Source organism: Streptococcus pseudopneumoniae, from assembly GCF_001072925.1.
GTDB classification, from domain to species: domain Bacteria; phylum Bacillota; class Bacilli; order Lactobacillales; family Streptococcaceae; genus Streptococcus; species Streptococcus pseudopneumoniae_Q.
Genome location: NZ_JVHE01000091.1, coordinates 1 through 50016 on the forward strand (window position 1 = coordinate 1; position 50016 = coordinate 50016).

The 50016-nt window shown below is 37.9% G+C and carries 59 protein-coding genes and 4 pseudogenes; 54 read left to right on the forward strand and 9 right to left on the reverse strand.

What is annotated here, in order from left to right; translation table 11 throughout:
- Nucleotides 1-150 precede the first annotated feature (150 nt).
- Both mnmE and ADH81_RS05560 read right to left on the reverse strand, forming a co-directional pair.
- Nucleotides 151-1524 (reverse strand): tRNA uridine-5-carboxymethylaminomethyl(34) synthesis GTPase MnmE, encoded by a 1374-nt coding sequence (gene mnmE / locus ADH81_RS05555; RefSeq protein WP_049527094.1) that lies wholly within the window; start codon nt 1522-1524, stop codon nt 151-153.
- A 122-nt stretch (nt 1525-1646) separates the two neighbouring features.
- Complete coding sequence (locus ADH81_RS05560) at nt 1647-1829, reverse strand: 4-oxalocrotonate tautomerase (protein WP_001117401.1); 183 nt, start codon at nt 1827-1829, stop codon at nt 1647-1649.
- A gap of 123 nt (nt 1830-1952) precedes the next feature.
- Between ADH81_RS05560 and ADH81_RS05565 the strand changes: the two genes are divergently transcribed.
- From ADH81_RS05565 to ADH81_RS05650, 19 genes and pseudogenes are all read left to right on the forward strand, one after another.
- Nucleotides 1953-2552 (forward strand): thymidine kinase, encoded by a 600-nt coding sequence (locus tag ADH81_RS05565; RefSeq protein ID WP_049527096.1) that lies wholly within the window; start codon nt 1953-1955, stop codon nt 2550-2552.
- Nucleotides 2542-3021: a GNAT family N-acetyltransferase gene (locus ADH81_RS05570; protein ID WP_049527097.1), complete on the forward strand. Its 480-nt coding sequence runs from the start codon at nt 2542-2544 to the stop codon at nt 3019-3021. Before ADH81_RS05565 ends, ADH81_RS05570 begins: the two co-directional genes overlap by 11 nt.
- A 9-nt stretch (nt 3022-3030) precedes the next feature.
- Complete coding sequence (gene prfA, locus ADH81_RS05575; RefSeq protein WP_001028815.1) at nt 3031-4110, forward strand: peptide chain release factor 1; 1080 nt, start codon at nt 3031-3033, stop codon at nt 4108-4110.
- On the forward strand, nt 4110-4946 hold the full coding sequence (gene prmC / locus ADH81_RS05580; RefSeq protein ID WP_049527099.1) for a peptide chain release factor N(5)-glutamine methyltransferase: 837 nt from the start codon (nt 4110-4112) through the stop codon (nt 4944-4946). The genes prfA and prmC overlap by 1 nt, the downstream gene beginning before the upstream one ends.
- The gene (locus ADH81_RS05585) at nt 4930-5532 is read left to right on the forward strand and encodes an L-threonylcarbamoyladenylate synthase (RefSeq protein WP_049527102.1); all 603 of its coding nucleotides are present in this window, start codon (nt 4930-4932) and stop codon (nt 5530-5532) included. The genes prmC and ADH81_RS05585 overlap by 17 nt, the downstream gene beginning before the upstream one ends.
- 1 nt (nt 5533) lies before the next feature.
- Nucleotides 5534-5965 carry a GNAT family N-acetyltransferase gene (locus ADH81_RS05590; RefSeq protein ID WP_049527103.1) on the forward strand — a complete coding sequence of 144 codons (432 nt, stop codon included), beginning with the start codon at nt 5534-5536 and terminating at the stop codon, nt 5963-5965.
- Between the two features lie 66 nt (nt 5966-6031).
- Complete coding sequence (gene glyA / locus ADH81_RS05595) at nt 6032-7288, forward strand: serine hydroxymethyltransferase (RefSeq protein WP_049527105.1); 1257 nt, start codon at nt 6032-6034, stop codon at nt 7286-7288.
- Nucleotides 7289-7295: 7 nt separating this feature from the next.
- Nucleotides 7296-8270, forward strand: a complete 975-nt coding sequence (locus ADH81_RS05600; RefSeq protein WP_049527107.1) for a nucleoid-associated protein — start codon at nt 7296-7298, stop codon at nt 8268-8270.
- A complete protein-coding gene (locus ADH81_RS05605) occupies nt 8270-8872 on the forward strand; it encodes a lysozyme family protein (protein ID WP_049527108.1) in 603 nt (200 codons plus the stop codon). Before ADH81_RS05600 ends, ADH81_RS05605 begins: the two co-directional genes overlap by 1 nt.
- Before the next feature lie 82 nt (nt 8873-8954).
- On the forward strand, nt 8955-9929 hold the full coding sequence (locus tag ADH81_RS05610) for a DUF1002 domain-containing protein (protein ID WP_049527109.1): 975 nt from the start codon (nt 8955-8957) through the stop codon (nt 9927-9929).
- Between the two features lie 74 nt (nt 9930-10003).
- Entirely contained in the window at nt 10004-11362 is a 1359-nt protein-coding gene (rlmD, locus tag ADH81_RS05615; RefSeq protein WP_049527110.1) for a 23S rRNA (uracil(1939)-C(5))-methyltransferase RlmD, read from the forward strand.
- Nucleotides 11363-11600: 238 nt separating this feature from the next.
- Nucleotides 11601-11774, forward strand: coding sequence for a hypothetical protein (locus tag ADH81_RS05620; RefSeq protein WP_239682086.1), 174 nt, complete (start codon nt 11601-11603; stop codon nt 11772-11774).
- A 2-nt stretch (nt 11775-11776) separates the two neighbouring features.
- Nucleotides 11777-12268, forward strand: a complete 492-nt coding sequence (locus ADH81_RS05625; protein WP_049527113.1) for a nucleotidyltransferase — start codon at nt 11777-11779, stop codon at nt 12266-12268.
- Between the two features lie 238 nt (nt 12269-12506).
- Nucleotides 12507-13313: an alpha/beta hydrolase gene (locus ADH81_RS05630; RefSeq protein ID WP_049527115.1), complete on the forward strand. Its 807-nt coding sequence runs from the start codon at nt 12507-12509 to the stop codon at nt 13311-13313.
- 11 nt (nt 13314-13324) lie between these two features.
- Nucleotides 13325-13471 (forward strand): ADP-ribosylglycohydrolase, encoded by a 147-nt coding sequence (locus ADH81_RS10735; RefSeq protein ID WP_080979282.1) that lies wholly within the window; start codon nt 13325-13327, stop codon nt 13469-13471.
- A gap of 199 nt (nt 13472-13670) precedes the next feature.
- Nucleotides 13671-14051, forward strand: coding sequence for a GntR family transcriptional regulator (locus ADH81_RS05635; protein ID WP_045763000.1), 381 nt, complete (start codon nt 13671-13673; stop codon nt 14049-14051).
- Nucleotides 14044-14891: pseudogene (locus ADH81_RS11575) on the forward strand (ABC transporter ATP-binding protein). The gene ADH81_RS05635 and the pseudogene ADH81_RS11575 overlap by 8 nt, the downstream one beginning before the upstream one ends.
- Complete coding sequence (locus ADH81_RS05645) at nt 14891-15520, forward strand: ABC-2 transporter permease (protein WP_049527117.1); 630 nt, start codon at nt 14891-14893, stop codon at nt 15518-15520. Before ADH81_RS11575 ends, ADH81_RS05645 begins: the two are co-directional and overlap by 1 nt.
- 36 nt (nt 15521-15556) lie before the next feature.
- Nucleotides 15557-16411 (forward strand): ADP-ribosylglycohydrolase family protein, encoded by an 855-nt coding sequence (locus ADH81_RS05650; RefSeq protein ID WP_049527119.1) that lies wholly within the window; start codon nt 15557-15559, stop codon nt 16409-16411.
- 205 nt (nt 16412-16616) lie between these two features.
- Here ADH81_RS05650 and ADH81_RS05655 read toward each other — a convergent pair whose 3' ends face one another.
- Genes ADH81_RS05655 through ADH81_RS05665 form a run of 3 tightly spaced genes read right to left on the reverse strand, consistent with a single transcriptional unit; the run spans nt 16617 to nt 18945 of the window.
- Nucleotides 16617-17333 (reverse strand): ABC transporter permease, encoded by a 717-nt coding sequence (locus ADH81_RS05655; RefSeq protein WP_049527120.1) that lies wholly within the window; start codon nt 17331-17333, stop codon nt 16617-16619.
- A 5-nt stretch (nt 17334-17338) separates the two neighbouring features.
- A complete protein-coding gene (locus tag ADH81_RS05660; RefSeq protein WP_049527124.1) occupies nt 17339-18145 on the reverse strand; it encodes an ABC transporter ATP-binding protein in 807 nt (268 codons plus the stop codon).
- Between the two features lie 2 nt (nt 18146-18147).
- Nucleotides 18148-18945 carry a MerR family transcriptional regulator gene (locus ADH81_RS05665; RefSeq protein ID WP_049527127.1) on the reverse strand — a complete coding sequence of 266 codons (798 nt, stop codon included), beginning with the start codon at nt 18943-18945 and terminating at the stop codon, nt 18148-18150.
- A 644-nt stretch (nt 18946-19589) separates the two neighbouring features.
- Here ADH81_RS05665 and ADH81_RS05670 point away from each other — a divergent pair.
- The 13 genes and pseudogenes from ADH81_RS05670 (at nt 19590) to ADH81_RS11585 (ending at nt 28775) form a co-directional block, all read left to right on the forward strand.
- Nucleotides 19590-20081, forward strand: a complete 492-nt coding sequence (locus ADH81_RS05670; protein WP_239682087.1) for a TetR/AcrR family transcriptional regulator — start codon at nt 19590-19592, stop codon at nt 20079-20081.
- A 142-nt stretch (nt 20082-20223) separates the two neighbouring features.
- Nucleotides 20224-21996, forward strand: a complete 1773-nt coding sequence (locus tag ADH81_RS05675) for an oleate hydratase (protein ID WP_049527134.1) — start codon at nt 20224-20226, stop codon at nt 21994-21996.
- Nucleotides 21997-22404: 408 nt separating this feature from the next.
- Nucleotides 22405-22715, forward strand: a pseudogene (locus ADH81_RS11580) (competence protein TfoX).
- Nucleotides 22716-22807: 92 nt separating this feature from the next.
- Nucleotides 22808-23305: a hypothetical protein gene (locus ADH81_RS05680; protein ID WP_049527137.1), complete on the forward strand. Its 498-nt coding sequence runs from the start codon at nt 22808-22810 to the stop codon at nt 23303-23305.
- A gap of 127 nt (nt 23306-23432) precedes the next feature.
- Complete coding sequence (locus ADH81_RS05685; RefSeq protein ID WP_049527139.1) at nt 23433-23657, forward strand: hypothetical protein; 225 nt, start codon at nt 23433-23435, stop codon at nt 23655-23657.
- Between the two features lie 130 nt (nt 23658-23787).
- Nucleotides 23788-24354, forward strand: a complete 567-nt coding sequence (locus tag ADH81_RS05690; RefSeq protein WP_049527140.1) for a hypothetical protein — start codon at nt 23788-23790, stop codon at nt 24352-24354.
- Nucleotides 24355-24459: 105 nt separating this feature from the next.
- Nucleotides 24460-24702 (forward strand): hypothetical protein, encoded by a 243-nt coding sequence (locus ADH81_RS05695; protein ID WP_049527142.1) that lies wholly within the window; start codon nt 24460-24462, stop codon nt 24700-24702.
- A 263-nt stretch (nt 24703-24965) separates the two neighbouring features.
- Nucleotides 24966-25352: a hypothetical protein gene (locus tag ADH81_RS05700; RefSeq protein WP_049527144.1), complete on the forward strand. Its 387-nt coding sequence runs from the start codon at nt 24966-24968 to the stop codon at nt 25350-25352.
- A gap of 36 nt (nt 25353-25388) precedes the next feature.
- Nucleotides 25389-26129 carry an alpha/beta hydrolase gene (locus ADH81_RS05705; RefSeq protein ID WP_049527145.1) on the forward strand — a complete coding sequence of 247 codons (741 nt, stop codon included), beginning with the start codon at nt 25389-25391 and terminating at the stop codon, nt 26127-26129.
- 169 nt (nt 26130-26298) lie between these two features.
- The gene (locus ADH81_RS05710; protein ID WP_049527148.1) at nt 26299-27183 is read left to right on the forward strand and encodes a DUF4300 family protein; all 885 of its coding nucleotides are present in this window, start codon (nt 26299-26301) and stop codon (nt 27181-27183) included.
- Between the two features lie 81 nt (nt 27184-27264).
- Nucleotides 27265-27585 carry a hypothetical protein gene (locus ADH81_RS05715; protein WP_049527152.1) on the forward strand — a complete coding sequence of 107 codons (321 nt, stop codon included), beginning with the start codon at nt 27265-27267 and terminating at the stop codon, nt 27583-27585.
- 38 nt (nt 27586-27623) lie between these two features.
- Nucleotides 27624-27935 (forward strand): hypothetical protein, encoded by a 312-nt coding sequence (locus ADH81_RS05720; protein WP_049527155.1) that lies wholly within the window; start codon nt 27624-27626, stop codon nt 27933-27935.
- Nucleotides 27936-27968: 33 nt separating this feature from the next.
- A pseudogene (locus tag ADH81_RS11585) lies at nt 27969-28775 on the forward strand (hypothetical protein).
- A gap of 30 nt (nt 28776-28805) precedes the next feature.
- On the opposite strand, the gene ADH81_RS05730 reads toward ADH81_RS11585, so the two are convergent.
- Nucleotides 28806-29825 carry a hypothetical protein gene (locus tag ADH81_RS05730; RefSeq protein ID WP_049527158.1) on the reverse strand — a complete coding sequence of 340 codons (1020 nt, stop codon included), beginning with the start codon at nt 29823-29825 and terminating at the stop codon, nt 28806-28808.
- Between the two features lie 120 nt (nt 29826-29945).
- Here ADH81_RS05730 and ADH81_RS05735 point away from each other — a divergent pair, with 120 nt between their 5' ends.
- From ADH81_RS05735 to ADH81_RS05815, 18 genes and pseudogenes are all read left to right on the forward strand, one after another.
- Entirely contained in the window at nt 29946-30452 is a 507-nt protein-coding gene (locus ADH81_RS05735) for a YfbM family protein (protein WP_049527159.1), read from the forward strand.
- 31 nt (nt 30453-30483) lie between these two features.
- Entirely contained in the window at nt 30484-31335 is an 852-nt protein-coding gene (locus ADH81_RS05740) for a CbrC family protein (protein ID WP_049527162.1), read from the forward strand.
- 18 nt (nt 31336-31353) lie between these two features.
- The gene (locus ADH81_RS05745) at nt 31354-31836 is read left to right on the forward strand and encodes a hypothetical protein (RefSeq protein WP_193389826.1); all 483 of its coding nucleotides are present in this window, start codon (nt 31354-31356) and stop codon (nt 31834-31836) included.
- Nucleotides 31837-31853: 17 nt separating this feature from the next.
- Nucleotides 31854-32408 (forward strand): hypothetical protein, encoded by a 555-nt coding sequence (locus ADH81_RS05750; RefSeq protein ID WP_049527169.1) that lies wholly within the window; start codon nt 31854-31856, stop codon nt 32406-32408.
- Nucleotides 32409-32418: 10 nt separating this feature from the next.
- The gene (locus ADH81_RS05755) at nt 32419-32916 is read left to right on the forward strand and encodes a hypothetical protein (RefSeq protein WP_049527172.1); all 498 of its coding nucleotides are present in this window, start codon (nt 32419-32421) and stop codon (nt 32914-32916) included.
- A gap of 47 nt (nt 32917-32963) precedes the next feature.
- Nucleotides 32964-33758 carry a DUF4261 domain-containing protein gene (locus ADH81_RS05760; protein WP_049527175.1) on the forward strand — a complete coding sequence of 265 codons (795 nt, stop codon included), beginning with the start codon at nt 32964-32966 and terminating at the stop codon, nt 33756-33758.
- A gap of 43 nt (nt 33759-33801) precedes the next feature.
- Nucleotides 33802-34269 (forward strand): hypothetical protein, encoded by a 468-nt coding sequence (locus tag ADH81_RS05765; protein WP_049527177.1) that lies wholly within the window; start codon nt 33802-33804, stop codon nt 34267-34269.
- Complete coding sequence (locus ADH81_RS05770) at nt 34262-35278, forward strand: hypothetical protein (RefSeq protein ID WP_049527180.1); 1017 nt, start codon at nt 34262-34264, stop codon at nt 35276-35278. Before ADH81_RS05765 ends, ADH81_RS05770 begins: the two co-directional genes overlap by 8 nt.
- Before the next feature lie 599 nt (nt 35279-35877).
- On the forward strand, nt 35878-37332 hold the full coding sequence (locus ADH81_RS05775; RefSeq protein WP_049527183.1) for an aminotransferase class I/II-fold pyridoxal phosphate-dependent enzyme: 1455 nt from the start codon (nt 35878-35880) through the stop codon (nt 37330-37332).
- A complete protein-coding gene (gene speE, locus ADH81_RS05780; RefSeq protein WP_000366713.1) occupies nt 37333-38193 on the forward strand; it encodes a polyamine aminopropyltransferase in 861 nt (286 codons plus the stop codon).
- A complete protein-coding gene (locus ADH81_RS05785) occupies nt 38190-39449 on the forward strand; it encodes a saccharopine dehydrogenase family protein (protein WP_049527186.1) in 1260 nt (419 codons plus the stop codon). The genes speE and ADH81_RS05785 overlap by 4 nt, the downstream gene beginning before the upstream one ends.
- On the forward strand, nt 39449-40576 hold the full coding sequence (nspC, locus tag ADH81_RS05790) for a carboxynorspermidine decarboxylase (RefSeq protein WP_049527188.1): 1128 nt from the start codon (nt 39449-39451) through the stop codon (nt 40574-40576). Before ADH81_RS05785 ends, nspC begins: the two co-directional genes overlap by 1 nt.
- Nucleotides 40573-41658 carry an agmatine deiminase gene (gene aguA / locus ADH81_RS05795; RefSeq protein WP_049527190.1) on the forward strand — a complete coding sequence of 362 codons (1086 nt, stop codon included), beginning with the start codon at nt 40573-40575 and terminating at the stop codon, nt 41656-41658. Before nspC ends, aguA begins: the two co-directional genes overlap by 4 nt.
- Before the next feature lie 9 nt (nt 41659-41667).
- Entirely contained in the window at nt 41668-42543 is an 876-nt protein-coding gene (aguB, locus tag ADH81_RS05800; protein WP_049527193.1) for an N-carbamoylputrescine amidase, read from the forward strand.
- Between the two features lie 56 nt (nt 42544-42599).
- On the forward strand, nt 42600-43223 hold the full coding sequence (locus tag ADH81_RS05805; protein WP_045762966.1) for a tetratricopeptide repeat protein: 624 nt from the start codon (nt 42600-42602) through the stop codon (nt 43221-43223).
- A 181-nt stretch (nt 43224-43404) separates the two neighbouring features.
- Nucleotides 43405-43527, forward strand: coding sequence for a hypothetical protein (locus tag ADH81_RS11545; protein ID WP_275043563.1), 123 nt, complete (start codon nt 43405-43407; stop codon nt 43525-43527).
- A 63-nt stretch (nt 43528-43590) separates the two neighbouring features.
- Nucleotides 43591-43827, forward strand: coding sequence for an AbrB family transcriptional regulator (locus ADH81_RS05810; protein WP_045762965.1), 237 nt, complete (start codon nt 43591-43593; stop codon nt 43825-43827).
- A pseudogene (locus tag ADH81_RS05815) lies at nt 43824-44238 on the forward strand (type II toxin-antitoxin system death-on-curing family toxin). Before ADH81_RS05810 ends, ADH81_RS05815 begins: the two are co-directional and overlap by 4 nt.
- Nucleotides 44239-44377: 139 nt before the next feature.
- Here ADH81_RS05815 and ADH81_RS05820 read toward each other — a convergent pair.
- Genes ADH81_RS05820 through ADH81_RS11550 form a run of 3 tightly spaced genes read right to left on the reverse strand, consistent with a single transcriptional unit; the run spans nt 44378 to nt 46227 of the window.
- On the reverse strand, nt 44378-45193 hold the full coding sequence (locus tag ADH81_RS05820; RefSeq protein WP_049527195.1) for a TIGR03943 family putative permease subunit: 816 nt from the start codon (nt 45191-45193) through the stop codon (nt 44378-44380).
- The gene (locus tag ADH81_RS05825) at nt 45190-46095 is read right to left on the reverse strand and encodes a permease (RefSeq protein ID WP_049527198.1); all 906 of its coding nucleotides are present in this window, start codon (nt 46093-46095) and stop codon (nt 45190-45192) included. The genes ADH81_RS05820 and ADH81_RS05825 overlap by 4 nt, the downstream gene beginning before the upstream one ends.
- Nucleotides 46096-46227 (reverse strand): SPJ_0845 family protein, encoded by a 132-nt coding sequence (locus ADH81_RS11550; RefSeq protein WP_000268695.1) that lies wholly within the window; start codon nt 46225-46227, stop codon nt 46096-46098.
- A 163-nt stretch (nt 46228-46390) separates the two neighbouring features.
- On the opposite strand from ADH81_RS11550, the gene ADH81_RS05835 reads away from it, so the two are divergent.
- From ADH81_RS05835 to ADH81_RS05850, 4 genes are all read left to right on the forward strand, one after another.
- Nucleotides 46391-48520, forward strand: coding sequence for a Tex family protein (locus tag ADH81_RS05835; protein ID WP_049527200.1), 2130 nt, complete (start codon nt 46391-46393; stop codon nt 48518-48520).
- Entirely contained in the window at nt 48507-48956 is a 450-nt protein-coding gene (locus ADH81_RS05840) for a SprT family protein (protein ID WP_049527202.1), read from the forward strand. Before ADH81_RS05835 ends, ADH81_RS05840 begins: the two co-directional genes overlap by 14 nt.
- 59 nt (nt 48957-49015) lie before the next feature.
- The gene (locus ADH81_RS05845) at nt 49016-49288 is read left to right on the forward strand and encodes a PspC domain-containing protein (protein ID WP_049527204.1); all 273 of its coding nucleotides are present in this window, start codon (nt 49016-49018) and stop codon (nt 49286-49288) included.
- A 341-nt stretch (nt 49289-49629) separates the two neighbouring features.
- Nucleotides 49630-50016: ABC transporter ATP-binding protein (locus ADH81_RS05850; RefSeq protein ID WP_049526755.1), on the forward strand; the 387-nt coding region annotated here is incomplete at its 3' end.

The following is a 50016-nucleotide window of genomic DNA, read 5'->3' on the forward strand; positions in this document are numbered from 1 at the left end:
ATGATTAGGAGCTTTTTGGAGTCTAAAAGACGAACAAAAAGTTCAATCAGCTACCGCGTCAAATTATGATTGATAATAAAAAGTGAGGTCGGGATCTTTTTGTCCCAACCTCTTTTTAGGTGACTAGTATTTTTTTGACCTAGTTTTTTCTTATTTACCTAAACAAAACTGGCTAAATAACTGGGTGATGAGTTCATCTGGGGCAGCGTCTCCGGTAATTTCTCCAAGAATTTCCCAGGTACGGGTCAAATCAACCTGAAGCAGGTCAACTGGCATACCGAGTTCCAAGCCTTCGTTCACAGCTTGTAAGCTTTCAACTGCCTTCTCAATCAAGGAAATATGACGGGCGTTGGATAGATAGGTAGCATCTTGTTCGACCAAGCCAGCATTTTCAAAGAAGAGGTTGTTAATCCGTTCTTCAATTTTATCAATGTTTTGATTTTTGAGAACCGAAATACGGATGACATCATCTGGAAGCTCAGCAGTTTCAATCGCTTCTGGGAGGTCAGTTTTGTTGAGAAGAATGATTCGATTAGTATCTTGACTGATTTCAAGAAGTTGTCGGTCTTGGGCAGTTAGAGGTTCGCTGGCGTTTAAGACAAGTAAAACCAAATCAGCTTCCTTGAGAGCTTTTTTGGAGCGCTCGACACCGATTTGTTCGACGATGTCATCTGTTTCACGGATACCCGCAGTATCAATCAACTTAAGTGGAACACCGTTGATATTGACGTATTCTTCAATGACGTCACGGGTTGTACCTGCAATATCCGTTACAATGGCTTTATCTTCGCGCAGGAGGTTATTAAGAAGGCTAGACTTCCCAACGTTGGGACGACCAATGATAGCCGTTGAAATCCCTTCGCGGAGGATTTTCCCACGACGTGCCGTTTTTAAGAGATTGGTTAAGAGTTGTTCAAACTCCAAGGTCTTTTCACGGACAACAGCAGTAGTGGCTTCTTCAACATCGTCGTATTCAGGATAGTCGATATTAACCTCTACTTGTGCTAGTGTATTGAGGATTTCCTGACGAGTATTGTTGATAAGGTCAGAAAGGGAACCATCTAATTGTTTGACCGCTATATTCATAGCCTTGTCAGTCTTGGCGCGGATGATATCCATAACAGCTTCAGCCTGAGTCAAGTCCACACGTCCATTTAGGAAGGCACGTTTGGTAAATTCACCAGGCTCTGCCATGCGAGCTCCTTCACGGATAGCCAGTTGGAGAATTTCATTGGTTACGGCGATTCCACCGTGAGTGTTAATCTCGATAATATCTTCACGAGTGAATGTCTTTGGAGATTTCATAGCCCCAATCATAACCTCGTCCATGACCTTACCAGTTTGAGGATCAACAATGTGGCCGTAGTTAAGAGTGTGGCTAGCAACCTTGCTCAAGTCCTTGCCTTTAAAGATTTTCTGCGCAATGGCAAAACTATCCGTTCCGCTTAGGCGGACTATCCCAATAGCACCTTCACCTAGTGGAGTGGAGATTGCTGCAATGGTATCAAATTCCCGTGTAATCATTTCAATTCCTTTATAGTTTATTTGTTTGTATAGACTAATATCTCTTCAAATTGTAACAAATTTTAGTATTTTCTTCAATGAATGTTACTTATAAAGAAAAGCCTAAGCAGATTGCTTAAGCTTTACTTAGTGCGCATTTCGCCTTGTGGGAAATAGGTTCCTTCAGGCATATCGTTGATAATGACATGAACAGCAGATTGAGGTGCACCAGTGTTGCGAACAACAGCTTCCGTAACTTCCTTGGCTAGGGCTTTCTTTTGCTCTAGCGTGCGTCCTTCAAATAAATCGATGCGTACAAATGGCATAATTGCGTCCTCCACTAGTTATTTGATTTCTTCTATTTTACCACAATTTGTCGTTTAAAGCTTTGAGAAAATATGGTATACTAGAATGTAGCAAAAATTTAGAAATGGACGTGAAATAGAAGCATGGCACAGTTATATTATCGTTATGGGACCATGAACTCAGGAAAAACGATTGAGATTCTCAAAGTAGCCTATAACTATGAGGAGCAAGGAAAGGGAGTTGTGATTATGACTTCGGCTCTGGATACGCGTGACGGTGTTGGCTATGTTTCAAGTCGCATTGGAATGAAAAGACCAGCAATTGCTATTGACGAAACCACAGATATCTTTGGATTTATCCGTGATTTACCTGAAATGCCTTACTGTGTACTTGTCGATGAAGCCCAATTTTTAAAGCGTCACCATGTTTACGACCTAGCTCGTGTTGTGGATGAGTTAGACATACCTGTCATGGCATTTGGTTTAAAAAATGATTTTCGCAACGAACTATTCGAAGGTTCAAAATATCTTTTGCTCTTAGCAGATAAGATTGACGAAATCAAGACCATTTGCCAGTATTGCAAGAAAAAAGCGACCATGGTCTTGCGTACGCAGAATGGTCTGCCAGTTTATGATGGTGAGCAGATCCAGATAGGTGGCAATGAAACCTATATCTCGGTTTGCCGTAAACATTATTTTGCACCACTGATAACATCTAAAAAGGAACAAGACTATGACAATTGAACTAAGAGATGTTACAATGGAAAATTATTTTGATGTTCTGAATTTGGATGTTAAGGAATATCAAAAACAATTTATTGCTACCAACGCAATTAGTTTAGCTGAAGCATATGTCTACACAAAAAATGGAGATTTTGTAGCTCCATTGGCAGTTTACGATAATGATGCAATCATAGGTTTTGTGATGTTAGCATATGATAAAAAAATCGGAATTAGTAATGGAAATTATTTACTATTTCGTTTCATGATTGATAAGCATTTTCAAGATCAAGGATATTTTAAACCAATTATGGATAAGGTGCTAGACTATGTTCGGACAGCGCCAGCGGGTTTATCCAATAAACTTTGGTTGTCTTATGAACCAGAAAATGAACATGCAAGATCTTGTTACCTCAGTTATGGATTTAAAGAAACTGGGGAAATATTTGAGAACGAAGTAGTAGCCATATACGATTTAACAATTGAGAAATAAGGAGAAGAAATGAACATCTATGATCAACTACAAGCTGTAGAAGACCGTTATGAAGAGTTGGGAGAATTGCTCAGTGACCCTGATGTAGTTTCAGACACCAAGCGTTTCATGGAGCTTTCAAAAGAGGAAGCTTCTACTCGTGATACTGTAACTGCCTACCGCGAATACAAACAAGTCCTTCAAAACATTGTCGACGCCGAAGAGATGATTAAGGAATCAGGCGGAGATGCGGACTTGGAAGAAATGGCTAAGCAAGAATTGAAAGATGCTAAGGCTGAAAAAGAAGAGTACGAGGAAAAACTGAAGATCTTGCTCCTTCCTAAAGATCCAAACGATGACAAGAATATCATCCTTGAAATACGTGGAGCTGCAGGTGGTGATGAAGCAGCACTTTTTGCTGGTGATTTGCTAACCATGTACCAAAAGTATGCTGAAGCCCAGGGCTGGCGTTTTGAAGTTATGGAAGCTTCAATGAACGGTGTTGGTGGTTTTAAAGAAGTGGTTGCCATGGTTTCTGGTCAGTCAGTTTACTCTAAACTCAAGTATGAGTCTGGTGCCCACCGTGTGCAACGTGTCCCTGTGACAGAAAGTCAGGGTCGTGTTCATACATCGACTGCAACTGTTCTTGTCATGCCTGAAGTCGAAGAAGTAGAATACGATATTGATCCAAAAGACCTTCGTGTGGATATCTACCACGCTTCTGGTGCTGGTGGACAGAACGTCAACAAGGTTGCGACTGCTGTTCGTATCGTTCACTTACCAACCAATATCAAGGTTGAAATGCAGGAAGAACGTACCCAGCAGAAAAACCGTGAGAAGGCTATGAAGATTATTCGTGCGCGTGTTGCTGACCACTTTGCTCAGATTGCCCAAGATGAGCAGGACGCAGAGCGTAAGTCTACTATCGGTACTGGTGACCGTTCAGAACGTATCCGTACTTATAACTTCCCACAAAACCGTGTTACCGACCACCGTATTGGCTTGACTCTTCAAAAACTAGATACGATTTTGTCTGGTAAACTCGATGAAGTTGTGGATGCCTTGGTTCTTTACGACCAAACTCAAAAATTAGAAGAATTAAACAAATAATGAAATTAGCTCAAATTTTTAAAGATTTTGAGGAAAAGTTGATAGCACAAGGAGAGGAAGCTGAAAGCCTCTCCTTTGTCTATCGTGGCCTTAAAAATTTCTCCTTTACAGACTTTGTCTTTGCTCTTCAGCAAGAAATTTCAGAGGAAGAAAGACAGTTTGTAGAGGACATTTACAGGAAACTAGCAAATCACATGCCTGCTCAATACATAATCGGCCACGCTGAATTCTTCGGGATGCAGTTAAAAGTAGATAAGCGGGTCTTGATTCCCCGTCCAGAGACAGAAGAACTAGTGGAGCTCACCCTGGCTGAGAATCCAAAGGAAAATCTTAAAGTTCTGGATATTGGAACAGGGAGTGGTGCTATCGCTCTTGCCTTAGCTAAAAATAGACCTGATTGGACAATCACAGCTGCCGATATTTCTCAAGATGCTTTGGATTTGGCGATGGAAAACGCTAATAATCAAGGTCTAACATTATCCTTTATTAAATCTGACTGTTTTTCCGAAATTTCTTCAAAATATGATATAATTGTATCCAATCCACCTTACATATCTCTAGTAGATGAGGCAGAAGTAGATTTGAATGTTCTCCATTCAGAGCCACATTTAGCCCTTTTTGCAGACGAGGAAGGTCTAGCGATCTATCGCAGAATCGCAGAAGAATCAAAGGACTTTCTAAATGATGGTGGTAAGATTTATCTTGAAATTGGCTACAAACAAGGACAAAGCGTTCCAGTTCTTTTCAAGGAGAATTTTCCCGAGAAGAGAGTTCGAACGCTCAAAGACCAATTTGGCCAAGATAGGATGGTTGTCATTGATGATGGAGAAAATTAAGCAAGAATTTGCAAAGGGTGGAGCTGTTGTTCTGCCGACAGAAACAGTTTATGGTCTTTTTGCCAAGGCGCTAGACGAAAAAGCAGTTGATCATGTCTATCAACTTAAACGTCGTCCAAGAGACAAAGCACTTAATCTCAATGTCGCAAGTTTAGACGATATCTTGAACTTTTCTAAGAATCAGCCAGCTTATCTCCAAAAACTGGTTGAAAGTTTTTTACCAGGCCCTTTGACCATTATCTTAGAAGCTAATGACAAGGTTCCCTACTGGGTCAATTCAGATTTGACGACTGTTGGATTTCGCATGCCGAGTCATCCTGTAACTCTGGAGTTGATTCGTGAATTTGGCCCCTTAATCGGACCTTCTGCCAATATCTCAGGTCAATCAAGTGGAGTAAATTTTCACAAGATTCTTCATGATTTTGACCAAGAGGTCTTGGGACTCGAAGACGATGCTTTTTTAACAGGTCAGGATTCGACTATTTTAGACCTATCTGGCGATAAGGTGAAGATTCTACGTCAAGGAGCGATTACTCGAGAAGATATCCTTGCCAAGATACCAACAATTCCTTTTGAGGAGGTATAATATGCTACGTGATTTGAAAACAACAGATGTTGCAGCTATTTGTGAGATTAACAAAGAAGCTTTAGGTTATTCGTTTAGTTTAGAGGAAACGGCTAGTCAACTAGCTAAGTTATCTCAAGACTCTCATCACTACCTACTGGGTTTCGAGGATTCGACCAGCCATGACTTACTTGGTTATGTTCATGCCGAGGTTTATGAATCCCTTTATTCAAAACCAGGTTTTAATATCCTAGCTTTAGCTGTTTTGCCTCAAACACAGGGGCAGGGTATCGGAAAAACTTTGCTCCAAGGATTGGAACAAGAAGCAAAAAAACGAGGCTATAACTTTATTCGCTTAAATTCTGCAGACCATCGTCTGGGTGCCCATGCATTTTACGAAAAAGTTGGTTATACTTGCGATAAAGTGCAGAAACGGTTTATTCGCATTTTTTAGTTTGGATTTTATATTCTTGTTGTAAAAACAAACTAAAGACCTGTCACACTATAAAGGAGAAGACCTATGATTTTTGACAAAGATGATTTTAAAACTTATGATGCAGATCTTTGGAATGCCATTGTCAAAGAAGAGGAGCGCCAACAAAACAATATTGAGTTAATCGCGTCTGAAAATGTCGTTTCTAAAGCAGTTATGGCGGCTCAAGGGTCTATCTTGACCAATAAATACGCCGAAGGTTACCCAGGACGTCGCTATTACGGTGGGACTGATGTAGTAGATGTTGTTGAAAGTCTAGCTATTGAACGTGCAAAAGAAATCTTTGGTGCCAAGTTTGCCAATGTCCAACCTCACTCAGGAAGTCAAGCCAACTGTGCAGCTTACATGGCTTTGATTGAGCCAGGTGATACGGTCATGGGAATGGATTTGGCAGCAGGTGGTCACTTGACCCACGGAGCTCCTGTAAGCTTCTCTGGTCAAACCTACAACTTTGTTTCTTATAGCGTTGATCCTGAGACCGAACTCTTGGACTTTGATGCTATCTTGAAACAAGCACAAGAAGTGAAACCCAAATTAATCGTAGCAGGAGCTTCAGCTTATTCTCAAATTATTGATTTTTCAAAATTCCGTGAAATTGCAGATGCTGTTGGTGCTAAACTCATGGTAGATATGGCTCACATTGCTGGTTTGGTTGCTGCAGGTCTTCATCCAAGTCCAGTCCCTTATGCACATATTACAACAACAACGACTCACAAAACCCTTCGTGGACCACGTGGTGGTTTGATTTTGACTAATGACGAAGATCTTGCTAAGAAAATTAATTCTGCTATTTTCCCAGGTATCCAAGGTGGGCCATTAGAGCACGTTGTTGCTGCTAAGGCTGTTGCCTTCAAAGAGGTATTGGACCCAGCCTTCAAGGAATATGCAGCAAATGTTATTAAGAACAGCAAGGCTATGGCAGAAGTCTTCTTGCAAGACCCTGATTTCCGTATTATCTCTGGTGGTACTGAAAATCACCTCTTCCTAGTAGATGTAACTAAGGTTGTAGAAAACGGAAAAGTTGCTCAAAACTTGCTAGATGAGGTCAATATTACCCTAAATAAAAACTCAATCCCTTACGAAACTTTGTCACCATTTAAGACAAGTGGTATTCGTATCGGGGCAGCAGCAACAACTTCACGTGGTTTTGGTGAAAAAGAAAGTCGTAAAGTGGCTGAGCTCATCATTAAAGCCCTTAAAAATGCAGAAAATGAAGCTGTCTTAGAAGAAGTGAGAAGCGAAGTCAAAGCCTTGACAGATGCCTTCCCATTGTATGAGGACTAATACTATTATGGACATTTATATTAAGAAAGCCATTATCCATCAGTTCAGCCCTGATGACACAGAGTTGTTTCTAGCGGATAAATTTCTCAATATCACTCCAAAAATCGAGGAATACCTACGTAAGAAAATCGAACGTGTGTATTCAGATGAAGCCAAGACTGGGATTTTCGAAGAAGAAAATCCCTTCTTCAATCACATTACAGACGATTTGTTGGAGACATCGGTGACGCTGGCTAACCTCTGGAAAGAAGAATTCGGCATTTCTGAAAATCTCAAAACTAATGACTTGATTTTTGTGCAGTTTTCTAAAGAAGGAGTAGAGCATTTTGCTTTTCTACGTATTGCCCTACGTGAGACCTTGACCCACCTCGGTGGAGAGGTTGATAATCCAATCAAGCTAACTCAAAACAATCTTCCTGGATTTGCTACAGGGGCTGACGAGGCCTTGGTGGTCAATCTTCAAAGCCGAAAATATCACTTGATTGAGAAACGAATCAAGTATAACGGGACTTTTTTGAACTATTTTTCTGAGAATCTGATACAGGCTCAGCCTAAGATTTCACCTAAGAAGTCAATCAAGGAACTGGAAAAAACAGCTCAGAGAATTGCTGAAACATTTAATACAGATGATTTTCAATTTCAATCTAAGGTCAAGTCTGCTATTTTTAACAACCTTGAAGAAAGCAATGAATTGTCTCCTGAAAAATTGGCAAATGATCTTTTTGACAACAATCTCACTGCACGTCTTAGCTTTATTGACCAAGTCAAGGAAGCAGTGCCAGAGCCAGTTCAATTTGATGAAATTGATGCTAGTCGCCAATTAAAGAAATTTGAAAACCAAAAACTTTCCCTATCAAATGGTATTGAGTTAATTGTACCCAATAATATTTATCAAGATGCTGAGTCGGTCGAATTTATCCAAAATGACAATGGTACCTACTCTATCTTAATCAAAAACATCGAGGATATACAAAGCAGATAATGTTTAAATTTATAAGAAGGGTCTTGGTGCTTGTTCTTATCTTATTTACTGGCTATAAACTTTTTCATATGTATCGGGATGTGAAGCAGGTCATGACCTATCAATCCTTGGTACGAGAGGTTTTAAGTGAGCAAGATACACCCGCAAATGAAGAACTAGTCCTGGCCATGATTTATACCGAAACCAAAGGTAAAGAAAGCGATGTGATGCAGTCAAGTGAGTCTGCCAGCGGAACTACAAATACGATTTCTGACAATAGGAGTAGTATTCGTCAGGGGATTCAAACCTTGACAGAGAATCTTTATTTAGCTCAAGAAAAGGGTGTAGATGTTTGGACTGCTGTACAGGCCTATAACTTTGGGCCTGCTTATATTGATTTTATCGCCCAAAACGGGAAAGAAAATACCCTTGCCCTAGCCAAGAAATACTCAAGAGATACCGTTGCGCCGACATTAGGAAATACAACTGGAAAAACCTACCGCTACATCAATCCAATTTCCATCTTTCAAGGTGGAGAACTCTATGTGGATGGTGGAAACTATTATTACTCTAGACAGGTTCAACTAAATCTCTACATTATTAAATTTTTTAATCTATTTTAAGCACTTAGAAAATTCTAGGTGCTTTTATAAGCTTTCTTTAAGGCTAATCGACTATCCTAGATAGGAAAAGGAGGAGCGTCCAATGAGAAAGAAATTCTTTCTGACTAGTGCTGCAGTTCTTTTAGCAGTTGCAACTTTGCAAAGCGCTCAAGCAGCCACTGATGTTCAAAAAGTAATTGATGAAACTTATGTTCAACCTGAGTATGTCTTAGGTTCTTCACTAACAGAAGATCAAAAAAATCAAACATTAAAAAAACTCGGCTATAACGCCTCTACAGATACCAAAGAACTGAAGACTATGACGCCAGATGTCTACTCAAAGATTATGAACGTCGCCAATGACTCAAGTCTCCAGCTCTATTCGTCTGCAAAAATTCAAAAATTAGGTGAAAAATCTCCACTTGAAGTGAAGATTGAAACTCCTGAAAATATCACTAAAGTGACCCAAGATATGTACCGTAATGCGGCCGTTACCTTGGGTGTGGAACATGCTCGTATCACCGTTGCTGCACCAATCCCTGTAACAGGTGAAAGTGCCCTAGCAGGTATTTACTATTCACTAGAAGCTAATGGTGTTCAACTTCCTCAAGAAAATAAAGACCTAGCTCAGGAAGAACTAAAAGCCTTGTCAGACATCAACGATGAAAATAAGGACAAATCAGGCTATGATGCCAATAAACTCAATGTAGCCCTTGCCGATATCAAATCTGCTATCGCTAAAGCTAAAGAGTCCAAGGGTGAGCTTACTGAAGATGATGTTCGTAAGATTGTTGAAGATACGTTGAAAAATTATAAGCTGGATCAGGTTATAACAGGAAACCAGATCAATGTCATCGTCAACTTTGCCTTTAATCTTTCTAAGAGCGATATTTTGAATAACGAAGACTTTACAAAGACTCTAAAGGATCTGAAACAAAGTATCGTTGCACAAGCTGGTGACAGTTTCAGCAATATCGACCTTAACTTTGATGCTAATAAAGCTATTCAAGACGGTGGCAATATCCTCAGTGCTATTTGGCAAGCAATTGTAAACTTTTTCAAGAGTTTTGGTGCTTAGGCTAATTCATGGTATAATAGATGGTGACAGAACAGTTGCCGTTTTTTTTTGTTGGCTGATAGAAAGTGAAACATATGTTAAAGAAAAATGATATTGTAGAAGAAGAGATTGTCGATTTGACACATGAAGGAGCAGGTGTTGCCAAGGTAGATGGCTTGGTCTTTTTTGTAGAGAATGCTCTACCGACTGAGAAAATCCTCATGCGTGTCCTTAAAGTCAACAAGAAAATTGGCTTTGGTAAAGTCGAGGAATACCTTACGCAATCACCACATCGCAACCAAGACTTAGATTTGGCTTACTTGCGTTCTGGAATCGCCGACCTAGGTCATCTAGCTTATCCAGAGCAACTTAAGTTTAAAACTAAACAAGTAAAAGACAGTCTTTATAAGATTGCTGGAATTTCAGATGTAGAGGTTGCTGATACTTTTGGTATGGAAAATCCTATCAAGTATCGTAACAAGGCACAGGTACCAGTTCGTCGTGTTAACGGTGTTTTGGAAACTGGTTTTTTCCGTAAGAATTCTCATGACCTTATGCCATTGGAGGATTTTTACATTCAGGATCCAGTCATTGACCAAGTTATTGTAGCCTTACGTGATTTGCTTCGCCGCTATGACTTGAAGCCATATGATGAGAAGGAACAGTCAGGCTTGATTCGTAACCTTGTTGTGCGTCGAGGTCACCATTCGGGACAAATCATGGTTATATTTGTGACAACTCGTCCTAAAGTTTTCAGAGTTGAACAGGTGATTGAACAACTAATCAAGCAATTTCCAGAAATTGTATCTATCATGCAGAACATCAATGACCAGAATACCAATGCGATTTTCGGGAAAGAATGGCGTACGCTTTATGGTCAAGATTACATTACTGATCAAATGTTGGGAAATGATTTCCAAATCTCTGGTCCAGCCTTTTATCAGGTCAATACCGAAATGGCGGAGAAACTTTATCAAACAGCCATTGACTTTGCGGAGTTAAGAGCAGATGATGTAGTGATTGATGCCTACTCAGGGATTGGGACCATTGGACTATCTGTCGCTAAACATGTCAAGGAAGTTTATGGCGTAGAGGTTATCTCAGAAGCAGTAGAGAATAGCCAGAAGAATGCTAGCTTAAATGGCATCGCCAATGCCCACTATGTCTGTGACACTGCTGAAAATGCCATGAAGAATTGGCTCAAGGAAGGCATCCAACCAACTGCTATCCTAGTCGACCCACCACGCAAGGGGTTGACCGAAAGCTTTATCAAAGCCAGCGCCCAAACAGGAGCTGATCGCATCGCTTATATCTCTTGTAATGTGGCTACTATGGCGCGTGATATCAAACTCTACCAAGAGTCGGGCTATGAATTGAAGAAAGTCCAGCCGGTGGATCTTTTCCCACAGACGCACCACGTCGAGTGTGTGAGTTTGTTAGTGAAACGGAGTTAATCCTCAAAAGGTTCACCCAAACCTTTTGAGTCCCACAGACGCATCATGTTGAGGCGGTATCACTACTTGTACGAGCTAGATAGTAGCGAAGTAGAAGTAGATGCTCCGTCCATGGGATAGCTGTCGCAGAGTAAGGAGTATACGACGAAACGATACGGTAATAGCGAACCGCCAAGTGTGTAAGTTTGTTAGTGAAATGTGGAGAATCGCTAAAAAATCAGAAAGACTAGAGATGTATATGTTGGAATTATATCAAAATCCTTCTTATAAAAATCTAGTCGCATTTGGGTCCTTAAAAGACGGAAAAGAATTTGTATCCAAAATAACTGGCTATACTCTAGAAAATGAAGGTGATTTTGTTCAAGGTTATATAGTAGAAATAACGAAAATCTATATGAAAGGTTTAGAGTAAATATGAGTCTCTTATTTGAAGAATTTAAAACCATTTGTTTCCATTTAAATCGAGTCGGAATTACACCGACACTGATGGGCTCTTTGGGATTTGAGTTTAGAACGAAAGAAAATTGGGAGCCGTCTGACATTGACATTCATGTGCCTGGTGACCCTAGAGGTTGGGAAGCACCTGATCATCTCAGAATTTATGACTGGGACAAGATAATGAAAGCGATGAAAGACTTAGGCTACGTCTTAATAGATATTCATGAGCATGAATTCCAAAAGGATAGAGTGAGTGTTGAATTTGGAAGTATCGATTCCTTACCTGATTTTGCAGGAGTTTCGGAATCGGATATAGAGCTTATTCACATTGAAGGCATCACTTTTCGTCTTCCAAGTATGGAGCAGTATCTAAGTATTTACAAAGCTTCTTCTCAAGACTCCTATCGAAATAATCACAATAACAATAAGGATTTTAAAAAGATCGAGTGGCTGGAAAGACATTTGTAAATTATCATATGAACAGTAGTAAGTTGTAAGACTGGTTGCTTTTTTATTATTATTTTTATTTGTTATTTAATTTATACAATATTAGCAAGTAATAGAATTAGTAAGGAAAAAATATTTTAAATTTTTGATCAGTTTAACTATTATCGAAAGTAACGATTGATGTATTTAGATCACTGCTTCTTTAAACAGATTAAACAAGGACGTATCTATTGAAAGACTCACAGTAAGGAGTTTATATATGAAATTCCATGAATTTGGTGATAAGAATTTGCCTCCTATCTTACTGATACATGGCGGTGGCAGTTCTTGGTGGAATTATCTTCGTCAAGCACGGATATTATCAAAAGACTACCGTGTTATTCTAGCCACTTTGAATGGCCACGGCGAAGAATATCAACTTGATTATGTTTCCACTGAAGATTCTGCTTTGGAAATCCTAGACTATATCAAAGTAAATTGTGGTGGGAAATTGTTTGCGATCGGTGGCGTTTCACTTGGTGGTCAAATTGCCATGGAGCTTTTGTCATTAGACAGCGAGATAGCTGAGAAGGCCATCATTGATGGAAGCCTCTGTATTCCTCAACCAGGCTTAGCTAAAATCAGTATCTTTCTAGTATCTCTATTTGGTAAACTGATGTTCAGTAAATTTTCTTGCAAACTTCAATTAAGCATGATGAACAAAATCTATCCTCAACTGGCTTATCCAGAGGAAATAAAAGCTTATTATTTGGAGGATATGCCAAGGATACCTATCAAAACATTGGTGACCATTTACAAAACATATATGGGGCACTACAAGTTAAAGGACAAGATTTCTGCTAGCAAGGCCCAGGTTATGTATATTTACGGTGAAAAAGAATTGAACTGTGTGAAAGCTTCGGCGAAATTATTTCAGCAGCTACATCCAAATACAATTTTGTATGAAGCTAAGGGTTATAACCACGGCTATTTATCGGCTTACCTTCCTCAAGAGTGGGTTGATTTGGTGGTGCTATTTTTAAAGAGTGATTCATCGGAAATGTGTAATGAATCTGACATGCCATAAGGAGGAAACGGATGCCAGGAGCAATAGTTGGAGACAATGTAGGTTCTGTTTATGAATGGGACAAAATTAAAACCAAGGTCTTTCCACTATTTTGGGAGGATTGTTTTTTCACAGACGATACGATTATGACAGGAGCTGTTGATGGTAAAAACGTATAAACCTGTGAACGAAAGTGATTTAGAAAAGCCTTGTTCTCAAGGCTTTTTGTTATACCAAAAATTACAATCGAAAAGTAATCAATTTAAACGATAATATGGTTCATACAGATTATTAAATCTTGAACTTGTATAACTGTTATGGTATAATATAAACAGATAAAACAGAGATAACAGTTGGATGATTAGGAGGATATGGAGTGTGAATATACAAATTAATAATTCAAATGATGATCCGATTTATTTGCAGATAAAAAATCAAATAAAGGCTCAGATTATTTCTGGAGAATTAAAGGTTGGCGAGCAATTGCCATCAATCAGATTTTTGGCAAAAGAACTTCGAGTGAGTATGATAACTGCTAAAAGAGCTTTTGATGAACTGGAACTTGATGGTTTCATTAATTCAGTCCAAGGTAAAGGTAATTTTGTTGCAGTTCAAAATAAAGAGCTTATTCGAGAAGAATATTTGAAACAAATTGAATCAAAGTTGCAAGATATTGTTGAGCTTTCAGCAATTGCAGGTATATCCGATAATGAGTTGGTAGAGATGTTTAGTAGTTACATGGAGGGGAAATATGAGTGATTATGCTATTGAAATCAAAAACTTGGTTAAAAAGTTTGATGGCTTTACATTAGGACCGATAGATTTGTCTATTCCTAAAGGGACTATCGTCGGATACATTGGTCAAAACGGAGCAGGTAAAAGTACAACTATAAAATTATTGTTAGGATTACTTAAGAAAGATTTAGGAGAAATTAAAATTTTAGGTTATGTTAATCCTAACAGTATTGAATTGAAAGATAAAATCGGAGTAGTGTTTGATGATTTACTAGTACCAGAAGAGATGACACTTGTTGATTTGGAAAAATTTTGTTCCAGGGTTTATTCAAAGTGGGATAGAGATTTTTTTATCAACTAAAAAAGAAATTTAATTTATCTGAAAAACAGGCTATTAAAAGTTATTCTCGTGGAAAGAGAATGAAATTATCGATGGCAATAGCTTTATCTCATAATGCAGAAATTCTTATATTGGATGAAGCTACGAGTGGTTTGGATCCGATAGTTAGGGAAGAAATTTTAGATTTTCTTCTTGACTTTATGCAAGATGAAAATCATACAATTTTAATATCGTCACATATCCTATCAGATTTAGAGAAGGTGGCAGATTATATTGCTTTTATCAATGATGGTAAAGTTCTTTTTGTTGAACCAAAGGATGAACTCAAAGAAAACTATGGTATCTGTACTTTATCTAATGAAGAAGTTGAAAACCTTGATGAGGAAGCCATAATTGGGAGAAGGATACACTCATTTGGACAAGAGTTACTTGTTAAAAGAAATCTTGTTCCAGATGGAATCAGATTACAAAAACCGTCTATCGAAGATATTATGATATATTTTGTGAAAGGAGATAAAAGGTAATGACTGCATTGATATTAAAAGATATAGCTACTTTAAAGAAAACACTACTATTATCGATCACTCTCTGTATTGCACTCGTTGTGTATGGGGTATATGAAAATGAAATTTATATGATACCGCTTATTTGTACAATGATACCGTTAATTTTAACTGCTATCGCTTTTGGCTATGATACGAAATCGAAGTTTGAACAATTTGCATTTTCAATGCCTATTAAAAAGAGTAGCTTTGTATTAAGTAAATTGTTTTTTGCATTTGTGTTTGGATTATTCGGTTCAGTATGTTTATTTCTTCAATTAGTGATTAAAAGTGAGATGTCGCTAGATAATATCATATTTATCTCACTAATTACATTAGTTGCTAGTATTCTGATATCAGCTATTCAACTTCCGTTTATCCTTAAATACGGTGCTGAAAAAGGTAGGTTGATTATGGTTATAACCTACTTTACAGTATTTGCTCTATCTAGTTTTTTTAAAGCAAAATCAGATTTAATGACTAATGTTGGGGAGTTTTTCTTAAACAATTCGAGGGGAATGATTTTTCTTGGAATAGTCTTTGTCAGTATTGTTATCATAGGAATTGCTATAAAAATATCTATTTTTATTATGGAGAAAAAAGAATATTAGAGAAGATGAGAATTAAAAATTTAGAAGGAGGTATATATGCTAGGAGCAATAGTTGGAGATATTGTTGGTTCTGTTTACGAATGGGACAATATTAAAACGAAAGATTTTCCATTATTTCGTGATGATTGTTTTTTCACTGATGATACGGTTATGACCTGTGCTGTTGCAGAAGCCATTATGAATGGCGGTCAGAAGGATAACTTTATTGACGCCATGAAGAAATATGGTAGGATGTATCCCGATGCAGGTTACGGTGCGAGATTTAGTAATTGGGTTGATGGCGACGATCGAGAACCATATAATAGCTTTGGAAATGGTTCTGCCATGCGCGTTTCTCCCTGTGCTTGGATCATGGATTGTGGTTTCTGTGCAAGAACATGCACTTTGCCATCTAGTAGAGCTCTTGCGAGAATTTCTGCAGAAGTGACTCATAACCATCCAGAAGGTATCAAGGGAGCTATGGCAACCGCTGATGCTATATTTATGTGTCGATTTTACTTTGGAGGTTACTGTGGGGATTATGAACAACCAATCAATGATAACCCTATAGAGTGCAAGAGACGCATCAAGGAACACATAGAGCAAGAGTATGGGTATAACCTTTCTCAATCACTAGATGAAATTCGTCCTAATTATAGTTTCAATGAAACTTGCCAGAATACGGTCCCTCAGGCGATCATTGCCTTTCTAGAAAGTACAGATTTTGAAGATGCGATTCGAAATGCGATTTCCCTCGGTGGGGATAGTGATACTCTCGCTGCAATCACAGGAAGTATCGCAGAGGCAGCTTATGGAATTCCTGAGTGGATTCAGGATAAGGCCTATAGCTATCTAGATGAGCCTTTGAAAGAGGTGCTCAGACGGTGGGATAAAGAAGTTTCAATATCATAATGAATACTAACTAGTCAATATCAAACTATGAAAGATAAGGTAAAGAGTTATCGTCTTACGAGCAGAAAAGTTTGAAACAAACTTGAAAAAGACATGAGCTTGACCACTGAAAAATAGCAAAGCGACGAGATAAGAAACAATCTCGTCGCTTTTTCTTTATTTAAAGTTAATGTTGCCATGGATTCATGTTGCACTATTCAGGTATTTACTCAGATTTTTGTTTATTCAAGAGGAGGATACAAGTCATTACTGCAATACAAGATACAAGAATTAGATACCACAGGTTTTCAAGACTAAAATCATTCTCTAGCATCAATCTGTATCCCCAATAAGCTGGGAAAACTCGCCCTAATATTTGGAGAAAATCGGGTAGTAAGCTAATAGGAAACATAATCCCCGAAAGCATAATTGAAGGTAAAAATACAAGTTGCGCTATCATGGTCAGCTTTGCTTGGTTTTTTAAAGTAAGCCCTAGTAAACTACCAATACATAATGACACAATCATGTAGATGGACAGCGCAAGAAAGAATAAGGGAAGTTGTGTCGGCAGACTTGCTTCAAATAAAATAGGGGCCAGTAGCAGGATTACAATGCAGGTCATCATCAGATGAACAAAGGCAGAGAGAAGTATGCTCACCAATCCTAAATAAATAGGGACACCATTAGCATTATAAATCTTTTTAATGTCGCTTCCATAAATTTCGACCAATGAAGATGGCAAGCCAAGAAAGGCTCCCATTGAGACACTCATGACTATCATAGATTGTATGAGCGTACTTCCCATTTCAGGCATAACAGAAGTAAAAATACTACCCATGATGAGAAAGAAAATAAGCGGTACAATATAGAAAGTAACCAAGAGAGATTTGCTTCGTATATCTAATTTCCACTGTAATACTAGACTATATAAATAACAGTTCATTCTGATTACCTCCTTGCCATTTTTATGAAATGCTGTTCCAAGCTGCCACGATCAACCTTAATATCCAATATCTGAATTTTTTTCTGCTTACATTCATTCAATAATGAAATTAAGGTATCCTCAATATTGGTCGTTTCAAAATACTTCTCTGATTCTTGAGTCTTCAAATGGATATAATATCTTCTTCCAACCTTGTCTGTCAGTTCTGAAGGAGTGCCATAAAAGACAATCTTTCCACTGTTCAAGATAGCAATGCGGTCACATAAGGCCTCAACTTCAGCCATATCATGACTTGCCAAAACGATTGTTTTCCCTTGTGATTTGAGATTCCGTATTTGTTCGTGGAGGGCTAGTCTTGCTTCAACATCAAGTCCCGCTGTCGGTTCATCGAGGAAAATAATATCGGGATTTCCGATAAGAGCAAGGGCGAGATGTAGTCTTCTTTTTTGTCCTGTGGATAATTGCAGATATTGTGATTTCTCAATTTCTTTTATTCCAAGAGCCTTCAGCATGGCATTATCAATGCTTGTCTGATTCCATTTTGCAAAGAGCTTTATCGCCTCCATAGGTTTGATATGAGCTGGCAAAGAAGATGACTGCAGTTGAATTCCCATTTTGCCGTTTACAATAACAGTGCCTCCATCATATTTTCTCAGACCTTCAATACATTCAAGCGTTGTTGTTTTACCAGCTCCGTTCACACCGAGCAGAGCAAAAATTTCTCTTTTTTCGATTTGAAGATCAAGACCTTTTAGGACCATCTTACTTCCGTATTTTTTCTCTAATCCACGAACCTCTATTGCGTATTTCATGCCTACACCTCCTCAAAGGGATTGGTTCCAAGTCTTGAAAAATAAATTTGCAAAGCGGGCTCTAAATATTCATTAACGATTTTTTGCTTTTCTTCCCATGCGTTAGTAGCGGTATCAATATTACCGACTTCCATCAACTTCGGAAGCATAGTCATATCTCCATTTGTAAACTCCATGATCAAGCTCCAGTATTCTTGTACAACTTGTTGGCACTGTTCACTTTCAGCGGGCACCATTTCTTTTTGGAGTCGCACAATCTTATCACTTAGGCGATTAAATCTGTCCATAAAGTCTACTCCGCTTTTCTTATCAAATCGACTGCGTATCTGGTCGAGCGTATCATCATCAAAGCGCTTAATGAGAGAGTAGGAGTCATTCTTCATCTGTAGATTGACAATAATATCTGCATACTTTTTAAAGTCAACCGTCTGTATTTGTAAAACTTCAACTTTTAACTGCTCTATTTCTGATAATGAAGTCTGAAGTTGTTCTATTTTTTGGCGAATATCATCTGCTTGCTCTGTAAGAGCATTTGCAACTTCAGCTGGAGTTTTCAAAAAGTTCAAACGCCCCTTTATGTCCTTCAGAGAAAAACCAAGTGATTTCAAGGATATAATCTGATGAAGCATAACTAGATCTTTATCGGTATAAAGCCTACGTCCTCCCTCACTTTCTGCAGACGGGGAAAGCAATTCTTCTTTATCGTAGTATTGTAGAGTTCGGACTGTAACTCCCATTTTATTGGCAACTTCCCCAACTGTCATAAACCCTTCTGGGATTGCTCTGAATTTTGCCATCATTCTCACCTCCTAATATATATTATACATCATGACGTAAGGTCATGAGCAAGCGCTTTATAAGAAATATTAGAAAAAAGATAGAGAAATTTAATTCCATTAGCTGCAAATGAATTGTGAAACATAATGGAGATCAGTATATGAGACTATCATATTAAAAGTGTTAGAGAGTTGTATTATTTTTGTTCAAACTATCTAGAATTGAATTTACTTGATATAATAGAATTAGATATAAGAAGAGCTTGATGGTTGAAATATTGAAAGTAAAAACAGAAAACAAGTTCATAAGTTGGCAAGCAAATTGATTTGATGAGAAATCTCGGTCTAGTTGGCCAGATATAACTTCAAGCTAGCTCCTCTTGTTCGTTCTATCATTTAAAATATTTCCAATACTAGATGGATGTGATAACAAGTGATTCATCTTAGACATTATCAAAATAATAATGAAATTTTTTTAATAGCTTTAAATCCAATATTTATCAATTTAGAATGAACAGTATATTTCTCTTAAACTATATGTCGTCAGATGAATAAAGTTTGATAAGATTTTACAATTTGTTATAATGTTAGCTATAAAATGATGTGAAAGGGTATGAAAGATGACAACTGTGATAAAAAAGGTTCTAGCTTCAACCTTGAAAGAATTGATGGAAGAAAAGTCACTAAGCAAAATCACTATCAATGATTTAACCCAATCTTGCGGTGTTAGTCGCCAAACTTTTTATAATAATTTCAGAGATATCTATGATTTGGTAGAATGGATTTATCTTCAGGATACTGAAATTTCGGTGGGGAAAGATGTAACTTATGATAATTGGCAAGATGCTCTTGCTTCTATTTTTCAATATATTGCTGATAATCGGAGTTTTGTACTGAATACCTATCGCTCATTTGGAAAGGAATATTTAGAAAAATTCTTAAATCAAGAAGTAGAACGTTTTTTGACAAATCTCATTTTTCAGGAAATCCAGGTTACGGGTGAAGAAGCACAACAAGTAGAGTTTTCAATTTCATTTTATACTTATGCTCTGGTCGGTATTGGTTTAGATTGGATTGAAAAACAGATGCCTAGCACTGCCGATGAATTAGTTGAAAAGATTGAAAGAGTTATGTTGGGGAGCATTATTTCAAATTTTTAAACCAAAATTAAAATATTACTTTACAAATTAGGGTGTTTGTCTAACCTTTTGACAAACACCCTAATTTGTAAATTGTATTATTTTTTGATTAGATTTATAGTAATAGCGTAGTAAATAAAACATCATTTATGGAGGCTATATTATGTACTATTCAAATGGAAATTACGAAGCATTTGCTCGCCCTAAAAAACCACAAGGCGTTGATCAAAAATCAGCTTACTTAGTTGGTTCAGGACTTGCATCCTTATCAGCCGCTGCTTTCTTAGTCAGAGACGGCCAAATGAAAGGAGAAAACATTCATATTTTAGAAGAACTTCCACTTGCAGGAGGAAGCTTAGACGGAATCTTAAACCCAACACGCGGATTCATTATTCGTGGAGGTCGTGAAATGGAAGACCACTTCGAATGTTTATGGGACTTATTCAGATCAATCCCTTCACTAGAAGTCGAAGATGCCTCTGTGTTAGATGAGTTCTACTGGCTTAACAAAGAAGACCCTAACTTCTCAAAATGTCGTGTGATTGAAAACAAAGGACAACGCATTCCGGATGATGGCCAATTCACTTTAAGCGATAAGTCAAGCGAAGAAATGGTGAAATTATATATGACCTCCGAATTTGAATTACAAGGGCTAAAAATTACCGATGTATTCAGTGAAGAATTCTTCGAATCAAACTTCTGGACTTACTGGGCTAGCATGTTTGCTTTTGAAAAATGGCATTCAGCGATTGAAATGCGCCGTTACATTTTACGTTTCATTCACCATATCGATGGTCTACCTGACTTATCTGCATTGAAATTTACGAAATACAACCAATATGAATCACTCGTTTTACCACTCGTGAACTACTTGAAAAAACATAATGTTCAATTCGAATACGATACAGTTGTTAAAAATGTGATTGTTGAACACGTTGGAAGCGGCATGATTGCTAAAGAACTTGTGTTAGAAGTAGGTGGCGTTTTAGAAAAACGCAATCTTACAGAAAACGACTTAGTATTCGTGACAAACGGTAGTATTACTGCTGCAACAACATACGGGGATAACAATACTCCAGCTCCAATTTCAAAAGAATTAGGTGGATCATGGAGCTTATGGAAAAACTTAGCGAAACAAGATGAACGCTTCGGACATCCAGAAGTGTTCTGTGAAAACTTGCCGGACCAAAGCTGGTTTGTTTCAGCTACAACAACTGTAAAAGACAAACGTATCGCGCAGTACATTCAAAAAATCTCAAAACGTGATCCTTATGCTGGGAAAGTGGTAACAGGAGGAATCGTAACAGTTCGCGACTCAAACTGGATGATGAGCTATACATTAAACCGTCAACCACACTTTAAAGCACAAAGTAAAGATGAATTAGTCGTATGGATTTACGGATTATATTCAGGAATCAAAGGTAACTATGTGGAAAAACCAATCGAAGAATGTACAGGGATTGAAATTGCCGAAGAATGGTTATACCACATGGGTGTTCCAGAAGAATTGATTCATGAATTTGCTAGCGAAGGATGCAACACGGTTCCTTGCTACATGCCTTATATCACAAGCTACTTCATGGCTCGTAAAGATGGCGACCGTCCGCTCGTCGTTCCAAATGGCTCTAAGAATATTGCCTTCATTGGTAACTTCGCTGAAACTCCTCGCGATACAGTGTTTACAACAGAATATTCTGTTCGTACAGCGATGGAAGCTGTATATACATTGCTTGATGTCGATCGTGGTGTACCAGAAGTGTTCGCTTCAGCTTACGATTTACGCGTTCTTACAAAATCAACAAGCCGCTTGATGGATGGCAAGAAATTAGCCGATGTAAAAGTTCCGTTCTTAGTGAAACTATTTGAAAAACGTGCTGCGAAGAAAATCAAGGGAACATTTATTGAGGAACTACTTAAAGATGCTGATTTAATTTAGTTGATATAAATTGGTATAATCATTGAGATAACAGGATACGAGAAAGGGCTCAAATGTAGAGTTTTTTCTCGTGTTTTTATTTTAGAATTGGAATTTTGAGCGAAAATCATAAACCGTTTTTTTATAAAATTTTGTTAGAGGTAGAGAAGTTCGAATGATTAGTAATTGAAAATTATATTCTGATTTTAATAAATTTCAATGAAAATATAGAAATTAATACAATCAGTATTCTTGATAAAAGAAATGCTGTGTTAAAGATTCATCTTTTAAAGCTGAAGGAAAGAATAAAACTAACTAGAAATACTGTGGTTAGAAGATTGTATTGTTTTTTTGTTTTACTTATATAAAGTCGGGTTTATTTGATATAATGGAGCTAGATAAATTTGAATTTGACGGGAGATAATCTAGATGAATGAATTTAACCAATATGTCCATGACAGTTTTTCTGAGTTTGGTGATATTGTCATAAAATCCATGATGGCGGATATCTTGTCGATTTTAACGGTAAACTAATAGGGGAGATTTGCAATCGTGAACTGTTTTTAAAGTGAACAAGGATATCGGATAGACTTCTTGCAGATTCTGAATTGCGTTATCCATATGAAGGCTCAAAAACTCTTATGTACGTATTTGATAGTTTTGAGGACAGGGTACTCATTCTAGAACTTCTAAATGGCATGTACTCTGAACTTCCAGAAAAGAAGTGTAGGAAAGTTTGATGAGACAGTAAGAGTTATATTAAATATTGATCCATGTCAATGATTGGTGCTATAATGTAGTTAAAAAGTAAAGAAAATATAGGAGATATATGATGAACTCAACTTATATTATTGTATTTTTTCTTGTCCTTTGGCTCTTGCTCTTTGTTGGATTTATGATTGTATATAGCCATAGAAAGAAAAAAGCTGTTAGCTTTGTTAGTGATAATAGTGATAAAGCTATTGTTCATTTATACTGTTCAAAAACTAAAATTAATGGACAGAATCTTGCTGACTTTAATCCAATAACTGGAGAAAACCTAGAAAAGGTAGTTGCTTTAGTTCCAGGGAGATATACAATCGAGGGCGTTTATAAAACGACTGAGACTCGATTGAACAAAACGATCAATATCAAATCAGAAAATATCAGTATGGATCTTGACTTGGAGGCTGGAAACACCTATTCAATAGCTATGTACCTATACTCTCCTGAAGAAAGACAAGAGTATGAGAATGGCAAAACTGATGAAGTTGTTTTGAGTGTTCCGTTAACCATTGTCGTGGGAAGTGATTTCATCAAAGCATACATTATTTGCTACAAAGAAAAATGATTATCTAAGAGGCTGGGCTTAGGTTTGTTACTGGCCTCTTTTCATAAAATTAAGTCAAGCTATGTTCAGCATCATTTTGTTAAGTAGACTTGCCAATCAATCCGAATTTGTGGGGGAGATAAATGTTATGAAAAAGAGTACCCATAATATATTAATTAAGATTCCTATATATGGAGTTTTATTAAAACGATCGAGTAAAGGTGAAATGAGGCTATGCAGTCCATTCCTTCAAGATATGGCGGAAGAAGGGATTAGACCAATTGAAATTTATGAACTTCTAGAAGAAAAATATACTGGTGAAGTGGTAACGAGGGAAAGTTTTTATGAAGGTTATTATAAAATACTGAATTAAAGTTTAAGCAGGATATTAACAAAATTTAATGTCTTACTTTTATTTTTCAACAGAAGTACCACAGGCTGAGATAGTAATAACGTAAAAATGATGAGAATTAATAGAAACAGTTAAGATTAGAGGATGATAGATGCTTATATTGGAATTGTATCAAAATCATTATTCAAAAGATTTGGTTGCTTTTGATTCTTTAGATGAGGGTAAAGCTTTTGTAGCTCAAATTCCTGGTTATACTTTAGAAACAGAAGATGGGTTTGAAGTGGAGTATTTTAAGGCTAAACACTTGCCGGATTATATGGAAATTATCTATAAGGGAAATATTGTGCCCTTTTCTAAGTTTATGTTCAACTCTGAGGAAAATGTGGACATTATTTGGAAAGAGATTTCGAATCTATCCGTTAAAAATGATAAAGTAATCGAAGGGTATTCAAAAATCGATGCTTATGTTGTTTACAACTATGAAGTCAAAGCTTATGTCGAAGCAAGAGAAGCAAACTTCTGCAAAGCAAAAGACTTCTTAGAGCGCAGTGGATACGAAGTCGATAGAAGCTTTTTTGGGAGTGAAGACGGCGAAGCGATTGTCTTTAGAAAAAAAGGCGCTGAAGATTGGCACTTCTTGTTTCACTTAGACCCATCGTTTGTAGAGATTGAAGATGTAAAAGGATATGTGAAAGAAGCGGTGGATGATATTCAATAGTTAATCAAAGTTTCTTGTGAGTTTATGCCACTGCTTGAGTAGGCGGATTGAGCAGTAAAAAGAAATATCTAGCACTATCTAGCTTTTTAAGGAGAAATATCTATCATGAAAATGGAAATCGGGAAAACCTATCTTGTAAAAAAAGATATTTTTGGTTTAAAAAAATATGAACTTTGGACCTTAGTTGACAAGGGTTATCAGGCTTATTTTGGTGAACATAATTTCGTCTTTGTCAATGATGAGAAAGTGAAGGTATTTGCAGTTTTACAAGGTAGTTCAGAAGAAGATATGCGGATCTATCATCATCTGGATGACTATTTTGAAGAAGTTGCTTATGAGAATTTTTAAAAATGTGAGATGAAAGTTGTATCTGTGAGTTTTAGATTTTGCTTAGCCCCCATCTATCACTACCAAGTACAGGGAATTAATTTTGGGATAGACGTCCTTACAGTGGCTATTCCGATTATCAAAAAGATCTAGACTGAAACCAAGGTAAAAGCCCACTGGTTCGGTCTTTTTTTCTGTTTATGTAGTATAATAAAGGGTGTAGAGATTCAATTTTTTAATAGGATTATTCTAAGAACGAAGCTCCAATTAGAAAGAGGAGAAGCATGAGGCAATCACTTGAATTTTTAAGAGAAAGAATCACTGATAGAATGTCCTTGGAGGATATGGTAGCTATCTTTGAAGACTTGTGTCGTGAGCCTATTGATGATGAAATGATTTTGTTTGAAGTAGGGACATTTACCAGTATATCTGATAAACCTTTGTTTCAATTTTCATTAGTAAGGCAAGTCCCTGATGAAGATGAAGAATTTTATCAAGTTCACCTTGATATTTTTTATGAAGCTAGTCAAGACAATCAAATCTTTAGTGAATCAACCTGCGATGAAGATTTAGAGGAAAATATTTTTGACTACATTAGAAATTCAGAAGTATTTGCCTATGCTAAAGAAGAGGAATATTTAGCAGTTAAAATTTATCTAGAGGAAACTTAAGAAGGTGAGTAAAGGAAAGAAATCTGGTGATAGATAATGAACATTCTTGATCTTAATTCTAATCAGAAAGATACGATATTGTTAATCCACCCGATGTTATCATCGGCTCAAGGGATGAAGTCCCTCATTGCAGATCAGATGGGGCAAGAGTTTAGATATATTATTCCGGATTTGTCCGCGCATGGGCGATCAGCTTCGGATACTTACGAGTCAGCTCTTAAGGAAAGCCAGATGATCTACGATTATCTAAAGGAACACCAGATAAAAGATTTGAGTTTAGCCTTTGGAGCGTCCTTAGGTGGAGTTGTGTTACTGCAATTATTGAATCATAAGGATATCAGGTTTGGGAAATTTGTTTTTGAAGGGGTTAGTTTATGGACAAATGCGCCTTTGCTAGATGTATTTACTAGGTATTTATTGTTAATAAAGCATAGAAAAGCCTTGCGAAATAGAGATATAGCTGTTCGTAAGATGGTTTCACTTTATGGAGAAAAAGGAGAGATGATGGCGGATTCTTTCATTGCTATGGATGAAGAAAGTATCAAACATATTTCCCATGATTGTGCCTTTGTGGCTTTGCCTAATCTTACGCCAGAGGAACAAAAAAGTTGTGTTTTCTTTTATGGATCAAAAGAATTCGACTTGATAGCTGCTAAAAAAGTTCTCCCCAAAAAGTATCCTCATGCCACATTTCACATTTGGCAAGGATATGATCACTGTCGAAAGATCACTGAAAATCCAGTAGTTTACTCTAAGATCCTGCGAGATGAAATGTAAACTAATGCTACAGTATTAGAACCCACAAACAAGACCTATATGGAGGACCATAGAAATGAGTGAAAATAGATTGATGCAAGATCCTGTATGACCTTAACTTTATCTAATAGCTGCTAAAATAGTTACTCGTCAAAAGTGCTTGCAACTCCAAACATATTTAGAAAGATAAATTGATGAAAAAAACAATCGTCTGATAAAAATTGTCCTTTGCTCAACGCTTCTTTTGACCTTAGTAGCTTGTAATCAAGCTCAACAGACAACTGATGGGACTATTGAAACCTCAGTCACTCAAGTACAGTCTAATCAGGTTTCTTGGAAAGCTACTTATAGCAATATGAACAGTAAACCAAGTGCAGAAGAGGTTCGAAAATCCTTGGCTGCATATTTGGATAAAGACAGTGTGGATGCATTTTTCAATCTTGTCAATGACTATAATGAAACTGTTGGTTCGGTTGGCTTAACTGGAGGTTTTTCTACATTCACCAAAACAGACTATGATGTAGAAAAAATTACCAATCTTTGGACACCGAAAAAAGGTGATTTTGTCGGGACTAACTGTCGTATTAACAGTTATTGTTTATTGAAAAATTCCATCGAAATTCCTAAGTTAGAGAAAGATGATTCCCTTTTGTTTGTCGATAATGATGCTATTGATAAGGGAAAAGTCTTTGGTGCAGAAGACAAGGATGCCTTTGATATTCTATTCTCAAGAGTCAAGACCGAAGCAACAACTGATGTCAAGGTTCATGCTGCAAAGATGGAGCAGTTCCTTTCTCAATTTAAGTTTAGTGAAAATGCAAGAATGCTATCCGTAGTCGTCCATGATGATCTGGATGGGCAATCCCTCTTTATCGGACATGTCGGTATTCTTGTACCAAGCGTGGATGGCTATCTCTTTGTCGAAAAGTTAACCTTCGAGGAACCTTATCAAGCCATTAAATTTGCGACCAAGGAAGATTGTTACAAATATTTAGATACAAAATACGAAAACTATACAGGTGAAGGTCTAGCGAAACCCTTTATTATGGATAATGATAAGTGGGTTCAACTCTAAAAGGATGATTTGCTTAAAGAGTGGGATAAGAAGTTACCAATCGAATGATAGCTAAATTGATATGATTAGAGGACAGCAAGCATGGATGAAAAGACATTAAGAGTTGTAAAAATTGATAAGGAAGCTATTTTTGAGCTGATCTACGAAACTTTTATAGCGCAAGAGCAAGAACTGCTGGACCTGTCGCCAGTAGATGTTATCAATGATTGTGCTATTGATTGGGAAAAAGGAGAGTTTATCTTTGCAGCACATCTTCAGGAAAATAGTCTGGGAGAATTGAATCCTCTTCCTAATGATATTGATATCCAAGATTTGCTGAAAAAAATACCTGTTACAACAGATTCTGTCCTTGGCAGAGAAGTGATTTATAGAGACTTTTCATTCGATCAATTAAAAAAATAGTATAATAGTAGTAAATAAAATAGTCATAAGGAGACACAATGGATATTAAAGATTTTACAGAAAAAGAACAAGAAATGATTAAAAAGGGACTAACTTTCTCTAAGTTGAACGACAAGGAAACTGCCGATAAGATTATCGCTTTAATTCCTCAAGATATGATTAAACGAATTCCATTTTTTGTTAGAAAACATGCCATTACACGTACTGTTAAGAGAATCTCGATCGAGTATCCAGAGTTGTACGCTATAGCTGAACAAGAAGGCCAACTTCCTGAAAAGGAAGCCCAAGAATTACGCCAAATTCTTACAAATATTTTCCAAGAGAAAATGAATAAGCATAAGATTAAATAAGCTTTGAGATTTAATAAGATATAGGAGTTGAGTATGGCTATTGATGGCGTTAAAATCATTGACAGTGATCAAGGTTATGATATTTACAATGAAGTAGTTGGTCGCTATAGAGACGGTGAACAGGTGGCGAACATTATAAAGGATATCCTCGATGAGGAGAAAGATTACTGTCAAACAGACTTTTTTACAGAGATTTATTGGACTGCTCTTGCCTATTCACTGTGGAAGATTGGTCACCTGACAGACGATATCAGAGATAAAACAGTAGAGCTTATCCAAAAAGGGGCTGATCCATTTTGATTGGAAATAGATCCAAAGGCTTTGAAGCAAAGGCAAAAAGTCTTGGAAAAACTTGCTATCCAGTTGCAAACTGAAAATCCTAGGCCTCTAAAGGTCCCTAAAGCCAAAACTAAACGTAAACCCTATTTTGAAGAAGGGGATCTCCTTGCTGTTAAGTTCCAAGATGCGTATGGTCTTGTCTTTGTATCTATGGTTGATCAGAGTCCTAGAAAGATTGAGTACCATCTGGCTTGCACGCGCCTCTTACAGACAAAAAAGCCCACTATCGATGATTTTTTGACCAGTCATATCTCCTGTAAGATGGACAATACAAAGTTTGCTCTCGTTACAGACTGCTGGTTCAATCACAAAGATTTAGGACAATTATTAGAAAATATTGAAAAAATTGAACAGGTGAAACTTAGACCTTTTAGTCTTTGGATGCTAGCACCTGCCCAAAATTTAGAAGATATTTATGAAGAAATCACAAGAGATAAAGGCTCTTCTGGCCTTCGGTTCATAGAAACCTATAAACTTGTCGACGATATTTTTCCAGTTTAATGTCTATGTGATAAAGGGAGAAATGGTCAATCATTCCCATTGACTGTGTTGGGCTCTAACACCATAGCTATCTAGGGAACCATCTGAATTGAACTTGGATTCAATCCGATACCTTTTCCAGAGGTCGTAATCTGCTGTTTGAATAGTCAGAATGAAGTTGGCATCGGTATCAGATTCATGATAATCAGCAGAATTGACTTCAAAGATATCGATTAATTTTCGTGTTTGAAAGTCTTGGAGCTTGAGATTTGCTAGCTTGACATGATTGATGGAAATTTCTTCTAGTTGCTTGTTATCCTTAGGTGTTCTGTAATAGGTGACGACGCAGTTTTTGAGTTGATCAGTATCTTTACCAGTGGGAGTAAGGCTCATAAAGCCATAGGACTGATCATCCCGCTTGACTTCGAGAAGCTGACCGTAGTAGAAGTGGTCGTTTTTGGGATTGGTGATGGAAGTCTCTGGACTTTTATCTTCGAAGCTAAAGCCTTTGTCCAAAAGCTCGGAAGCCTTGGTCTCACCGATAATGACAGTGGTATCTTGAATGGTTACTGGAACAGGTTGAGCTGGAAGGCCACTCATCATCGTGCAAAACATAAAAACATAACTCGTTAAAAAAACTGTACCGATAACAGCGTTGGTTGATGTATAGACATGACTGTTATGAAAGTTTTTTCTTATAGCCAGTACAACAAATTTACCAATACTTTTTAAAACCATACTAACAAGTACGATAAAAAATTGTTTTTTCAAACATTCATAAACTGCTTGCGGGAAGCTATTGCCATGATAGTAGAAGCCAGCCAATACGAGTAGATTTACGATTAAATAGATCAGCAAGAACCAATGAATCTCTTTAAGGGCATTGGAATCAGTGATTTCTTCATAGTCAACGTGAATTCTTCCTTGAAGAGCATGGCCAAGTTTATAAATCCATTTTGGAATGTCTTTGCCTTTTTTAACCGCAACTACAAGTCTAATATAGAGATAGATGGTAAAGGATAAGGATAGAAAGAAAAGAGCATAAAAGCCCAAAACAATACTAGTGAACATGACTATTTCCGCCTATTTAACATTCAATAAAACAATTTTCTTATCTACATTATAGCATTTTCTAGGGAAATAGAGCTAAAAACATCCGTATGATACTAACTGATTCAAAGGAGTAAAATCATGGGAATGATTGCCAATTATCAATATTTACCAGACGATAAATTAAAACAAATAAAGCTACTTTCTAATGAGGAAAATAACTTGCTGGACTTGGCGGAGGATTATGCAGAAGAATATGAAATTTTTCTGGATATCGATAAAATGTGGGATGCCTTGGTCTTTGTCTTGACAGGATTTAGTAGTTCAGAATTTTTGGATGACAATCCCTTGAGAGAAGCTGTTTTAGGGGTGACTCCTCTAGAGGATGTATCTGAATATATCGCCTATACTGAAAAAAACAAGATAGCCGAGATAGTAGAAGCTTTAGAAAGTTTTGACATGGACAGAGCTATGGTTGATTTTAGTATGGAAGCCTGTAAGAAAGCCGACTTGTATCCTGATATTTGGGATTATCTTGAGGAAGAGGAAGAAATCAAGGATGACATTTTAACCTGCTTTGTCAAAATGAAAGACTTTTACAAGGAAATCTTAAACCACAAGGGGAATGTCCTAGTTACTATCTGTTAAGGTTTTTATATTCCATTAGAAAGGTAATCCTATGAATCCATTTCTAGAAAAATACATTACATTAAAAAAGCAATACCTGGACCAAGATGGAAAGTCTTCAAGTGTCGCAGCCCTTTATGATTTTGCTGATGAATTAGCTAAGTCTGATGATTTAGAAGCGAAGAAAGTCTTAGTTGACCTTTATGAACAATTGGGTCTCTACACTAGTGCCTATAGCTTATTTACCGAAATCTTAGATAAACCAGACCGAAAACAGATAAAGAAACTGAGCCGTTTACAAGAAATGAGTCAGAGTCATGGCGATCGTTTTGCCCTTCCTCGTCCCCTAACAAAAGAAGAGAAGAAGCAAAGGCAGGACTTGTTAAAAGATTTACCTCATTTTCTCTATCATCCAGATCCCTTAGCTACAGGTTCATTTGTTGAAGGAGAAGCCAAGCTTTGTCCATCTTGTGGGAAAGAAAGCAATATTTATTATGCTCTTAGACCCTATAGTATTGAAGAGATAGAACATCTCTGCCCAACTTGCATTGCAAACGGTCAAGCAGCCAAAAAATTCGATGCGGAATTTATCCAAGATGCCGAGTGGCAGGGTGAATTGGATCCAGAAAAGAATCAGCTACTTTTTTGTCAGACCCCAGGATACTCTAGTTGGCAGGGAGAATATTGGCTTTCTTGTTGCCAAGATTACTGTGCTTACTTGGGTACAGTTGGAACTCGAGAATTGATGGATATGGGAATCGCTGAGCAAGTCTTGGCAGACTATGAAGCGCGTGAAGAATATCAAGAGGTAGAAGACTACTTGGTCAAAGATGGGTCTCTCTGTGGTTACCTTTTCAGATGCCTACATTGTCAAAAATACCAGATCTGGGTTGATGCAGATTAAATCGGATTGTGATTAGCTATGAAAATTAAAGAGAAGACTATGGAAGAACTAGAGTTATTCGAAGCAGCCTCCAAAGATTTATTAGATACTATGCAGGGATTTAAAGACAATCTATCTGTTCGATTTCCCCTATTAGATAGTGATAACTGGCAGTATGATAAGGGAACGATAAAGGTTTGTAAGGTTGATGAGTCAGGATTCAAAAAAAGATGTAGGGTCGGAATCATCTACAACTTGAAAGTCTCCCTATTAAACGAAGATGCCGAGCAAATCTGGCTACTGTTTAAAGACTGGTTCAATACTAGCAGATTGAGTCAAGTTGAAAGAAATCCTAATAATGAGGATTTGGGAAGATATGTCTTCTCAGCAAGTTCCCCTCTAGGTGATCAGGTAGATTGTTGGATTTATTTACCTAATGAGTGGAATATCCCTCAGATTAGCTTTTCGGGCTATCTAACAGCTCGCTATAGGGCTTGTGATCTTGATAAATTGCAAGAATAAGATGGAGGTTTTTAGAGATGAGAAAGATTGATTGGGACAAGATAAAGACTCGTTTAGATGCCTTGCTGGTCATTGATGAGTATCTGACCGATCCGAGTGAGGATTGGCTCAGACTCGTGATTAAGACTGAGGAAGACTATGGACTCCGCTACCTTATTGACAATGGCTCTGGTGATTCTTTGGATGTGATTTTGACTGATAAAATAATCCTTATAAAAGGCTTTGATCATGAAAGTAGTTTAAGCCAGTTTGCTGCTGACGAGTGGAATCAAGACGTCATTGATGGATTTTATGAAGGACTGGATGAAAAGTATTTCTCACTTTATTCCGAAGATCAAAAAGATGAAACAACCTTCTTTATCTGGTATGACGATCAAGCGCATCAACACACTTACCAAGATCAGGATGGCGGAGAATGGTTGCTATCTTACCTCTTTGATAGCTTTGAGAGATTTCATGAGTTTGTGACTGACTATTATGAAATTACCGTAGATAAAGATTTACTTAGGAAACTTTACATTGAAGGCTTTCTTTCAGACCTAGAATTAAAGCAATTAATCCAAGATGATTAAGAGGCTTATTATGAGAGTGAACTATAAAAATACCCCTGAAAAATATCAAACTCTAGCAGAAATAATCATTACACCATTGCTTGATATCCTTAAAAGTTTAACCTTGTTAGAAGAGGAAATTTTTGAGCGTAACAGAGCACTGGATAAGGAAAAAGAAGGCCTTGGCATCCCATCAAATCAAGTTCATCCCAAGTGGAATGAACTTATGGATGACTATTTTCAGAGGCAAATGCAACTTCTAACTGGACGAGTGACTCAAAATTACTTGGAAGGAGGAGTTCGAATTTCTTATAGCTCTCTAAGTGAGTATAACTATGTTAAAAGGAATGATTTTTCTGTAGATTTTATCATGACAAAAGCTGAAGAAGCAAGAGTCATCACCCACTATCAAGAAGCTTTAGACATGAAGCATCAGTTTGTACTTAAATTGGTGGATGGAAATTGGCTACTTGATGAGAAATTCTACGGTTTTGAGGATGAGGAAACTTGGTATGGCGACTTACTTTGAGTAAGAGAGCTTTGCTTTCCAAATGATATGAGAAAAGGAGAAGTCCTATGAAATTTTTGAAAAATCTATTTGCTAGTAAGAAAGAAAAGTCAGAGAAGAAAAAGACCCTTACCTTGTCCATGCCCCTCTTCAAAGGCAAGCAGGCCTATTCTTTAGACCAGGTCGTTCAGGAATTGAAATCTCACTGGGGGCTTGAAATTTCTGAAGTTTCTGGGGATGATTCTAGTGCAACCTTTGTGATTGATGGTGCTCTCGTTGCTTTGGCATTGATGGATCTTCCTATCCCAAGTCAAGAATTTGAAGAATTGTATGCCTATTCTTACCTCTGGCAGGATGTTGAGAAGGAAACACAGGAGCACACACAACATGCCATTGTTTCTATTTTGTCTGACAATCTTTCGCCAGTAGAAACTTATTCCTTATTAACTAAAGTCAATGCCTCTATCCTAAAAACAAGTCAATCAGCTATTGGTATTTATCAGGGTTCTACCACCTTGCTCTTGCCCAAAGATCTTTATATGGACTTAGCTGATCTTTTGAAAGAAGAACTACTTCCCCTTCAACTCTGGATTTATATGGGGATTATCAATCAGAAAGATAAGACCAGCATTTACACTTATGGTTTGAAAGAGTTTGGAAAAACTGAGATTGAAATTATCGAGTCTCCTATGAATAGTGATGACTTATATTATTTCCTCTTGTCTATTCTTCAGTATGTTTTAGGCAGTAATGTCACCTTAAAGGACGGTGAAACCATTGGCTTTTCAGAAGATCAAAAAATCAAAATCACTGAGTCAAAAGCCGTCTATTTGGAAGGAAATTCCTTGAAATTAGATGTTTAAACCATGATTTATAAATGAGTGTCCTTCCTAGATTGGGGGTTTTATGAAGCGTGATATAAAAAAGTATTATCTCTACCGATTTCTGGTCTATAGATTTGAAAAATTATCTTGTAAAAATCCAAGTATCAAGGAAATAAAACCAGAGAAGAGAGAAAGAATCGTTCTAGAGGCTACTCGAACTAGTCAAAAGATTATTCTAGTCCTTGGAATTCTTTATGTTTTGCTTAATTCTGCTATGTTCATTTACCTAAGGCTCAATGATTTTCAAAATCCCTTATTGACTTGGTTTACTGACTACGTCAACTATTTAGGTGGACTGATAAACGGAGAATGGGGCGGTAGTTGGCGTCAAAAGAAAGCTAGTTTTTTGATGATTGCTCTACTGGCTTTGCCCATTGTGGTCATAGAAGGTGGCCCCTTCTTCTTGCTGGTTTTATTAGTTGGGAATTGGGTGCTAAAGAGAAAGATAAGATTTGAGAGAGAACATAAAGGAGTAGAGAGCCATGGCTAGAACGGCGATAATAGGTACTTTAATAGTTTTTGCAATCTTTAATCTGCTACTTGGTCTGGGCTTTTATCTCTTTCTAAAAAAGAGGAGAGAGAACGGGCAGTCATTGTACGAAACCCCTGTAAATCAACAAACTCGAACAGACAAATTGGGTCTAGGCGAGATTTTAGTCTACCTGACGTTGATTGCTATTGCAGGCGTCTTTGCTTTTCAGGCCTTAAATAGAGGTGGTGTTGGGAATTCTATTTTAGCCAAAATGATCCTTCTACCTGCTCTAATGGCCCTTTTCAATGCAAGAAAAAGGACTGGAAAGTCTTTACTTGCCCTCCTTATAACCTTTATGGTCTTTCTGGTAGGAATCATGTTTAATCTCACTATTGGTTTGCCACCTCAAGCACCGATTTTGCAGATCAATGAAAGTAAAATCACTCTAGCAGAAACTAAAGCCAGTGAGCTGATGGATGCTGATTTTGACATCTATGTAAGACAGGGCGATGGTGCTAGCGACTACGAAGAGCTCCTGACAGATGGCAGTTTCCAAAGGTATTCAGGCAATAAAACAGTTACCATCGAAAAAGGCTTCAGACTGGATAGCAATGCTGTTCCTTACGCTCCCTATCTTCTTGCAAAAGATGGCATAGTACTGGGCAGTATTTCCTTTTACGGTGCTGAGGACCAGAATGTGGCTTTAGAAGATTCTAAGATTATTCAGGTTCGATTTAACAAGGAAAGTATTGAGGCAGCTAAAAAACATTCTATCACTTTCAAATTAGATGAACTTGACTTGACTAGTCGACTTGATGTTCCACTTGTTCAAGAAAATTTTAAAAAGCATCTATGGTCAATTCCACCATCAAGAACAAACGATGTCAATCAATTATGGTATGGCTTAAAGTGGTCCAGCAACAGTGACTCTCTATTTTGGAATGAGTATTATAGTCTCATCCGTCTAGATGAAAATTACTTGATGACTGATTTTGAGCTAGCTGTTCAAGTAGCACGAGATGACTAGATAGGATTTTGAATAGTTGATTATGCTTATGATTCATTAAAAGAAACTAATCTATTTAGTTTCTTTTTTTGTTTTTTGATTTAAATTTAAAACGATTTCCATTTTTAGGTTAAATAAATTTCACGAACGAAAAAATGAATTTATTTAAAAAAGTTTCTAAAAATACTTTACAAGAATACGAAAACATGATATAGTAATGAAGCTTAGAAAATGAGATGATGTTTTCTAGCAAATATAAACCCGAGTAAAAAATGCCTACGGACAGGCAGGGTTGAATGCCGAAGCGTGGTTGAAAAGCCACATTATTGATAGGGTTAAAAGCCTACTTTTATAAGTTGATGTTAGGACACTTGTCCTAATTCGTATAGATTTGTTAGTGTGGTGAAAGCACACGTCATCTTGTGAAACGATCAATAAAGTACGTAATATTTGCTACTAGAGAGTTAGGAAACATCAGGAACAGACATACTCAAAAGAAACAAACATAAACACGTCAGTAGATTGTAGAGCAGGTGCCAACCTGCTCTTTTTTCATAAGTATCCTTTAGAGCCTTACATGGTTAAGGTGTAAAAAATATGATAAGGAGTATGTCTTTATAATGTTAAATCAAAACCAAGCTCCCATCTATGAGGGGTTGGTCAAGTTACGAAAGAAAAGAATTGTACCGTTTGACGTACCTGGTCACAAGCGTGGCCGTGGAAACCCAGAGTTGGTTGAACTTTTAGGGGAAAAATGTGTAGGCATAGATGTCAACTCTATGAAGCCCTTGGATAATCTGGGGCATCCCATTTCGATTATCCGAGAAGCTGAGGAACTAGCTGCAGAAGCTTTTGGTGCTGCTCATGCCTTTTTAATGATTGGGGGCACAACCTCATCTGTTCAAACTATGATTCTCTCCACCTGTAAAGCTGGAGATAAGATCATCCTTCCTCGAAATGTTCATAAGTCAGCTATCAATGCGCTCGTTTTATGTGGCGCTATTCCCATTTATATTGAGATGAGTGTGGATCCAAAAATCGGTATTGCTTTGGGGCTTGAAAATGAGCGTGTAGCACAAGCTATTCAGGAACATCCGGATGCCAAGGCTATCCTAATTAACAATCCAACCTATTATGGGATTTGTTCAGACCTTAAGGGATTAACAGAGATGGCTCACGCCGCAGGAATGAAAGTCTTAGTAGATGAGGCGCACGGTGCCCATCTGCATTTTACAGATAAACTTCCTCTATCTGCTATGGATGCAGGAGCAGATATGTCAGCTGTATCCATGCATAAGTCTGGTGGTAGCTTGACACAAAGTTCACTTCTTTTAGTTGGGGATCAGATGAATCCTGAGTACGTGCGTCAGATTATTAATCTGACACAATCAACATCAGCATCTTACTTACTAATGTCTAGTTTGGATATTTCACGCCGCAATCTGGCCCTTCGTGGTAAAGAATCCTTTGAGAAGGTCATTGAGCTATCTGAGTACGCTCGTCGTGAAATCAATGCCATCGGTGGCTACTATGCTTACTCAAAAGAGCTAGTAGACGGTGTGTCTGTCTGTGATTTTGATGTTACTAAGTTGTCAGTCTACACTCAGGGGATTGGTCTAACAGGTATTGAAGTTTATGATCTCCTGCGAGACGAATATGATATTCAGATTGAGTTTGGTGATATTGGGAATATCTTGGCCTACATTTCAATTGGTGACCGCATTCAAGACATTGAACGCTTGGTGGGTGCGCTAGCTGATATCAAGAGACTTTATTCTAGAGATGGAAAAGACTTGATCGCTGGAGAATATATCCAACCAGAGTTGGTGCTGTCTCCTCAGGAAGCCTTCTACTCAGAGAGAAGAAGCTTAACCCTGGACGAGTCTGTGGGGCAAGTCTGTGGGGAATTTGTCATGTGCTACCCTCCAGGAATTCCAATCCTAGCACCTGGTGAACGCATTACACAAGGTCTTGTCGATTATATCCAATTTGCTAAAGAACGTGGTTGTTCTCTCCAAGGAACGGAAGATCCAGAGGTCAACCACATTAATGTCATTGAGAGAAAGGAGAACTAAATGGATTTATGGTTTTCTGAAGTTCATACTCCAGATGTGAAATTATCCCTGAGAACAGCCAAGCAACTCTACGCTGGTAAAAGTGAATGGCAGGATATTGAAGTATTAGATACGCCAGCTTTTGGTAAGATTTTGATTTTAAACGGGCATGTCTTGTTCTCGGATGCAGATGATTTTGTATACAACGAAATGACCGTCCACGTTCCCATGGCTGTCCATCCCAATCCTAAGAAAGTATTGGTTATAGGGGGTGGTGACGGTGGTGTTGCCCAGGTATTAACTCTCTATCCAGAATTGGAACAAATCGATATCGTGGAACCGGATGAGATGTTGGTAGAGGTCTGTCGTGAGTATTTCCCAGACTTTGCAGCAGGTCTTGATGATCCTCGTGTTACCATTTACTACCAAAATGGGCTTCGCTTTTTACGAAACTGTGAAGATGACTACGACATTATCATCAATGATGCGACTGATCCATTTGGACATACAGAAGGTCTCTTTACCAAGGAATTTTACGGCAATAGTTATCGAGCTCTCAAAGAAGACGGGATCATGATTTACCAGCATGGTAGTCCTTTCTTTGACGAAGATGAGTCAGCTTGCCGAAGCATGCACCGCAAGGTCAATCAAGCCTTTCCAATCAGCCGTGTTTATCAGGCACATATCCCTACCAGTCCTGCTGGCTATTGGTTATTTGGATTTGCATCGAAAAAATATCACCCTGTCAAAGATTTTGACAAGGAAGGCTGGAAAAAACGCCAGCTTTTCACAGAATACTACACTGCAAACTTACATGTGGGTGCCTTTATGTTGCCTAAGTATGTAGAAGACATTTTAGAAGAAGAGGAAGGAAAAAAATGAGTCGTTTATTAGTTATTGGATGTGGGGGCGTTGCCCAAGTTGCTATTTCAAAGATTTGCCAAGATAGCGAAACCTTTACAGAGATTATGATTGCTAGCCGTACCAAGTCAAAATGTGATGACTTAAAGGCTAAATTAGAGGGCAAAACAAGTACTAAAATTGAAACAGCTGCTCTTGACGCTGATAAGGTTGAAGAAGTAATTGCCTTAATTGAAAGCTACAAGCCAGAAGCTGTTTTGAACGTAGCTCTACCATACCAAGATTTGACCATTATGGACGCTTGCTTAGCAACGGGAGTTCACTATATCGACACAGCCAACTATGAGGCTGAAGACACAGAAGACTCAGAATGGCGTGCCATCTATGAGAAACGTTGTAAGGAACTTGGTTTTACAGCTTACTTTGACTACTCATGGCAGTGGGCTTACCAAGAAAAATTTAAGGAAGCAGGCTTGACAGCTCTTCTTGGTTCTGGTTTTGACCCAGGGGTAACCAGCGTCTTTTCAGCTTATGCTTTGAAACACTACTTTGATGAAATCCACTATATCGACATTTTAGACTGTAATGGTGGGGACCACGGTTATCCATTTGCAACAAACTTTAACCCAGAAATCAATCTCCGAGAGGTTTCTGCACCAGGTTCTTACTGGGAAGATGGAAAATGGGTAGAAGTCGAAGCCATGTCTATCAAACGTGAGTATGATTTCCCTCAAGTTGGTCAAAAAGACATGTATCTTCTTCACCATGAAGAAATTGAATCGCTTGCTAAAAACATCCCAGGAGTTAAACGTATTCGTTTCTTTATGACTTTTGGCCAATCTTATCTAACTCACATGAAATGCTTGGAAAACGTTGGGCTCCTTCGTACAGATACTATTAACTTTAACGGTCAAGAAATTGTGCCAATCCAATTCTTGAAAGCCTTGCTTCCAGATCCTGCAAGCCTCGGCCCACGTACAGTTGGAAAAACCAATATTGGTTGTATCTTTACAGGTGTCAAAGATGGTGTTGAAAAGACTATCTACATCTACAATGTTTGTGACCATCAGGAGTGCTACGCAGAAGTTGGTTCACAGGCAATTTCTTACACAACAGGTGTTCCTGCCATGATTGGAACAAAACTAGTGATGGATGGTACTTGGAAACAACCAGGAGTGTATAATCTTGAGGAGTTGGATCCAGATCCATTCATGGAAGCTTTGAACAAATACGGTTTGCCATGGGTCGTGGTTGAAAATCCACAAATGGTGGACTAATGAAGTTAGAACAAGTACCAACACCTTCTTATATCATTGACTTAGGAAAATTAGAAGAGAATTGTCGCATTCTACAAGAGATTCAAGAAAAAGCAGGTTGTAAGGTTTTACTGGCTCAAAAAGCCTATTCCCTCTATAAAACCTATCCTTTGATTAGCCAGTATCTGTCAGGTACGACAGCTAGTGGACTCTATGAAGCAAAGCTAGCTAGAGAAGAGTTTCCGGGGGAAGTCCATGTATTTGCGCCTGCTTTCAAGGAAGCTGACATGGAAGAGTTACTTCAAATATCTGATCACATTGTTTTTAACTCAGAAAGACAATTACGAAAATATGGTCAACCTTGTCGTGAAGCTGGGATCAGTGTAGGTCTACGCCTCAATCCTCAATGTTCAACACAAGGAGATCACGCGCTCTATGACCCTTGTGCTCCTGGATCTCGTTTCGGAGTGACTTCAGATAAGATAACAAGTGATTTGCTGGACTTGGTGGACGGGCTTCATTTTCATACCCTCTGTGAGCAAGGGGCAGATGATTTAGAGACAACCTTGAAAGCTGTAGAAGAGCAGTTTGGGCCTTATTTGCATGAGGTAAAATGGCTTAATATGGGTGGTGGACATCACATTACCCGAGCCGACTATGATGTGGACTTGCTGATTTCTGAGATTAAGCGAATTCGAGAAACCTATAATCTTGACGTCTATATCGAACCAGGAGAAGCGATTGCTCTTAATGCTGGTTATTTGGCTACTGAAGTCTTAGACATCGTTGAAAATGGGATTGAGACCTTGGTGCTAGACGCCTCGGCAAGCTGCCATATGCCAGATGTCCTTGAAATGCCTTATCGTCCCCCATTGAGAAATGGATTTGAAGCGAAAGAAAAAGCCTATACTTATAGATTATCTTCTAATACCTGCTTAACAGGTGATATCATTGGAGACTATAGCTTTGAAAATCCAGTTGAGATTGGAGATAGATTGTACTTTGAGGATATGGCAATCTACTCCTTTGTCAAAAATAATACATTTAACGGCATTGGGCTTCCAAGTTTGTATCTCATGGATAAAAAGGGTGAATGCAGTCTAGTCAAAGCTTTTGGCTACCAAGACTTTAAGGAGAGATTATCATGATGGACAGTCCAAAGAAATTAGGCTACTGTATGCCTGCAGAATATGAACCCCATCATGGAACCTTGATGATTTGGCCTACTCGACCAGGGTCTTGGCCTTTTGAAGGCAAGGCTGCTAAAGAAGCTTTTAGCCAGATTATCAAAACGATTGCTCAAGGGGAAACCGTCTACCTTTTAGTGGAGCAGGACTATCTATCTGAAGCCCAATCCTATCTTGGTGATAAGGTCGTTTATCTAGATATCCCAACAAATGATGCCTGGGCACGTGATACTGGTCCAACTATTCTCATCAATGATAAAAGAGAAAAGTTGGCGGTAGATTGGTCTTTCAATGCTTGGGGTGGTGCTGTTGATGGTCTCTACCAAGACTATGAAGCAGATGACCAAGTAGCTAGTCGTTTTGCTGAGGCCTTGGAAATGCCTGTCTACGATGCCAAACCTTTTGTACTAGAAGGTGGAGCTATACATAGTGACGGTCAAGGAACGATTCTTGTTACAGAAAGCTGCTTGCTCAGTCCTGGTCGTAATCCTCACCTGACTAAAGAAGAGATTGAAAAGACCTTACTAGAGAGCCTTGGTGCCGAAAAAGTTATCTGGCTTCCTTATGGTATTTATCAAGACGAGACAAATGAACACGTCGATAATGTTGCAGCATTTGTTGGTCCTGCTGAGGTCGTTTTAGCATGGACGGATGACCAAGACGATCCCCAGTTCGCCATGTCTTCAGCTGATTTAGCTATCTTAGAAAAAGAGACTGATGCAAAAGGTCGTCCCTTCACTATTCATAAACTCCCGATTCCAGCTCGTCATCAAGTAGTTACAGAAGAAGATTTACCGGGTTATTCTTATGAAGAAGGAGAAGAGGAGCGTTATGCTGGGGAACGTCTAGCAGCTTCCTATGTGAACTTTTACATTGCTAATAAGTCTGTATTAGTACCACAATTTCAGGATTTAAACGACCAAGTTGCCTTGAATATTCTGAGCCAGTGTTTCCCAGACCGTGAAGTTGTCGGAATTCCTGCAAGAGATATTCTATTAGGTGGTGGAAATATCCACTGTATTACCCAACAAATTCCAGAATAGGAGAAAAAGATGAGAAATGTAACGGTTGCAGCTATTCAGATGCAATGCGCTAAGGATGTGGAAATCAATATCCAAACAGCTGAACGTTTGGTTCGACAAGCTGCAGACAAAGGAGCCCAAATTATTCTCTTGCCTGAATTATTTGAACGTCCCTATTTCTGTCAGGAACGTCAGTATGACTACTACCAGTATGCCCAGTCGGTTACAGAAAATATGGCTATTCAGCATTTTAAGGTGATTGCTAAGGAGCTAAAAGTCGTTTTACCAATCAGTTTCTATGAAAAGGATGGCAATGTTTTATACAATTCTATTGCTATCATTGATGCTGATGGAGAAGTGCTAGGAGTTTATCGCAAAACGCATATACCAGATGACCATTATTATCAAGAAAAATTCTATTTTACTCCTGGAAACACAGGATTCAAAGTTTGGGATACTCGCTATGCCAAGATTGGTATTGGCATCTGTTGGGATCAGTGGTTTCCTGAAACCGCCCGTTGTCTTGCCTTAAATGGTGCAGAATTGCTCTTTTATCCAACAGCTATTGGTTCGGAACCAATTTTGGATACAGATAGTTGTGGCCATTGGCAACGAACCATGCAAGGGCACGCAGCAGCAAATATTGTCCCAGTTATCGCAGCCAATCGTTATGGTTTGGAAGAAGTCCAACCTTGCGAGGAAAATGGGGGACAAAGTTCTAGCCTTAACTTTTACGGTTCATCCTTTATGACCGATGAAACAGGAGCTATCTTGACTCAAGCAGATAGACAAGGCGAAGCAATTTTGTTGACTACCTATGATCTCGACAAAGGAGCAAATGAGCGCCTAAACTGGGGTTTGTTTAGAGACAGAAGACCAGACATGTATAAAGATATTGTGAGATAATTGTTTGTATTTTTAGTTTAGGTAATTATCGTTCTAGAATAGATAGGAGTCTTTTAATGAATCAAGCTTGGGAATTATTATTTGAGGGAAAAATTAATGAAGCTAAGCAATTAGTTCAAGCAGAGTTTTGCCTAGCAACTTGTAAAGATTACAGTCTTTTAAACTTGATGGGTTATATCTATTTGTACGAAAAAAAGTATGAACACTGTTTAGAGGTTTACCAACGTTATCTCCACTTGGCTATTACAGAAAAGGATCGTGAAAATGAACACATCGCGTATCATCAATTGGCCATGGTCTATCGTGAAATGAATGATTTTCAGACAGCTCTTAGCCATATCGAAAAAGAGCGAGAAGTTATTGAACAAGATTTTTCAGGGGATTCTCTCAAAAATTCTGTTAATGACTATGAGCAAGGTTATTTACGATTAAAGTTAGGTCAACTAGTTGAAGCGGAGTTTTATATGCAGCAGTCGCTAGACTCAGCCTTAAAGACAGATGATCTTATCGCTCAGGCCTGCGCTTATAGAGGATTGGGAGAGATTTATCGAAAACTTGATTCGAGTAAATCCTATGATTATTTTAGTCACGCTATTAAACTCTTCGACAAGGCGGGAGATGAGATCGGAGCGGATGAAGTCAGAGCTTTAATAGTTAATAAAAAGTCTGAGACAAAATAGTTCTCAGATACAAAAAAGCTAGAGGTTCCCAATTGTGGAACTCTAGCTTTTTTCTGTAGATACTATAGTAATTTTTGATAAAGTAAATGATAAAATGGACTTTGTGTTAACAAGGATAAAAGAGACTGGAAAAATCTCAATCAATTTTTCTTGAAGAATTAAGTCGTGGCTGAGGTTAGATATGGGAAAATGGACATGTAGATGTGGTCAAGCAATGAACGACCACCAAGCGCCTGATCCAAATGCTTATTCGGTTTATTCGGATGAGTTCTTAGCAGAAATTTCTCAAGCTGAATTATTTTAACTGATATTCTGTCAATGTAATTACGGTAATTATTTGTTATAATACTTCAAAGGAGGAAATCAGATGGTAGTAAAAATAAGAAAACAAGGAAATTCAAACACCATTACCATCCCAAGCGAATTCAATATTCCAAGTGGTGTTAAATACGAAGCAAAATTGTTACCAAGTGGTGAAATTATCTTTACTCCCGAAGAGTCTGGACATCAGATTTCTTATGTATCTGATGATGCTTTTGACTTAGATTTGGACAAAATCTTTGATGAATACGATGATGTTTTCAAAGCTTTGGTGGAAAAATGACAGTCTATCTTAGAGAAAGGCAAATCGAGAAAATCAATGCTTTAGCAATTCAACGGTATTCACCTAATGAAAAAATTCAGACGGTTAGTCCTTCTGCCTTAAATATGATTGTCAATTTACCAGAACAATTTGTTTTTGGCAAACCCTATTTATCCAACAATTTTTGATAAGGCAACGATACTATCTGTCCAATTGATCAAGAAGCATGTTTTTGCCAATGCTAAAAAACGAACTGCTTTCTTCGTTTTGGTGAAATTTCTACAGTTGAATGGTTATCGTTTTTCTGTAACGGTTGAAGAAGCGGTGGATATGTGTGTAACTATTGCAGTAGAATCCTTAACAGATGAAAGGTTAGCTAGCTACACCAAATGGATTTCCGAACATTCTTTTAGAGTTAATGGCAAAAATTAAGCTTGGATTGTTAAATCCTATAAGATAAAAGTAGATAAACAGACAGTATTAGAATTCTGTAATGCAGAAAACTAATCTTTTGAATACGTCAAACATTCAATCTTACTAACAATAAAAAGTAGCCCACTCAGGCTACTTTTTAAAATTCTTTGTAAACATAAGTATTCTCTGGTTTATCAACCTTGATAAAGGATTGAACTTCAAGGGTTGGGAGGACTTGGTTGAGTTCCTTGTGATAATGATTGCTAATCTTACCTTTGACTCTTACCCAGGTGTTATTGTCATACTGATTGGTATTTCCTGTGGTCAAAAGGCCAAAAACTCCCGAATCAGCGATACAGTGCATGATACCAAAGCGAAAGACAAATTGACTATTGGCATGATTTGGATCGTTGTAAACAAAGCCTGTGAACTCGATTTCCTTACCTTCAAACTCATTTGGATAATCATAGATGGCTTCCATGACCTCCAAGTAATTCTCATCCTTGATGACAATGCTTGATTGGGACAAGTATTTATCAGCACTCTTACGAACAGTGTCTATATAAGCTGTGTGTGAATAAAACCTACTCGTATCTGGTTTAAGATACTGACTGCTAGTTCCTTCACTTGCTTGGATTGCCTTGTCAGTTCCTTCCGATAAAGGGAAATAATATCCTTTGGCCGATACTGTTTGCGAATCTAGAGTGACAGTTGGAAATGTAAATCCAACTAACAAGGGTAAACTTAAGAGGCCGAAACTAGCAAGCTTGGCTGAAAAACTATGTAAGTGACTATGTTCTTTCAAACGCTTGAAGCAAATATAGGCTTGAACAATGGCTAGTAACAAAGATAAAAACATAGTGATATAAGCCAAATATGAGTAGTGGAGGTTTATATACTGATTGAGCTTACCTGATAGGTGCAGATAAAGGCTTAAGATAAAATAGCTAAATAGAATAAGAAATCGAATCATAGCATCACCCCGACTAGATAAGAATAGACAAGTACAACAAGAGTGACAATTGTCATGAACTGCCAAATAAAGCGAGTTTTGAGATAATTCTTCATCATGAGTAGATTCTTGACATCAAGCATGGGACCTATAACCAGAAAGGCTAAAACAGGAGCGAGACCAAAACTTGATAGAAGAGAAGAGCCGATGAAGGCATCCGCTTCACTACAGAGGGATAGTAGGAAAGATAAGACCATCAGAAGAACAATCGCAAGCAGTGGCGTCGCACTGATAGATGTCAGGATTCGAGTTGGTACATAAACCTGAACGATGCTTGCAAAAAGACAACCAAAGACCAAGTAACGACCCATATCAAAGAATTCATCAATAGCCTGGATAAAGACTTGAAGCAATTTTTGACTTTTGCTCAAGTGAGAAAAATCATGCTCATGGCAAGTCAGTCTATTTTCTTTTTGAATAGGTTCCTCCCAGACAAAACCAAGAAGGATACCCAATATAGTAGCCACTAGAAATGCGCCTAAAGCTCTTAGGAGGACCATTTGAAGCGAATTGCCAAAGGCTGAATAAGTAGCAAATAGTACGATGGGATTGATGATAGGAGCTGTGACCAAAAACGGAATAGCTGTATAGCTTGGAACCTTTTTCTCTAAGAAACGATTGATGATCGGAACGATTCCACACTCGCAAGAAGGGAAGAGAAAACCGATGAAGCTACCAAAAAAGATTCTCCCCAAGTGATTTTTAGGGAGAAATTTATAGACTTTCTCAGGAGTCACATAGACTTCAATGGCACCAGAGATAATGCTACCAATTAAGACAAAGGGTAAAGCTTCAATGATAATTGAAAGAAAAATGGCGCCAGCTTGTAGCACACTAGAAGGTAAACTTTGAAAGAGTGTCATCTATTTTTTCTTTTCAGCCTTATCTTTCTTTTCTTTGTCGTCCGGGAAAGTTACTTGCTTCAAATCAGGAAGTTTAGCGAACTCTTCAAACATTTTATCTAAGTCATCCGTTTTTGTAAATTTAACAGCCATGGGGCATACCTCAATTCTTATTGTTTCCTCTATTATACTATTATTTCAGCCAAAAAGTTTAATTTTAAATTGTTAAAACGAGTGAATTTTCAATTTCAACAAATACCAAGTCAACTGTGACATGAATGAAAACAAGCCTTCTTCCTTATGGTATAATAGGTTCATGGATAAAAAATATGAAAAAATTTCCCAAGATTTGGGTGTAACATTAAAGCAAATCGATACCGTTCTAAGTTTGACAGCTGAAGGGGCAACTATTCCCTTCATCGCTCGTTATCGTAAAGATATGACCGGAAGTCTAGATGAGGTGGCGATTAAGGCCATTATTGACCTTGATAAAAGTCTAACCAACCTCAATGACCGTAAGGAAGCAGTCTTAGCCAAGATTCAAGAGCAAGGCAAGCTAACAAAGGAATTGGAAGAAGCTATTCTAGCTGCTGAAAAACTCGCAGATGTAGAAGAACTCTATCTTCCTTATAAAGAAAAACGTCGCACCAAGGCAACGATTGCTCGTGAGGCTGGACTTTTTCCACTTGCTCGCTTAATCTTACAAAATGTTTCTGACCTAGAAAAAGAAGCAGAAGCATTTGTCTGTGAAGGGTTCGAGACACCTCAAGATGCCTTGGCTGGTGCAGTAGATATCTTGATTGAAGCTCTGTCTGAGGATGTTACTTTACGTGCAATGACCTATCAAGAAGTTCTTAGACATTCTAAGATTATATCTCAAGTCAAAGATGAGTCTCTTGATGAAAAACAAGTCTTTCAGATTTATTACGATTTTTCAGAGACAGTTGCAAATATGCAAGGCTACCGTACACTTGCCCTTAATCGTGGTGAGAAGCTAGGCATTTTGAAAATTGGCTTTGAGCATGGGACTGATCGAATTCTATCTTTTTTTGCTGCTCGGTTCAAAGTTAAGAATGCTCATATTGACGAAGTTGTTCAGCAGTCTGTTAAGAAAAAAGTATTACCAGCTATTGAGCGTCGTATTCGTACCGAACTAACAGAGAAGGCAGAAGAAGGAGCCATTCAACTCTTCTCAGAAAACCTCCGAAATCTTCTCCTTGTTGCACCTCTTAAAGGGCGAGTGGTTCTTGGATTTGACCCGGCCTTTCGTACAGGTGCCAAGCTTGCGGTCGTAGATGCAACTGGGAAGATGCTGACAACACAAGTCATTTATCCAGTCAAACCAGCTTCAGCTCGTCAGATTGAAGAAGCAAAGAGAGATTTGGCAGATTTGATTGGCCAATATGGTGTTGAAATCATTGCTATCGGAAATGGTACTGCCAGTCGTGAGAGTGAAGCTTTTGTAGCTGAAGTACTTAAAGATTTTCCTGAGGTTAGCTATGTTATTGTCAATGAAAGTGGTGCTTCGGTCTATTCTGCTAGTGAACTTGCTCGTCAAGAGTTTCCTGACTTAACCGTTGAAAAACGTTCTGCTATTTCTATTGCCCGTCGCTTGCAAGACCCACTTGCTGAATTGGTTAAAATTGATCCCAAATCGATTGGTGTCGGTCAATATCAGCACGATGTTAGTCAGAAAAAACTGTCTGAAAGTCTTGACTTTGTTGTGGATACTGTCGTTAACCAAGTCGGTGTCAATATCAATACGGCTAGTCCAGCCTTACTTTCACACGTAGCCGGCCTTAATAAAACAATTTCTGAAAATATCGTTAAGTATCGTGAAGAAGAAGGAAAAATCACTTCACGTGCCCAAATCAAGAAAGTTCCTCGTTTAGGTGCTAAAGCATTTGAGCAGGCTGCAGGTTTCCTCCGTATCCCTGAAAGTAGCAATATCCTTGACAACACAGGTGTTCACCCAGAAAACTATGCTGCAGTTAAAGAACTCTTCAAACGCTTAGATATTAAAGAGCTAAATGAAGAAGCACAAACCAAACTCAAATCAATTTCAATTAAGGAAATGGCCCAAGAGTTAGACCTCGGTCAAGAAACTCTTAAAGATATTATTGCAGACCTTCTCAAACCAGGTCGAGATTTCCGTGATTCTTTTGATGCCCCAGTCCTTCGTCAGGATGTTTTGGATATCAAGGATTTAAAAGTTGGGCAAAAACTTGAAGGCGTTGTTCGCAATGTCGTTGATTTCGGTGCCTTTGTTGACATTGGTATTCATGAGGATGGTCTGATTCATATCTCTCACATGAGTAAGAAATTTATCAAACATCCAAGTCAAGTAGTATCGGTCGGCGATTTGGTAACCGTTTGGGTTAAGAAAATCGATGCTGACCGTGAAAAAGTAAATCTGTCGCTCCTTGCTCCAGATGAATCTAACTGATTACGTTCGACAAGTTTCTATGGAAGACTTTGGAAAACCTTTCAAACATCAAGCTCAGTGGAATACTCGTCTGCGGTCGACAGGTGGACGATTCTTTCCAAATGATGGGCATTTGGATTTTAATCCAAAAGTCTACAAAGAACTTGGTTTAGAGGTGTTTCGGAAAATCGTCCGTCATGAGCTCTGCCATTATCATCTGTATTTCGAAGGTAAAGGCTATCAGCATAAGGATTTAGCCTTTAAGCAACTTTTAAAAGAGGTCGACGGGCTCCGCTTTGTTCCTCCCTTGTCAAGTTCCAATCAAAAGCCAAGTTTAGTCTATACATGTCAGTCTTGTCAGCAAATCTATCAACGAAAGCGAAAAATTGATACCAAGCGCTATCGTTGTGGTCTCTGTCGTGGAAAGCTCCTCTTGTTAAATCGGCCTAAGGACTGATGTAGCAAATCTAGTTTAGTGCTATACTAAGATTAAGAAATCCGAAAGAGGAATAAATTATGAATACAAAATTTTATAAAATGAGACGAAATCGCATGGTATCAGGAGTACTAGCTGGTCTATCTGATAAGTGGAATCTTGATGTAACCCTTGTTCGTTTCCTTTTTGCAATCTTTACAATCGCAAACTTTGGACTTGGGATTATTATTTACATTATCTTAGCTTCGATCCTACCAACAAAAGAAGATATCGAAGCTGAAATGTATGGAACAGGCCCACGCAAAATCAAAGAAGCCCAGCCAATCAAAGATGATGAAGGTTGGTTTTGGTAAACATCTTAGCATTCATTTGAAGTATTAAACCCTTGTAGTATCAAGGGTTTTTCTTTTGCTTAAAAATTTGTGGTAAACTAATAGTAGTTCATATCAAAAAAATAATCCAATCTTACAAAAATGTAAGATTACAGACCTCTTTTGTAAGGTTATGTTATGGAACCAACTCTTTTTTTAGAGTACACTTATATCAGAAAGATAAAGTAGCAAAACTATGAAAAATATTTTACAAAAGAAACAAACAAGTAAACCAAGTCCAAAAGAGATCGAGCGAGTTCAGCTCGGTTGAGCTATTATGCAGGCTCAGTTTCAATTAATGGGATATTAAAAAGGAGATTATCATGACACTATTAGATGTAAAACACGTTCAAAAGATTTATAAAACACGTTTCCAAGGCAATCAAGTAGAAGCTCTGAAAGATATTCACTTTACCGTAGAAAAAGGCGACTATGTTGCCATTATGGGTGAGTCTGGTTCTGGGAAATCAACCCTACTCAATATTCTCGCCATGCTTGACAAACCAACTCGTGGTCAGGTCTTCCTAAACGGAACAGACACAGCTACCATTAAAAATACTGAAGCATCAAGCTTCCGTCGTGAAAAGTTAGGCTTTGTCTTCCAAGACTTCAATTTGTTAGATACGCTTTCTGTTAAAGACAATATCTTACTCCCTTTGGTATTGTCTAGAAAGCCTATTACAGAAATGATGAAAAAATTGGTCGTGACG

Excerpts from the sequence above, each read along its gene's own strand:
- ADH81_RS05655 (WP_049527120.1), bottom strand. The coding sequence starts at position 17,333 with ATGAACTGTTATTTATATAGTCTAGTATTACAGTGGAAATTAGATATA.
- ADH81_RS05720 (WP_049527155.1), top strand. The coding sequence starts at position 27,624 with ATGGATATTAAAGATTTTACAGAAAAAGAACAAGAAATGATTAAAAAG.
- ADH81_RS05570 (WP_049527097.1), top strand. The coding sequence starts at position 2,542 with ATGACAATTGAACTAAGAGATGTTACAATGGAAAATTATTTTGATGTT.
- speE (WP_000366713.1), top strand. The coding sequence starts at position 37,333 with ATGGATTTATGGTTTTCTGAAGTTCATACTCCAGATGTGAAATTATCC.
- aguB (WP_049527193.1), top strand. The coding sequence starts at position 41,668 with ATGAGAAATGTAACGGTTGCAGCTATTCAGATGCAATGCGCTAAGGAT.
- ADH81_RS05665 (WP_049527127.1), bottom strand. The coding sequence starts at position 18,945 with ATGATGGCAAAATTCAGAGCAATCCCAGAAGGGTTTATGACAGTTGGG.
- ADH81_RS05630 (WP_049527115.1), top strand. The coding sequence starts at position 12,507 with ATGAAATTCCATGAATTTGGTGATAAGAATTTGCCTCCTATCTTACTG.
- ADH81_RS10735 (WP_080979282.1), top strand. The coding sequence starts at position 13,325 with ATGCCAGGAGCAATAGTTGGAGACAATGTAGGTTCTGTTTATGAATGG.
- ADH81_RS05695 (WP_049527142.1), top strand. The coding sequence starts at position 24,460 with ATGAAAATGGAAATCGGGAAAACCTATCTTGTAAAAAAAGATATTTTT.
- ADH81_RS05660 (WP_049527124.1), bottom strand. The coding sequence starts at position 18,145 with ATGAAATACGCAATAGAGGTTCGTGGATTAGAGAAAAAATACGGAAGT.
- ADH81_RS05820 (WP_049527195.1), bottom strand. The coding sequence starts at position 45,193 with ATGATTCGATTTCTTATTCTATTTAGCTATTTTATCTTAAGCCTTTAT.
- ADH81_RS05755 (WP_049527172.1), top strand. The coding sequence starts at position 32,419 with ATGAGAGTGAACTATAAAAATACCCCTGAAAAATATCAAACTCTAGCA.
- ADH81_RS05745 (WP_193389826.1), top strand. The coding sequence starts at position 31,354 with ATGAAAATTAAAGAGAAGACTATGGAAGAACTAGAGTTATTCGAAGCA.
- ADH81_RS05590 (WP_049527103.1), top strand. The coding sequence starts at position 5,534 with ATGCTACGTGATTTGAAAACAACAGATGTTGCAGCTATTTGTGAGATT.
- prmC (WP_049527099.1), top strand. The coding sequence starts at position 4,110 with ATGAAATTAGCTCAAATTTTTAAAGATTTTGAGGAAAAGTTGATAGCA.
- ADH81_RS05620 (WP_239682086.1), top strand. The coding sequence starts at position 11,601 with ATGTTGGAATTATATCAAAATCCTTCTTATAAAAATCTAGTCGCATTT.
- ADH81_RS05565 (WP_049527096.1), top strand. The coding sequence starts at position 1,953 with ATGGCACAGTTATATTATCGTTATGGGACCATGAACTCAGGAAAAACG.
- ADH81_RS05735 (WP_049527159.1), top strand. The coding sequence starts at position 29,946 with ATGGGAATGATTGCCAATTATCAATATTTACCAGACGATAAATTAAAA.
- ADH81_RS05805 (WP_045762966.1), top strand. The coding sequence starts at position 42,600 with ATGAATCAAGCTTGGGAATTATTATTTGAGGGAAAAATTAATGAAGCT.
- ADH81_RS05770 (WP_049527180.1), top strand. The coding sequence starts at position 34,262 with ATGGCTAGAACGGCGATAATAGGTACTTTAATAGTTTTTGCAATCTTT.
- ADH81_RS05690 (WP_049527140.1), top strand. The coding sequence starts at position 23,788 with ATGCTTATATTGGAATTGTATCAAAATCATTATTCAAAAGATTTGGTT.
- ADH81_RS05760 (WP_049527175.1), top strand. The coding sequence starts at position 32,964 with ATGAAATTTTTGAAAAATCTATTTGCTAGTAAGAAAGAAAAGTCAGAG.
- ADH81_RS05680 (WP_049527137.1), top strand. The coding sequence starts at position 22,808 with ATGAACTCAACTTATATTATTGTATTTTTTCTTGTCCTTTGGCTCTTG.
- ADH81_RS05740 (WP_049527162.1), top strand. The coding sequence starts at position 30,484 with ATGAATCCATTTCTAGAAAAATACATTACATTAAAAAAGCAATACCTG.
- ADH81_RS05650 (WP_049527119.1), top strand. The coding sequence starts at position 15,557 with ATGCTAGGAGCAATAGTTGGAGATATTGTTGGTTCTGTTTACGAATGG.
- ADH81_RS05750 (WP_049527169.1), top strand. The coding sequence starts at position 31,854 with ATGAGAAAGATTGATTGGGACAAGATAAAGACTCGTTTAGATGCCTTG.
- ADH81_RS05670 (WP_239682087.1), top strand. The coding sequence starts at position 19,590 with ATGGAAGAAAAGTCACTAAGCAAAATCACTATCAATGATTTAACCCAA.
- aguA (WP_049527190.1), top strand. The coding sequence starts at position 40,573 with ATGATGGACAGTCCAAAGAAATTAGGCTACTGTATGCCTGCAGAATAT.
- ADH81_RS05610 (WP_049527109.1), top strand. The coding sequence starts at position 8,955 with ATGAGAAAGAAATTCTTTCTGACTAGTGCTGCAGTTCTTTTAGCAGTT.
- ADH81_RS05825 (WP_049527198.1), bottom strand. The coding sequence starts at position 46,095 with ATGACACTCTTTCAAAGTTTACCTTCTAGTGTGCTACAAGCTGGCGCC.
- mnmE (WP_049527094.1), bottom strand. The coding sequence starts at position 1,524 with ATGATTACACGGGAATTTGATACCATTGCAGCAATCTCCACTCCACTA.
- ADH81_RS05645 (WP_049527117.1), top strand. The coding sequence starts at position 14,891 with ATGACTGCATTGATATTAAAAGATATAGCTACTTTAAAGAAAACACTA.
- ADH81_RS05845 (WP_049527204.1), top strand. The coding sequence starts at position 49,016 with ATGAATACAAAATTTTATAAAATGAGACGAAATCGCATGGTATCAGGA.
- glyA (WP_049527105.1), top strand. The coding sequence starts at position 6,032 with ATGATTTTTGACAAAGATGATTTTAAAACTTATGATGCAGATCTTTGG.
- ADH81_RS05685 (WP_049527139.1), top strand. The coding sequence starts at position 23,433 with ATGAAAAAGAGTACCCATAATATATTAATTAAGATTCCTATATATGGA.
- ADH81_RS05585 (WP_049527102.1), top strand. The coding sequence starts at position 4,930 with ATGATGGAGAAAATTAAGCAAGAATTTGCAAAGGGTGGAGCTGTTGTT.
- prfA (WP_001028815.1), top strand. The coding sequence starts at position 3,031 with ATGAACATCTATGATCAACTACAAGCTGTAGAAGACCGTTATGAAGAG.
- ADH81_RS05700 (WP_049527144.1), top strand. The coding sequence starts at position 24,966 with ATGAGGCAATCACTTGAATTTTTAAGAGAAAGAATCACTGATAGAATG.
- ADH81_RS05765 (WP_049527177.1), top strand. The coding sequence starts at position 33,802 with ATGAAGCGTGATATAAAAAAGTATTATCTCTACCGATTTCTGGTCTAT.
- ADH81_RS05785 (WP_049527186.1), top strand. The coding sequence starts at position 38,190 with ATGAGTCGTTTATTAGTTATTGGATGTGGGGGCGTTGCCCAAGTTGCT.
- ADH81_RS05835 (WP_049527200.1), top strand. The coding sequence starts at position 46,391 with ATGGATAAAAAATATGAAAAAATTTCCCAAGATTTGGGTGTAACATTA.
- ADH81_RS05730 (WP_049527158.1), bottom strand. The coding sequence starts at position 29,825 with ATGTTCACTAGTATTGTTTTGGGCTTTTATGCTCTTTTCTTTCTATCC.
- nspC (WP_049527188.1), top strand. The coding sequence starts at position 39,449 with ATGAAGTTAGAACAAGTACCAACACCTTCTTATATCATTGACTTAGGA.
- ADH81_RS05715 (WP_049527152.1), top strand. The coding sequence starts at position 27,265 with ATGGATGAAAAGACATTAAGAGTTGTAAAAATTGATAAGGAAGCTATT.
- ADH81_RS05625 (WP_049527113.1), top strand. The coding sequence starts at position 11,777 with ATGAGTCTCTTATTTGAAGAATTTAAAACCATTTGTTTCCATTTAAAT.
- ADH81_RS11550 (WP_000268695.1), bottom strand. The coding sequence starts at position 46,227 with ATGGCTGTTAAATTTACAAAAACGGATGACTTAGATAAAATGTTTGAA.
- ADH81_RS05600 (WP_049527107.1), top strand. The coding sequence starts at position 7,296 with ATGGACATTTATATTAAGAAAGCCATTATCCATCAGTTCAGCCCTGAT.
- ADH81_RS05675 (WP_049527134.1), top strand. The coding sequence starts at position 20,224 with ATGTACTATTCAAATGGAAATTACGAAGCATTTGCTCGCCCTAAAAAA.
- ADH81_RS11545 (WP_275043563.1), top strand. The coding sequence starts at position 43,405 with ATGGGAAAATGGACATGTAGATGTGGTCAAGCAATGAACGACCACCAA.
- ADH81_RS05605 (WP_049527108.1), top strand. The coding sequence starts at position 8,270 with ATGTTTAAATTTATAAGAAGGGTCTTGGTGCTTGTTCTTATCTTATTT.
- ADH81_RS05810 (WP_045762965.1), top strand. The coding sequence starts at position 43,591 with ATGGTAGTAAAAATAAGAAAACAAGGAAATTCAAACACCATTACCATC.
- ADH81_RS05775 (WP_049527183.1), top strand. The coding sequence starts at position 35,878 with ATGTTAAATCAAAACCAAGCTCCCATCTATGAGGGGTTGGTCAAGTTA.
- rlmD (WP_049527110.1), top strand. The coding sequence starts at position 10,004 with ATGTTAAAGAAAAATGATATTGTAGAAGAAGAGATTGTCGATTTGACA.
- ADH81_RS05560 (WP_001117401.1), bottom strand. The coding sequence starts at position 1,829 with ATGCCATTTGTACGCATCGATTTATTTGAAGGACGCACGCTAGAGCAA.
- ADH81_RS05840 (WP_049527202.1), top strand. The coding sequence starts at position 48,507 with ATGAATCTAACTGATTACGTTCGACAAGTTTCTATGGAAGACTTTGGA.
- ADH81_RS05705 (WP_049527145.1), top strand. The coding sequence starts at position 25,389 with ATGAACATTCTTGATCTTAATTCTAATCAGAAAGATACGATATTGTTA.